The organism is Bacteroidales bacterium (assembly GCA_023229505.1).
GTDB lineage: Bacteria > Bacteroidota > Bacteroidia > Bacteroidales > JAGOPY01 > JAGOPY01.
On record JALNZD010000030.1, the window covers coordinates 1 to 52361 of the forward strand.

At 44.3% G+C, this 52361-nt stretch carries 45 protein-coding genes, 1 tRNA gene and 2 pseudogenes; 23 read left to right on the top strand and 25 right to left on the bottom strand.

Going from position 1 to position 52361, the window contains the following annotated elements; genetic code table 11:
• Positions 1-193 precede the first annotated feature (193 nt).
• The 5 genes from tal (at position 194) to M0Q51_11175 (ending at position 8044) form a co-directional block, all read left to right on the top strand.
• Positions 194-1267 (top strand): transaldolase, encoded by a 1074-nt coding sequence (tal, locus tag M0Q51_11155; protein ID MCK9400536.1) that lies wholly within the window; start codon positions 194-196, stop codon positions 1265-1267.
• On the top strand, positions 1264-3894 hold the full coding sequence (locus M0Q51_11160; protein ID MCK9400537.1) for a hypothetical protein: 2631 nt from the start codon (positions 1264-1266) through the stop codon (positions 3892-3894). Before tal ends, M0Q51_11160 begins: the two co-directional genes overlap by 4 nt.
• Positions 3895-3989: 95 nt before the next feature.
• On the top strand, positions 3990-5366 hold the full coding sequence (locus M0Q51_11165; protein ID MCK9400538.1) for a cation:dicarboxylase symporter family transporter: 1377 nt from the start codon (positions 3990-3992) through the stop codon (positions 5364-5366).
• Between the two features lie 258 nt (positions 5367-5624).
• Positions 5625-6518 carry a hypothetical protein gene (locus tag M0Q51_11170; GenBank protein ID MCK9400539.1) on the top strand — a complete coding sequence of 298 codons (894 nt, stop codon included), beginning with the start codon at positions 5625-5627 and terminating at the stop codon, positions 6516-6518.
• A gap of 122 nt (positions 6519-6640) precedes the next feature.
• A complete protein-coding gene (locus M0Q51_11175; protein ID MCK9400540.1) occupies positions 6641-8044 on the top strand; it encodes an amidophosphoribosyltransferase in 1404 nt (467 codons plus the stop codon).
• A 29-nt stretch (positions 8045-8073) separates the two neighbouring features.
• Here M0Q51_11175 and M0Q51_11180 read toward each other — a convergent pair whose 3' ends face one another.
• Entirely contained in the window at positions 8074-8802 is a 729-nt protein-coding gene (locus M0Q51_11180; GenBank protein MCK9400541.1) for a hypothetical protein, read from the bottom strand.
• A gap of 490 nt (positions 8803-9292) precedes the next feature.
• On the opposite strand from M0Q51_11180, the gene M0Q51_11185 reads away from it, so the two are divergent.
• The 4 genes from M0Q51_11185 to M0Q51_11200 all read left to right on the top strand — a co-directional run bounded on the left by M0Q51_11185 (position 9293) and on the right by M0Q51_11200 (position 14859).
• Positions 9293-9712 carry a hypothetical protein gene (locus tag M0Q51_11185; GenBank protein MCK9400542.1) on the top strand — a complete coding sequence of 140 codons (420 nt, stop codon included), beginning with the start codon at positions 9293-9295 and terminating at the stop codon, positions 9710-9712.
• A gap of 581 nt (positions 9713-10293) precedes the next feature.
• A complete protein-coding gene (locus M0Q51_11190) occupies positions 10294-10788 on the top strand; it encodes a recombinase family protein (protein MCK9400543.1) in 495 nt (164 codons plus the stop codon).
• A 345-nt stretch (positions 10789-11133) separates the two neighbouring features.
• Complete coding sequence (locus tag M0Q51_11195; protein ID MCK9400544.1) at positions 11134-13284, top strand: T9SS type A sorting domain-containing protein; 2151 nt, start codon at positions 11134-11136, stop codon at positions 13282-13284.
• A 126-nt stretch (positions 13285-13410) separates the two neighbouring features.
• Complete coding sequence (locus M0Q51_11200; protein MCK9400545.1) at positions 13411-14859, top strand: T9SS type A sorting domain-containing protein; 1449 nt, start codon at positions 13411-13413, stop codon at positions 14857-14859.
• 219 nt (positions 14860-15078) lie between these two features.
• On the opposite strand, the gene M0Q51_11205 is transcribed toward M0Q51_11200, so the two are convergent.
• Positions 15079-15152, bottom strand: a tRNA-Pro gene (locus M0Q51_11205).
• Between the two features lie 205 nt (positions 15153-15357).
• Here M0Q51_11205 and M0Q51_11210 point away from each other — a divergent pair.
• Both M0Q51_11210 and M0Q51_11215 read left to right on the top strand, forming a co-directional pair.
• Entirely contained in the window at positions 15358-16743 is a 1386-nt protein-coding gene (locus M0Q51_11210; protein ID MCK9400546.1) for a hypothetical protein, read from the top strand.
• Between the two features lie 97 nt (positions 16744-16840).
• Positions 16841-17497 (top strand): hypothetical protein, encoded by a 657-nt coding sequence (locus tag M0Q51_11215; GenBank protein MCK9400547.1) that lies wholly within the window; start codon positions 16841-16843, stop codon positions 17495-17497.
• Between the two features lie 57 nt (positions 17498-17554).
• Here M0Q51_11215 and M0Q51_11220 read toward each other — a convergent pair whose 3' ends face one another.
• The 7 genes and pseudogenes from M0Q51_11220 to panB all read right to left on the bottom strand — a co-directional run bounded on the left by M0Q51_11220 (position 17555) and on the right by panB (position 24916).
• Entirely contained in the window at positions 17555-20395 is a 2841-nt protein-coding gene (locus M0Q51_11220) for a hypothetical protein (protein MCK9400548.1), read from the bottom strand.
• An 18-nt stretch (positions 20396-20413) separates the two neighbouring features.
• A complete protein-coding gene (locus tag M0Q51_11225; GenBank protein MCK9400549.1) occupies positions 20414-20881 on the bottom strand; it encodes a hypothetical protein in 468 nt (155 codons plus the stop codon).
• 96 nt (positions 20882-20977) lie between these two features.
• On the bottom strand, positions 20978-21775 hold the full coding sequence (locus tag M0Q51_11230) for a T9SS type A sorting domain-containing protein (GenBank protein ID MCK9400550.1): 798 nt from the start codon (positions 21773-21775) through the stop codon (positions 20978-20980).
• 209 nt (positions 21776-21984) lie between these two features.
• Positions 21985-22995, bottom strand: coding sequence for an AI-2E family transporter (locus M0Q51_11235; protein MCK9400551.1), 1011 nt, complete (start codon positions 22993-22995; stop codon positions 21985-21987).
• A gap of 182 nt (positions 22996-23177) precedes the next feature.
• Positions 23178-23558, bottom strand: a pseudogene (locus tag M0Q51_11240) (pseudouridine synthase).
• A gap of 154 nt (positions 23559-23712) precedes the next feature.
• Positions 23713-24000: pseudogene (locus M0Q51_11245) on the bottom strand (pseudouridine synthase).
• A 97-nt stretch (positions 24001-24097) separates the two neighbouring features.
• Positions 24098-24916: a 3-methyl-2-oxobutanoate hydroxymethyltransferase gene (panB, locus tag M0Q51_11250; GenBank protein ID MCK9400552.1), complete on the bottom strand. Its 819-nt coding sequence runs from the start codon at positions 24914-24916 to the stop codon at positions 24098-24100.
• A 107-nt stretch (positions 24917-25023) separates the two neighbouring features.
• Between panB and M0Q51_11255 the strand changes: the two genes are divergently transcribed.
• From M0Q51_11255 to M0Q51_11285, 7 genes are all read left to right on the top strand, one after another.
• A complete protein-coding gene (locus M0Q51_11255) occupies positions 25024-26064 on the top strand; it encodes a hypothetical protein (GenBank protein ID MCK9400553.1) in 1041 nt (346 codons plus the stop codon).
• A gap of 126 nt (positions 26065-26190) precedes the next feature.
• Positions 26191-28101 (top strand): molecular chaperone DnaK, encoded by a 1911-nt coding sequence (dnaK, locus tag M0Q51_11260; GenBank protein ID MCK9400554.1) that lies wholly within the window; start codon positions 26191-26193, stop codon positions 28099-28101.
• Between the two features lie 61 nt (positions 28102-28162).
• Positions 28163-29692 (top strand): hypothetical protein, encoded by a 1530-nt coding sequence (locus M0Q51_11265; protein MCK9400555.1) that lies wholly within the window; start codon positions 28163-28165, stop codon positions 29690-29692.
• Complete coding sequence (locus M0Q51_11270; protein MCK9400556.1) at positions 29685-30494, top strand: class I SAM-dependent methyltransferase; 810 nt, start codon at positions 29685-29687, stop codon at positions 30492-30494. The genes M0Q51_11265 and M0Q51_11270 overlap by 8 nt, the downstream gene beginning before the upstream one ends.
• Before the next feature lie 36 nt (positions 30495-30530).
• Positions 30531-31238 (top strand): ABC transporter ATP-binding protein, encoded by a 708-nt coding sequence (locus tag M0Q51_11275; GenBank protein ID MCK9400557.1) that lies wholly within the window; start codon positions 30531-30533, stop codon positions 31236-31238.
• Positions 31225-31785, top strand: coding sequence for a cob(I)yrinic acid a,c-diamide adenosyltransferase (locus M0Q51_11280; GenBank protein MCK9400558.1), 561 nt, complete (start codon positions 31225-31227; stop codon positions 31783-31785). The genes M0Q51_11275 and M0Q51_11280 overlap by 14 nt, the downstream gene beginning before the upstream one ends.
• Positions 31786-31871: 86 nt before the next feature.
• The gene (locus M0Q51_11285) at positions 31872-32093 is read left to right on the top strand and encodes a DUF2795 domain-containing protein (protein MCK9400559.1); all 222 of its coding nucleotides are present in this window, start codon (positions 31872-31874) and stop codon (positions 32091-32093) included.
• A 53-nt stretch (positions 32094-32146) separates the two neighbouring features.
• Here the strand turns inward: M0Q51_11285 and M0Q51_11290 are convergent, their stop codons facing one another.
• The 4 genes from M0Q51_11290 to M0Q51_11305 all read right to left on the bottom strand — a co-directional run bounded on the left by M0Q51_11290 (position 32147) and on the right by M0Q51_11305 (position 34725).
• Complete coding sequence (locus M0Q51_11290; GenBank protein MCK9400560.1) at positions 32147-32680, bottom strand: RsmD family RNA methyltransferase; 534 nt, start codon at positions 32678-32680, stop codon at positions 32147-32149.
• Positions 32668-33540, bottom strand: a complete 873-nt coding sequence (locus M0Q51_11295) for a DUF3822 family protein (GenBank protein MCK9400561.1) — start codon at positions 33538-33540, stop codon at positions 32668-32670. The genes M0Q51_11290 and M0Q51_11295 overlap by 13 nt, the downstream gene beginning before the upstream one ends.
• A gap of 56 nt (positions 33541-33596) precedes the next feature.
• A complete protein-coding gene (locus M0Q51_11300; GenBank protein MCK9400562.1) occupies positions 33597-34202 on the bottom strand; it encodes a SurA N-terminal domain-containing protein in 606 nt (201 codons plus the stop codon).
• Between the two features lie 67 nt (positions 34203-34269).
• Entirely contained in the window at positions 34270-34725 is a 456-nt protein-coding gene (locus M0Q51_11305; GenBank protein ID MCK9400563.1) for a type I restriction enzyme HsdR N-terminal domain-containing protein, read from the bottom strand.
• A gap of 137 nt (positions 34726-34862) precedes the next feature.
• Between M0Q51_11305 and M0Q51_11310 the strand changes: the two genes are divergently transcribed.
• Both M0Q51_11310 and holA read left to right on the top strand, forming a co-directional pair.
• Positions 34863-35633, top strand: coding sequence for an AMP nucleosidase (locus tag M0Q51_11310; protein MCK9400564.1), 771 nt, complete (start codon positions 34863-34865; stop codon positions 35631-35633).
• A gap of 8 nt (positions 35634-35641) precedes the next feature.
• On the top strand, positions 35642-36640 hold the full coding sequence (gene holA, locus M0Q51_11315) for a DNA polymerase III subunit delta (protein ID MCK9400565.1): 999 nt from the start codon (positions 35642-35644) through the stop codon (positions 36638-36640).
• A 6-nt stretch (positions 36641-36646) separates the two neighbouring features.
• Here the strand turns inward: holA and M0Q51_11320 are convergent, their stop codons facing one another.
• The 8 genes from M0Q51_11320 to trxB form a co-directional block, all read right to left on the bottom strand.
• A complete protein-coding gene (locus M0Q51_11320; GenBank protein ID MCK9400566.1) occupies positions 36647-38410 on the bottom strand; it encodes a long-chain fatty acid--CoA ligase in 1764 nt (587 codons plus the stop codon).
• A gap of 129 nt (positions 38411-38539) precedes the next feature.
• Positions 38540-39298: an SDR family NAD(P)-dependent oxidoreductase gene (locus M0Q51_11325; protein MCK9400567.1), complete on the bottom strand. Its 759-nt coding sequence runs from the start codon at positions 39296-39298 to the stop codon at positions 38540-38542.
• Entirely contained in the window at positions 39295-40128 is an 834-nt protein-coding gene (locus M0Q51_11330) for a S9 family peptidase (protein MCK9400568.1), read from the bottom strand. Before M0Q51_11330 ends, M0Q51_11325 begins: the two co-directional genes overlap by 4 nt.
• A gap of 48 nt (positions 40129-40176) precedes the next feature.
• The gene (locus tag M0Q51_11335) at positions 40177-41112 is read right to left on the bottom strand and encodes a DUF1295 domain-containing protein (protein ID MCK9400569.1); all 936 of its coding nucleotides are present in this window, start codon (positions 41110-41112) and stop codon (positions 40177-40179) included.
• Positions 41085-41963 (bottom strand): bifunctional methionine sulfoxide reductase B/A protein, encoded by an 879-nt coding sequence (locus M0Q51_11340; protein MCK9400570.1) that lies wholly within the window; start codon positions 41961-41963, stop codon positions 41085-41087. Before M0Q51_11340 ends, M0Q51_11335 begins: the two co-directional genes overlap by 28 nt.
• 133 nt (positions 41964-42096) lie before the next feature.
• The gene (gene purL, locus M0Q51_11345; protein ID MCK9400571.1) at positions 42097-45780 is read right to left on the bottom strand and encodes a phosphoribosylformylglycinamidine synthase; all 3684 of its coding nucleotides are present in this window, start codon (positions 45778-45780) and stop codon (positions 42097-42099) included.
• Between the two features lie 20 nt (positions 45781-45800).
• Complete coding sequence (locus tag M0Q51_11350) at positions 45801-46739, bottom strand: cation diffusion facilitator family transporter (protein MCK9400572.1); 939 nt, start codon at positions 46737-46739, stop codon at positions 45801-45803.
• A 1-nt stretch (position 46740) separates the two neighbouring features.
• Positions 46741-47694 carry a thioredoxin-disulfide reductase gene (trxB, locus tag M0Q51_11355; GenBank protein ID MCK9400573.1) on the bottom strand — a complete coding sequence of 318 codons (954 nt, stop codon included), beginning with the start codon at positions 47692-47694 and terminating at the stop codon, positions 46741-46743.
• Between the two features lie 173 nt (positions 47695-47867).
• On the opposite strand from trxB, the gene M0Q51_11360 reads away from it, so the two are divergent.
• Both M0Q51_11360 and M0Q51_11365 read left to right on the top strand, forming a co-directional pair.
• Positions 47868-48254: a phage holin family protein gene (locus M0Q51_11360; GenBank protein ID MCK9400574.1), complete on the top strand. Its 387-nt coding sequence runs from the start codon at positions 47868-47870 to the stop codon at positions 48252-48254.
• Entirely contained in the window at positions 48223-48684 is a 462-nt protein-coding gene (locus M0Q51_11365; protein MCK9400575.1) for a pyridoxamine 5'-phosphate oxidase family protein, read from the top strand. Before M0Q51_11360 ends, M0Q51_11365 begins: the two co-directional genes overlap by 32 nt.
• A gap of 16 nt (positions 48685-48700) precedes the next feature.
• On the opposite strand, the gene M0Q51_11370 is transcribed toward M0Q51_11365, so the two are convergent.
• The 3 genes from M0Q51_11370 to M0Q51_11380 all read right to left on the bottom strand — a co-directional run bounded on the left by M0Q51_11370 (position 48701) and on the right by M0Q51_11380 (position 50947).
• Positions 48701-49276, bottom strand: coding sequence for a phosphatase PAP2 family protein (locus M0Q51_11370; GenBank protein MCK9400576.1), 576 nt, complete (start codon positions 49274-49276; stop codon positions 48701-48703).
• 14 nt (positions 49277-49290) lie between these two features.
• Positions 49291-50292: a GTPase ObgE gene (gene obgE, locus M0Q51_11375; GenBank protein ID MCK9400577.1), complete on the bottom strand. Its 1002-nt coding sequence runs from the start codon at positions 50290-50292 to the stop codon at positions 49291-49293.
• Between the two features lie 121 nt (positions 50293-50413).
• Positions 50414-50947 carry a hypoxanthine phosphoribosyltransferase gene (locus M0Q51_11380; GenBank protein MCK9400578.1) on the bottom strand — a complete coding sequence of 178 codons (534 nt, stop codon included), beginning with the start codon at positions 50945-50947 and terminating at the stop codon, positions 50414-50416.
• 204 nt (positions 50948-51151) lie between these two features.
• Between M0Q51_11380 and purE the strand changes: the two genes are divergently transcribed.
• Positions 51152-51661 (top strand): 5-(carboxyamino)imidazole ribonucleotide mutase, encoded by a 510-nt coding sequence (gene purE, locus M0Q51_11385; protein MCK9400579.1) that lies wholly within the window; start codon positions 51152-51154, stop codon positions 51659-51661.
• Between the two features lie 11 nt (positions 51662-51672).
• On the opposite strand, the gene M0Q51_11390 is transcribed toward purE, so the two are convergent.
• Positions 51673-52218 (bottom strand): hypothetical protein, encoded by a 546-nt coding sequence (locus M0Q51_11390; GenBank protein ID MCK9400580.1) that lies wholly within the window; start codon positions 52216-52218, stop codon positions 51673-51675.
• Between the last annotated feature and the right edge of the window lie 143 nt (positions 52219-52361).

The following is a 52361-nucleotide window of genomic DNA, read 5'->3' on the forward strand; positions in this document are numbered from 1 at the left end:
CAAGGATTACGGTTTTGAGAAAATGATGCTGCAACTCGAGAAAATCAAGGCGGTGGTCACGGATAACGGTCAGGTGTTCTATTCTGAAATAACTAAAAAACAAAGAGAACTACTCGAATTATTCAATGCTGTGCCTAAAGAATGAAAAATTACGGTTATAAATGGGTTAATTTTATAAAATAAAAAAAAACAAATGAATCAACACACACAAAATTTACGAAGGCAGGGTATGAGCTTATGGCTCGACAACATTACCCGGAAAATGCTTGATAATGGCGTACTTCAGCATTATATAACTGAACTTTCCGTAACCGGCCTTACATCAAATCCATCGATTTTCGAGGCTGCCATTGCTAAGACCAGCGATTATGACGAAGCCATCCGTAAAAAAAGCAACAAGGGGCTTTCCGATGAAGATGTGTTTTTCAACCTCGCCGTCGAAGATATCCAGCGGGCTGCAGACCTTTTTCTGCCGGTTTACCAGGTAACCAACGGACTCGACGGATTTGTTTCCATAGAAGTTTCACCGCTTCTGGCCTATGATACGGAAAATACCATCAAAGCGGCCAAAACTATTCACCAGAAGGTAAACCGGCCTAATGCCTTTATCAAGATACCCGGAACCCCGCAGGGGCTTCCCGCTATCGAAAAAGCCATCGCCGAAGGCATCCCGGTAAACGTTACACTTTTGTTTTCAGCCGAACAATACCAGGCCGCTGCCATGGCTTACCTGAAAGGTATAGAAACCAGGATCGACAAAGGCCTGAACCCGGATATCAGGTCGGTGGCTTCAGTCTTCGTCAGCCGCTGGGATAAAGCAGTTGCTGATAAGGCGCCTGCCAGGCTTCAAAATCAACTAGGCATCGCCGTGATGCAGAAAACTTATTATTCATACCTTCGGTTTTTAAGGTCTGAAAGGGTACAAAGAGCCATGAACTTCGGCGTATTTCCGCAACGCTTGCTTTGGGCCAGCACCGGCACAAAAGACCCCAATGCTTCGGATATTTTATATGTAAAAAACCTGGTTGCTCCTTACACCGTTAATACCATTCCGGAAAATACCCTGCTGGCTTTCGCAGATCATGGCGAAACAGGCCAGGCGCTTCCCGATAATACAGCCTCGGCTGACAAAATCATCGGGCAATTCCGTGAATTGTCGGTCAATTATCTTCAACTGGCAGAACAATTACAAAAAGAAGGCGCTGAAGCATTCAACAAATCGTGGAATAACCTGATCGCCAGCATCACATCAAAGAGAAATCCATGAGCGAAAACGCCGAGAAACTAAGGTTATCAGAATCGGACAATCATCAGAAAAACTGGAAGAAATGGGGACCTTACCTGGCTGAACGCCAGTGGGGAACCGTCAGGGAAGATTATAGCGCTTCGGGCAATGCCTGGGAGTTTCTCACCCATGATAATGCCCGCAGCAAAGCCTATCGATGGGGTGAAGACGGAATAGCAGGTATCTGCGACGACCGCCAGGTACTTTGTTTTGCTGTGGTTTTCTGGAACGGAAAAGACCCGATCCTGAAAGAACGGTTCTTTGGATTGGCAGGCACTGAAGGCAACCATGGGGAAGATGTCAAGGAATATTACTTTTATCTTGACAATACCCCTACTCATTCTTACATGAAGATGTTGTATAAATATCCTCAGCAGGAATTTCCCTATAACCATCTGGTCACTGAAAATAAGAAAAGGGATAAGTCACAGCCGGAGTTTGAGCTTAGTGACACAGGGGTTTTCAATGAAAACAGGTATTTCGATATTTTTATCGAGTACGCCAAATGTGATGAGAAGGACATTATGATTAAAATCACAGCTTTTAATTGTGGTCCGGAACACGCTGAACTAAACATTATTCCACAAATTTGGTTCAGAAACACCTGGTCATGGGGGTACGATCCCTATAAGCCGCAAATCACGCTAGCGAGGAAAAATACTTTATCTGCAACACATAAAAATTTGGGAAAGTATTATTTTTATGCAAAAGGGGAACCGGCGACCATGTTTTGTGAGAATGAAACAAACGTCGGAAAGCTATACCAACTAAAGAAAATAAATGGATATTTCAAGGATGGTTTCCATGAGTATGTTGTAAACGGGCAACAGCAAGCTATCAACCCGGAAAACCAGGGGACTAAAGCCGGTTTCAATTACTTTCTTAATATTCCCGCCGGGAAATCCAATACTGTTCAGTTGAGGTTAACTGCTACCCCAAATGAACGCCCTTTTTCCGGTTTCGAGGATATTTTCAGAAGACGACAGGCCGAAGCGGATGATTTTTATACTGACCCGCAATCCGAAGTGCCGGGTGATGACGCAAAAATCATCCAGCGCCAGGCACTAGCCGGCATGTTGTGGAGCAAGCAATTTTATTATTTTGATATTCCGCAATGGTTATCGGGAGATCCGGCACAATCCACGCCCCCGGCTGAACGAAAGATTGGCCGCAACAGTGGCTGGGAACATCTCACCAATGCTGAAATCATTTCCATGCCCGACAAGTGGGAATATCCGTGGTATGCCGCCTGGGACCTGGCCTTTCATTGCATAACACTTGCCATGGTTGATCCTCATCTTGCTAAAGGCCAGTTGAAATTGCTCACCCGTGAATGGTATATGCATCCGAACGGCCAGCTTCCGGCTTATGAATGGAATTTTTCCGATGTTAATCCGCCAGTGCATGCCTGGGCAACATGGAGGGTCTATAAAATAGACATGAAGCACAATAATGGAAAAGGGGACCGTGCTTTCCTGGAGGCTGTATTTCATAAACTATTACTCAATTTCACCTGGTGGGTCAATCGCAAAGACTTACACAACCGCAATATTTTCCAGGGCGGTTTCCTGGGCCTGGATAACATCGGCGTTTTCGACCGTAGCGCCGAGATACCCGGTGGCGGTCGTATCGAACAGGCTGACGGTACAGCATGGATGGCCATGTATACCCTGAATATGATGCGGATTTCACTCGAACTGGCTAAAAAAAACCATGTTTATGAAGACCTTGCTTCCAAATTCCTGGAGCATTTCCTGTATATAGCAGGGGCCATGTCGAATATTGACGGAAGAGGTATCGACCTTTGGGATGAAGATGACCAGTTTTTTTACGATGTCCTGCATACCGATGATGAAGTCAAAAAACTGAAAGTTAGATCTATGGTGGGCCTGATTCCACTTTTTGCCGTAGAGGTCATCGAACCGGATATTATTAAAAGTTGCCCAGAATTTGCGAAAAGGACCGATTGGTTTTTAAACTACCGTCCTGACCTGGCAAACCTTGTTTCACGCTGGGCTATTGAAGGCAAAGGTGAACGAAGATTGTTTTCTCTTTTAAGGGGGAGCCGGTTGAAAAAGATTTTAAAACGAATGCTTGACGAAACGGAATTCCTCTCAGATTACGGCGTGAGATCATTATCAAAATTTCATGAAAATCATCCCTATGTTTTCAACATGCAGCATGCTGATTTTACCGTTGATTATCAACCGGCCGAATCAACCATGAGTTTATTTGGCGGTAATTCCAACTGGCGCGGACCGGTATGGTTCCCGGTAAATTTTCTCATCATTGAATCATTACAACGATTTCATCATTATTATGGGGACGACTTTAAGGTAGAATGTCCGGCCAATTCCGGCCGGTATCTGACATTGAATGAAATAGCTTTAGAATTGTCCGACAGACTGGCTCGTATTTTTCTATTGAACAGCGACGGAGAACGGCCTGTAAATGATGGCAAAGAGAAATTCTGGCTGGATGAGAATTTCAAAGATTACATTTTATTTTACGAGTATTTTCATGGCGATAGCGGCAAAGGCATTGGCGCTTCGCACCAAACCGGGTGGACAGGATTAATAGCAAAACTATTGCAGGTTAAATCGGTTTAAACTAAAATTTAAATTTATATTGATATATAAAGAGGACATCCTCAACCATTGAATTTATTTTCCTTATTTTTGATCGGTTCCCGATCTCACAGCACATGTTCAAACCCGGAAAACTGATCCTTGGCTTTCTAATTTCTCTGACCATTGCAGTTATTGTCCACCTGCTGGATAAATCTATCCAGTTAAATCTGCCGGGCAGCCTGCTCCTGATATTGCGCTGGATCCCTATTATCTTTTATTTCCTTTATGCTTTCAAAAAGAATAAGCTGACTACATGGATCTTTGTCAGCATGCTGGCCGGGGTTGAATTTGGGTATGATGTACCGTTGATTGGCAAAGAACTTAACATTGTCAGCCAGATTTTCATCCGGCTGGTAAAGACGATCATTGCGCCGCTTATATTTGGAACATTGGTAGTTGGCATTGCAGGGCATGCAAACCTGAAGCAGGTCGGAAGGATGGGGTGGAAATCGCTGGTATATTTTGAGGTGGTATCCACCATAGCCCTTTTCATAGGGTTAGGTGCCATCAATATCAGTAAAGCAGGATGGGGCGTGCAGGTGCCGCCGGAAATGTTGCAAGGTGATCTGCCGCAAGTGCAGACACAAAATGCACATGACATCATCCTGCACATTTTCCCCGAGAATATTGCAAAATCGATCGCTGAAGGACAAGTTCTCCAGATCGTAGTATTCAGTATCCTTTTCGGTATTGCAGTTGCCATGGTAAGTGAGAAATATCGCAATCCGATAGTTAAGTTTTCGGAGTCATTATCAGTCGTAATGTTCAAATTCACAAACATTATCATGATGTTTGCCCCATTTGCTGTATTTGCTGCTATTGCCTATAGTGTTGGTCATATGGGGCTGAATGTACTCGTAAACCTGTTCGAACTGCTTGCTACACTTTATGTCGCTCTTATTGTCTTCCTTTTGGTTGTTTTTTTACCTATTATTCTTATTTTGAAGATCCCGTTGCGGAAATTTCTGAAAGCAGTAGCCGAGCCTGCAACCATTGCATTTGCTACAACCAGCAGTGAGTCGGCTCTCCCCAGGGCCATGGAGAACATGGAAGAATTCGGTATTCCGCGCAAGATTGTTGCATTTGTCATCCCAACGGGATATAGTTTCAATCTCGACGGGACAACACTCTATCTTGCCATGGCATCGATCTTCGTTGCAAACATGGCCGGCATTCACCTTTCATTCGATACCCAGATCGTCATGATGCTCACCCTGATGCTTACAAGCAAAGGGGTTGCAGCCGTTCCACGAGCTTCACTGGTTATCCTGCTCGGAACGGCGGCAAGTTTCGGTTTGCCGACCTGGCCCATATTTATCATACTTGGGATTGATGAACTGATGGACATGGCAAGGACGGCAGTGAACGTCATCGGCAACTGCCTTGCAACGGTTGTTATAGCGAAATGGGAAGGGGAATGGATACCTGAACCAAGGATCAAATCAGGTTAAAGCTAAGATTACGGGAGAGGCTTGCGAAAACCATCTTTTTTATTGTAAAATTTGTTGTCATTCAATTTTCTTTTTGTATAAATTGCAAATTTTTAAAAGGAAATTAAGGTTTCAAGGATTTAATAAGAACAATATTGCCCGGCACCAGGTATAATCTCTTTCTGTGCAAACTTTGGACTCACTTACGCAAAAAGCAATTTTCATTCGGAAACGCATGGTTGTAATTTTGATTTGATAATAACATTTAAATCTAAAGCCATGAAAAAGATTATTTTAAGCCTTATCATCGTTTTTTTCGCTGCGATATCCCAAAGAGGAATCGGGCAGGAAGTAAAAGACTCAACTGTCATTTACAGGTTAACCACTGTAGATGGCAATGAATTCTTTGGAAAGATCCTCAGCGAGGATTCTGTAATCATCAGTTTATCAACCAGTAACCTGGGAGAAATTAGTTTTAAAAAGCTGGATATCAAATCGCTTGAAGCTATCAGCGCAACACAGGTCAAAAATGGCAAGATCTGGTATCCGAACCTGCAGTCTACCAGGTATTTCTTTGCGCCTAACGCTTATGGATTAAAAAGAGGTGAAGTTTACTATCAGAATGTCTGGGTCCTGTTCAACCAGGTTAGCGTAGGCGTGGGCAACAATTTTTCCATAGGTGTCGGCCTGGTTCCCCTTTTTCTGATTGCAGGAGCTCCGACTCCGGTTTGGCTGATTCCAAAAGTTTCCATCCCGGTGGTAAAAGATAAATTCGCCATCGGGGCTGGCGGAATGTTCGGCACAGTTCTGGGGACAGAGAAGTCGGGGTTTGGCATAGTTTATGGGATTACCACTTTTGGGTCGCGTGATGCCAATGTGAGCCTGGGAGTTGGCTATGGCTATTTGTCAGGCGACTGGGCTAAGAAGCCTATGATCAACATCAGCAGTTTTATCAGGGTCAGTCCGCGTACTTATATTATTACTGAAAATTACGTCATTTCCGGAGAATCTACTACGGTGCTGATTTCCCTGGGTGCCAGGACCCTCGTTAAAAGGATCGGAATTGATTATGGTCTCTTCATGCCTTTTTTCCCTGATCAGGATACTTATTACGCAATTCCCTGGTTTGGTATAACAGTGCCCATGCATAAAGCCAAAGTGGATAACCGATAAAAACTCAATACTGATCATTTTTAACCATTTCTCAACAAACTGTCCATGATTGAAAGGAAAGTTTTAGTTTAGTCCATTCTTGAAAATTTGAACTTTCCTTACCAAACAAAAGAAAGACAATCATGGGCGGTTTTTTCGGTACTATATCAATATCAGATTGTGTAAATGATTTGTTCTACGGAACGGATTATAATTCTCACCTTGGCACAAAAAAAGGTGGGATAGCGGTTAAAAATTCCAAAGAATTTAAAAGAAGCATCCATAACCTGGAGAACTCCTATTTCAGGACAAAATTCGAGCCTGATCTGCCTCAATTTCATGGTAACAGCGGTATCGGCATTATCAGTGATACGGAATCACAACCTATATTGATCAAATCACATCTTGGGGAATTTGCCATTGTCACTGTCAGTAAGATCAACAATATCGAGGATTTGACCGACAGGGCCCTGAAACAATACCGGCACTTTTCTGAAACCAGCGATGGCGGAACCAATCCCTCGGAACTGATAGCCATGTTAATAGATGAAGAGGATTCGTATGAAAAAGGAATAGAAAATGTTTTCGAAAAGGTAAAAGGATCCTGTTCTTTGTTGCTGCTCACTAAAAACGGATTATTTGCAGCAAGGGACAAACTTGGGAGGACACCTGTTGTCATAGGTAAAAAAACAGGAGCATTTGCAGTAAGTTCAGAATCAAGTTCATTTTCAAACCTTGGCTTCGAAACAGAAAAGTTCCTGGGCCCGGGTGAAATCGTGTTCATCACTGCTGATGGCTATGAACAACGCAGGATGCCCAATGATAAGATGCAGGTGTGCGCTTTCCTCTGGGTGTATTACGGTTATCCAAGCTCTGACTACGAAGATATCAATGTCGAAGAATGCCGGTACCGGTGCGGAGCAGCACTGGCAAAAAATGATGATATTCTTGTCGATTTTGTCTCAGGTATCCCTGATTCCGGTATTGCCCATGCTATTGGATATTCAATAGAAAAACAAATTCCTTTTAAACGGGCATATGTAAAATATACGCCGACATGGCCGCGGAGCTTCATGCCGCAAAACCAGGAAATAAGAGACCTGGTGGCTAAAATGAAACTGATCCCGATAAAAGCCCTGATAAACGGGAAAAGGATCGTCTTCTGCGATGATTCAATTGTCAGGGGAACGCAGTTAAAAGATACGGTCCGGATATTATACGATTATGGTGTCAAAGAAGTCCATATCAGACCTGCCTGCCCGACCCTCATTTATCCATGCACATTCCTGAATTTCTCCCGGTCGCGGTCGACACTGGACCTTGCCGGCCGCAAAGCCATAAAGCAAATTGAAGGAGAAGAAACAAACCATCTGGAGGAATATGCAAAACCCGGAACAGACCGTTATTATGAAATGATTGAAAAAATCAGGCAAAATATCGGCATCACTACACTAAAGTACCAGAAGCTTGACGATCTTGTAGAAGCAATCGGCCTGCCAAAGGAACGGATTTGCACACATTGCTGGGACGGATCAAGCTATTTCTGATTTGATATTCTTTCAACTGTCAGGCTGTTTTACTTCGTCAATACCAGGTTATTTACAGAATCAATCATTAAATCATGCAAAATTTCGGAAATCAAATCTGCATTGTTGTAAACGATCAGATGTGTCCCGTCTACTAAAAAATCTGTTTCAATGTTCTTTGCGGGGAAAGTCTTATCGTCCTTCCCGTTTATCTTGAACAAATTATCGGGGGTGGTTTGGTTATCGTATTTCATAATTTGATTTATTGACCATGGAACCAGGTCGACATCATTTTTCCTGATCATTTCACTCAGGTATTCTCTTTCCTCTTCAGAAACTTTTCCAAAGCAATTTCCGATGATAATCCCTGGTTTGTTGAATATAAACTTCGGTAGTATTTTATGACATCCGAATATCTGCAGAAACCTGAATTTTAAAGGCTTTTCGTCCTTTATGGAAAAACTTGAAATTAATATGGTCATTCGCGGATGAACCATCTTGCTGATCTCAGTGGCAACGATCCCTCCAAAAGAAGTTCCGATGACAATATCGTTTGGAGTTATTTGATTTTCGTTTATCAATCGCTGGCAATATGCTTCCATCGATTCTCTTTTTTGCGGCTTCAGCCATTCTACATGATTAATACCGAACGATTCGTCGAATCCCAAATTTGAATAGATGGTACTGTCTGTTCCCAGTGCGCTGATTAGTTGAACTTTTTGTGCCTGCAAAAGCACTCCGCTGATGATCAGGGCTAAGGTGAGAATTGTTGTTTTCATGGCCTGGTAAGTTTTTGGTTTGTTAAAATCACGGGCTATAACTGCCTGATAATGTGATTATTTTCAAATCAAAACTACCACCGCCAGGACCATTTTTTAAATTGATCTGCGCGAGGTAACCTGCAAAATCATTAAGAATTTATAGATTGAATGGGGGGCTGCGGTAAGTAAATGATTTTTCGCAAATTTCAGAATGCCCCCTGACTGATTTGGCAAAAAATAATAAAAAATGGGATTGTAATTATGATTTATTAATTGATTTTTTCTCAGTTTGAGGGCAAGGATACATTCAGAAAATAAAAAAAATCTTTTAAGCGAATCAAACAGAGTGTGTATAACTCATTCCATAACCTCTTCCCACCCCACCCATATTCTGGCTCTATAAACGATAATTAACAATTTTGGACGCGAATAATGGGCGGAATTATGGGGGGTGATCTTATTGGGCTGTTTAAATTTTATTATCTTTAAGGATCATTGAACAACAATAATGCAACAAGAAGACTGGTTAATAAGGCAAATCAACCAACTTGTGCGAGTGCTCGGAAAAATACTTGCAGATTTATTAGGACTTAAAACTCAAGGACGGGTCAGTGAAGGCATTGAAGCAGCCGAACAAGCATTAGAAAACGAATTAGGTTTGAATATTGACGATCTGACCGCAATTCCAACTGAAAATTTCATTCAAACATTGCAAGAGAGCAAACAATTCAGCAACGACAATTTTGAAATGCTTGCCGATATATTCCTAATAATTGCGGAAGAACTTGACCAGAGAGGAATGGACGACGGAAAAAAGAAAAAATTGTATGAGCGGGCATTAACCATTTACGAGCATCTGGACAAAACAGGTTCTACCTACTCATTTGACAGGCATAATAAGATTGAAAAAATAAAAAACGCTCTATAACAGCAGTTTGGCTGTGTAAGTTAATGATTGTCGGGAAATCCTACGCTTATACACATTAAATTTACATTGTGAAATCAAAGTTTGAATTTTTACTATTGACTAATTGTGTCAGTTCAGATTAGTGAACATTTGGGAGCGATAATTAAAGAACGTTATTAGTATTTCAATTTGGTATCACAAAGGTAAGCAATATTTTACAACTGGCCTAATTTTTTGGAACATTAATTCATTGATTTTTAGTTCTTTCCACAGAAAAATACCTGTAATAATATTAGGAAGTTTGTATTTTTTTTCGTATGTAGAATTAAAGCTGTATTTTGTAATAAAGTTCATCCTTGTGTAATTGGATTGTGTTTAGTAAATGTACGAATACATCTACAAAGAAAAAAGGAGCTCTTTTAGTGGCTATTCTGTAGCAACGACGATGATTTTGGAGTGACTATTTCCTAAATGTGCTTATTTAACAATATAATTTAAAGGCTGGCATCGTGTCTGGCCTAATTATATTGCTGTTTCCATCATTTTTATCTTTGAAGTTTGTAGAATATTTCGTAAATTAGCATACCTAAATCATTTATTAGATGCAAAAAGTCGCTTTATACGTCCGCGTGTCCACACTGACCCAAAATAACGATAATCAGAAAATTCGCTTGGTTGAGTTTGCTGAAAGGAACAATTATTCCTATGACCTTTTTGAAGAAACGGAGTCCACCCGCAAAACTAGACCAGTTAAACAGGCTCTTCTGGCAAAACTTCGTGCTGGCGAATATTCCGCCGTTTTGGTTTACAAATTGGACAGGTGGGCGCGTAGCAGCATGGAACTCATTCTTGACACAAAGGAGCTAATAGATAAAGGTGTTGGATTTATTTCGATAAGTGATAATTTGGACTTTGGCACCGCTTCGGGCAAACTTCATTTCCAAATACTAAGCGCGTTTGCAGAGTTCGAACGAGAGCTTATCCGTGAACGCACCATAGAGGGGCTAAGGCGTGCTAAGATGCAGGGCAAGCAAGCTGGACGTCCCACAAAGGCTCAAAAGATACTGTGCGGCGCAAAAAGGCTGGTTATATTTTGAGGGAAGCCAAAAAGCGGCAACATGTGGAATCTGATAGCGGCATACATAAATCGATAGAAGCCTACCTTAATTAAAAAATCCTCCCCCAAACAATTCTTGGGGGTTTTTTATACCCTAAAACCCCGCCATCCTCCCCTGTATTTAGCACATCAAATAAACGGACGGTTGTTTGGTAATGGTTACTACAATTCGACAATGGTCTTTCAGGAAATACAGGCACTGTTTATTTAAACCCAATGTATTTAGTGCATTTCAATGTGATTTTCGTTATATTTACAGGTTATTAGTTTTCATGGCGCTCACATCTGCCATCTGGGAATGATTAACACCATAGTACGTGGTATTATGAAAAAAGTGCCTGTTTTAGTTATCATTTCAATGTGCTTATTCACAAACATTTATGCACAAAATCCACAATGGCTGCAATATACCAACGGGAACATAGTTCTTGCTCTGGCGGAAGAAGATAATTTTATTTGGGCAGGTACAAATGTTGGATTAGTGAAACTCGACACCATCACTGCCATTCCAACTTTTTACAATAACTCAAATTCGGGATTGCCATATAACTATGTCCGCTCAATCGCTATTGACGAAAACGGGGCGAAGTGGATTGGGACAGATGGTGGTGGATTGGCAAAATTTGACGGGACTGACTGGATAATTTACAATACTTCAAATTCGGGCTTGCCTGATAACAATGTTAATGCAATAACCATTGATGAAAGCGGAACTTTCTGGATTGGGACTGATGGTGGTGGACTGGCTAAATTTGACAGTGTAAACTGGACACGATTCAACACATCAAATTCAGGTGTGCCCAGTAACAGCGTTCGTGTAATATCCATAGACCAAAGTGGTGTGAAATGGGTAGGAACGTCTTTCGGATTGGCTGAATTTAACGATACAAACTGGATAGTTTATAAAACCTATAATTCAGGGATTCCGTCAAACGTCATTAATTCATTAGCAATAGATTCTAATGGGATTTTATGGATTGGAACTTACGAAGGATTAGCAGAATTTGACGGAACAAATTGGACAATATACGATACCTCAAATTCGGGCTTGCCTAATAACGCGGTCATATCAATAGCCATTGACGAAAGCGGAACAAAGTGGATAGCGACTGATTATGGATTAGCGACATTTGACGGAACAACTTGGATAAACTACTTCGAATCAAATTCGGGATTGCCCCACGACTATGTTTATTCAATACTAATAAATGAAAGCGGAATAAAGTGGATCGGGACTTGGGGCGGTGGATTAGCAAAATTCGACGGAAATAAATGGACAACTCACAATACCTCAAATTCTGGATTGCTTGATAACTACATACATTCAATAGTCATAGACGAAAGTGGGACAATGTGGATTGGTACTGCTCTCGGATTGGCGGAATTTGATGGGATGAACTGGATAACCTATGATACCTCTAATTCGGGATTGTCCTATAATTCTGTAGAATCAATAGCCATAGATGCAAGCGGGGTGAAATGGTTAGGAACATATGATTGGTCTACTGATCGTGGTGCACTGACGAAATTTGACGGGACAAACTGGATAAGTTACGATACCGCAAATTCAGGATTGCCTTATAACCACATACAATCAATAGCCATAGACGCAAGTGGAGTTAAATGGATTGGAACCTGTAAGTGGGGAACTCAAAAAGGTGGATTAACAAAATTTGACGGGACAAACTGGGTAACTTACACTACTTCTAATTCAGGATTGCCAAATTATTATGTCCGTCCAATAGTCTTTGATCAAAATGCGAAAATATGGATAGGAACCGAAGGGGGGCTTACGGAATTTGACGGTATTAATTGGATAACCTATAACACATCAAATTCTGGATTGCCTGATAACTATGTACATTCAATAGCCATAGACGAAAGTGGGTCTAAGTGGATAGGGACTTATGAGGGATTAGCACAATTTTACGACACAAATTGGACAATTTATAATATTTCAAATTCAGGATTGCCGAACAATATTGTTCTTACAATAGATATAGAAGCAAACGGGACAAAATGGATAGGGACTTGGGGTGGCGGAGTAGCAGAATTTGACACAACAAACTGGACAACTTACGATGCTTTAAATTCAGGGTTGCCCTTTGACTGGATTATATCCGCTGCCATCGACGAATATGGTTCAATATGGTTTGGAACATATGGTGGCGGATTGGCAGTTTATAATGAAAACGGTGTTCCTGTTTCAATTAAGGAACAATTTACCCTTCACTCTAAGATCACCATATACCCCAATCCCGCTTTCACCGCCATCACCATCGAAACGCCCACCACGCCACAAAAGAACACCTTTATGATCATAATAGACATCACTGGTAAGCAACTCATACAACGCCAGATAACTGAAAAACAGACGGTGGTTGATGTGTCTGGGTTGAGCCAAGGGGTCTATTTTTTGAGGGTGGCTAATGAGAGGACGGTGATGGTGGGAAAGTTTATAAAGAGCGATAAATAACTGCGGCGCATTTCTGGATCACTAATATTGCCAAACCGTATGTTATTCGTTATATTTACAGGCTATTAATGGTAATGGCATAAGTGAATGTTAAAAAGTGTTTGTGAGTGCATTTAAAATAAATTAATGAAACCAATTCTACTCCTTACGATCCTTGTTTTATCAATTAATGCTTTTGCTCAAAGCAATCAGCCACCATTGAACCTGCACCGTCCTACATCAAGTTCACAGGAAATTGTTCAGGAGATTACGGGAAATACGAGATGGAAAACATTAGGTATTCTACCAGAAGAGTATTTTGGACAAGCCATCAAACTTCAAACACCTGAGGAACGCTCATTAATTCAAATCTACGATAGCATCTATACTTGGTATTGGTATGACGATATTATTGGCTGGATGCTTTATTATAAATTCATTGATATGGTTTATGCTGACAACAATAACCTGACATTCGAATTAGGGAAAATTTGGAACGGTAGTGGGTGGGAGAATTGCAATATATTTACTTTTACTTATGATGACAACAACAATCAAACAAGTGAGATAGAACAAGAATGGGAAGCCAGCGCTTGGGAGAATATCAGTAAATACACCTTTACCTTCGATGCCAATAATAATAAGACAAGCGAATTAGAACAACAATGGAATAATAATGCTTGGGAGAACGTAGACCTACGTACCTATGATTTTGATGCCAACAATAATCAGGTAAGTGAATTCGTGCAACACTGGTACGACAATGTGTGGTTGAATAATTATCTATACTCATATACTTACGATGACAACAATAATCAGACGAGCAAATTATCCCAAAACTGGAATGGTGGCGTCTGGGAAAATTATTGGCTATACTCTTATACCTACGATGCCAACAATAATCAGACGAGCAAATTATCCCAAAACTGGAATGGTGGCGTCTGGGAAGAATACTGGCTATACTCTTATGCCTACGATGCCAACAATAATCAGACAAGTTCTTTAAGCCAAAGATGGAACGATAGCGTTTGGGTGAACATCGAACAATACACCTATAATTACGAAGGTAGTAATATGACAGGTGCCTTGCGTCTGACTTGGAGTAATGGCGACTGGAAAAATTATAATCAATACACTTACTCCTATGACGCTAACAATAATCTGACAAATGAATTTGGAGAAGATTGGAACGCCGACGTTTGGATAAAACGTTATCAATTAACCCACTCCTATGACGCCAACAATTTCAAGATAAACAAAACATTCAAACAATGGAATAGTGCTGGCTGGGTATCAGGTGGCGATAGTTTATATTATTATTTTCATATGGTTGGTATTAATGACTTAGCGGTACCTTTAGAAAGTATATCAGTCTACCCCAACCCCGCTTCCACCACAATCAACATCACAACTCCCACCACGCCACAAAAGAACACAACTCTCACTATAATGGACATTACTGGCAAGGAATTTCTGAAATGTGAGTTAACGCAAGAACAGAATGTGGTTGACGTGTCTGGGTTGAGTCAAGGGGTCTATTTTGTGAGAGTGAGCAATGAGAGGACGGTGCGGGTGAGCAAATTCATCAAGCAATAACCTGCGGCTCATTTCTGGCTCAGTACATCAATTATCCTGACTTGAAGTAAACTTTTAATCATCCGCATCAATAGGAAATCATTGCCCCGTGCGCAAATTCCGCAAGTTTGATCATTAAAAACTAACTATCTTTTACCCTGCAAAATATATTACAAATTACATTACGTAATGAAAAAGGATTGCAAACACTTGGTTTACAATCCTTTAATTTACTATTCGTCGGAGTGGAGAGATTTGAACTCTCGACCTCTTGACCCCCAGTCAAGCACGCTACCAGGCTGCGCCACACCCCGGAGATGAGTTTGAGTGTGAGTGTGCAAGTGAAGTGTGGGTGTGATTTCCCAGGCAAATGTATAAATATTTTCGTTTTTTTAGGGTGTTTTGTTAAAGTTAACTACCTTTTATTTTAAATTTATACCCGTGTAAAATACGATGATTATGTACATTACACTTCTTTAGATGCCAAACCTTATACATGAACCTTAAATCAATATTTCTATGAAAAAGATTATTTTGCCGTCAATGCTGTTTTTGCTGCTGGTGTTTTCCTTTTCAACATGCGACCTGATTAATGATCTGTTTAATGATGATAAGGAAAGCATAAACTCCTATGATCTTTACACAAACCCTACTGACCCGACCCTTATCAAAGTAACCGAGGGGGACGGAACAGAAGTGACCTATTACGGGACCAAAGATATTGATGGGGTGCCACTGGACCTGAAATTAGTCACTGTACAATATCCAGGCGAAACTGAAACCTATAAAGTCAATATTGATGAAAATGGACAGCCGGGAAAGATTTTTACTCCAACAGGTTCGATGTTTGAAATTGACCCGATCGACACCAAGGAGTTTTACCTGAGTATCGTTTCAGGAACCGGCGAAATCCGCATCGATACCAAAGTTAACCTCGACTCGCTAGATCAACCCAAATCTTCAGAAGCCCCAAATCCTGCCGGCATCACCCACTTTTCGACAAGAGAGAGTGTCCAGGACCGATCCATCATGTTCAATCCATTCCCTCATGAGAACATATCTCCGTCTTTAAAAAATACCGAAGGCAACATTTTAACTTTGAACCTGACACTTTGTGGAGAACAACTTCCAAGTCTACTGCTGTTCCCGGTCCTTTATATGAAACCTCCCTTGGGCGGGGTTATACCCAATCCTTCATTCGGTTATAACCCGGGCCAATATGGTTTTTACCTTCCGGAGCAATCCCAGCCAAGTGTAAAGATTCAGCAAATTTGCACCCAGGTGGGCTCGATCATCGATGATGTATGCCTTGCATATGATTGGACACCCAAGTCGGCTATTTGCCCCCTGATCAGTAAATTAATCGATAAAAAATTTCAAAATTCCAATGACAAACAATCTATCCTGAGTGTTTGCGACAAAGCTATTGAAGTGTTACCCAAACTTTGCAAAATAAACAAGGACATCGGACTTGAAAATTTCTGTGAACTGGCTGGTGAAGTCTATCTGAATCCCAATCCTGATCAATATACCTATTTGTTGATGGTCCATGCAGAAGGTAAAATGTATCAAGTTCCATTGACAAACTTCAATCCAAACACCAGCAGCACTATTACCTATGATATTCCAGGCACTTTCGATGTTACTGACCTTTATACTGAACCAAAAGATCCCGCTCCGAGTCAAGGCTATACAGCAACAGCACTTATCGATTGCCCCGACCCCGCCGGTGTTGAAGTGACCATCTCGGTTTCAGGCTCTGACGGCTATTCTGATTCAGAAACTGTAACCCTTACTACTGGTGGTAGTGTATCATTGTATGTTCCGGGTGGCGCACAAAGTATCGAGGACGTTATAACGGTTAATGCAAATGGAAAATCATGGAGCACCTATATTGTGTTCTGATTTTTTACCATTCTGAATTAAATGACAGGCTTTTTCATTTCATAAAATACTAACTTTGGCCGTCTTTAAAGCAGAACATCTTCCTTAAACCTGATCTATGAAAAAAGCTGCCACTTGCCTGCTGATCTTTACTTTTATTGCCATCTGCCATCGATCCCATTCCCAGCCATCGAACCGGCCAGGGTCCATTCTGAAAAAAAAGGTTGAACTTTCCGGTTTTACCATGAACTTCAACCTGATCGGTGTTGCGCTTTACGGGCCTATTATCCAGGCGGAGTTCAAACTGGCCAGCCGCTTCTTCCTCGTACCCATGTTAAGGTATAGTTATGCTGGTATTGCAAGCCAATATGAATGGACAAATTTCGAGGATGACAGTAAATATTATCCATCCAGTATTGCCGGCGGGATAGGCCTCAAAGCTTTCATTCCTGTAAAATCAAAAAGACAATTGATCTATTACGGCATCTTCGGGGAGTTCATCCATGAAAAGGGGCTATATAACATGAATACCAATTATGAATACGAGCGAACCCGAATGGCTGTGGCTGTTTATGGAAATTTAGGATACCGGTGGAATTCCAAAAGAAATTTCTACATCGACCTGGGCATCCTCCCCGGCATTGCTTTCGACCTTAAAAATGAAGGGCTGTATCACACAGGCGCCAGCAGTGGCCTGCCGTTCCCAGGGATTGTTAAGAAGAACCGCTTTATCGGTATGATAGATTTTGCTTTTGGATGGAACCTTAAAAGGTAGTTTCAGGTTTCAGGTTTCAGGTTTGAAACTAGAAACTAGAAACTAGAAACTAGAAACTTAATATAGGCCATCGAGATTGAGTCTGTAGAGAAACTCAAATCCAAACCTGCCGTTTTCCGGAAAGTAAATTGACCTTAAGCCGGCTTCCAATGGAGCAAAATGCCTGAAAAGATGAAAATCCAGGGTCAGGTCTGCTCCAATTGAATTGTAACTTTGACCGGGTTCCATGTCAAAAACCCAGGCATGATCATAAAATAAGGCGGCTTTCAGTCTTTTCATATAAATAACCGGCCCTATGTGCCAATCGGGATAAAAAATCGGAAATTCATAGGATACCGATCCGCTTAATACCCGGTCGGCAAAAATACCCGAATACCCCCTTGGCAGGCTGATCAGCCCGCCATATCTATAATAATCGACTAACCTGTCCTGGTACCCGCCATAAAACCGGAAACCATGATGCCGAAACAGTCCGGGGAAATAAAGGACGATTTGAGCAGCAAAAATGGAACTCGCCGAATCACCATCAAAAGGCGTATGCCGGTAGTTGAGCTCCAACAACTGGCCCCATCTGGGAATAAGGTCCCTGTATGTTTGCTGTAACTGGGCATAGAAAAAAAGACGATAATCAAACGAATGGAAACGGTCTTTCCTGAATTTCAATTCTGAACCCGGATCCATCCGCAGGAATTTATATGAATACCCTACATAAGGTTGGAAACCTACAAACCAGCTCCTGACATACCAGTTTAGCGGAATTCTTACCCCGGCAGCCAGGTTTAGCTCATGGAATTTATAATTCGTTTTCCCGCCTGTACTATCAGTATGGGTCCCCCGCCGCAGGCCATAATCCATATTAAGGTCGATGGCAGGATAAAGCCCTTCATAACTGTATTTCAGAAAATATTTCCCGGCTTCTTCGTTAAGGTTATACTCATAACCAAGCGAAGTATAACTGGTTCCCAGGAGGTTTTGCGAAAGCAGGGACACCCCCGGCTTGAAATTCATATTGTCGATATCCGCCGAAAAGGGCCCCCAGCTGTGGAAATTGAATAGATTAAGCCCTTTACGGTAAGGTTTGCTTATAAAAGCTGAATCGGGGACCTCTCCGGCGTTAAATATGAAGTTTTCCTGGCTGGCGAGGGCATCAGCCAGTTCAAAGTGGTAAAGGTTTGCCGGGTTCCATTTTTTCCATGAATAGGGATTGAGTAAGGTCCATGCCAGTTCATATCCTGAAGAAGTATAATTAGTGTAATAAAGATGTAATCCATCCGGTGAAACGATAGCATCTGTTGCTCCAAAACGCGACGAAGTCACCTGGTATAGTTTATTTGAATCCGGGTTAAGAGCGAAAATGTTATCTATGCCCGTATAGGCGCCGGTAAACAGGATATAATTGTAGTAGAAGGATGGCTTAGAGATTTCTGTATTTGAGAATGGCAGCAGGAGTTTGAACTCTCCGCTATTTGCATCTGCGATAACCAGGCTTTTACCTTCATCATCCCGGGTAAGGATCACCGCTATTTGTTTTCCATCGATCGACCATGCAGGGTGGCTCGGAAAAAAGTTATTCGGGGTGGGGAACCGATGAATGACCTCTCCATTTTCAATATCCAGGATAACCAGGAAATATTGGTTCATCTGATCGACTTCTACTGTTGTAATCTCACTGCCATCCCGACAAAGATCGGGAGAGAAGTATCGTGTATTATGGGTGATTTGCCTGGTATGGCCGGTTTGCAGGTCATGAAGCATGATTACCGAATAAGTACGAAGGTCCCAGCGGGGATCACGAACCATTTCAGCCCAACAGAGCAGGTTACCTGCAACCGACAAGCACTTATCAACCATTGATCCGGGGCTGAGCAGTTTGTTTTCCGCGCCTGTCTTATCAATAATCGTGATCCGGGTGATGTCGTAAATGGATGATTTCCGGGTTATGATGCGTCCGTCAGAAAGAGCAGAAGGCTGTGTACGGTTGGAGTAAAATTTTTCCTTTGATTTAAGCACAGGTAAAAAAAATGTGGGGTTAAGTTCTTTGTCAGCTGATAACCAGGATTGCTGCAGGTTAGATGTAATGTTTGCATAAAGTCTGCTTTTACTGTAACCGGTTTCCTTGTAAAGTGTATTGGAGAACGGCACCAGCATCAGCGGGATGTTTCCGGTTCTGCGCATCACACGGCTCCACGTTTCTTTGCCGTATTGTATGCGGGTTTGGCCGACCAACAGGTATCCCAGCTCATAATGATCCGGGATAAAATCCTTATACGATCCGTTTACAGCTTTATCATACGAATAAATACCTTTTTCAAGGAATTGTGCCCGGAGTTTCATTTCAAAATAAGGGATTCGGCCCCTGCCGCTATGGCTCAATGCGGTTTCTGTCACAATAGCATCCCCTTCGATGAACCAGAGGGGGACAAACAGCCCCAATACTGCTGGAACTGCTTGTTGGCCAAAAACGAATGACAAGGCGTGGGTCAATCCTCGGTCTACAGAGCTATATTGAGCCGAATGCCGGAACTCGTGAATGATAAGCTGATCCATCCAATCCTGGGAATAGTTGTCCTGTGGAGGCATTGTGAAAATCTCAATTCTTTTTGGGGCATAAGGAGTTAAAGCATTGGAAATGACCGACTGGTTGTGAAGGATAACAGGCCATCTTCGTGGGGTGACATTAAGAGATGCAGATACCGGTTTGTAGCCATATTCAAAAGCATTGGCGATATATTTAGCTTGTGCTTCCAGTGAAACCGGGTAGATCAGTTTGAAGTGGCTGGTTTTTATCTGGTTCCATCGTACCGATGCCGGATCAGTGCCAATGGTGAAGTACTGTGCAAAGAGGGCTATGGGCAGGGAGCAGAGAGCGAAGAACACAGGGCGGAGAGCAAAGCGCATAGTGCGAAAGGTTTAGTATTAAACCGCCTCCGGGTCCTTCCCCAGGTCGCGGATTCCCTTAATGAGTTCCACGAAAATAGTAATCACCGTAATGCCGAAAATTACCAGGATGCCGATTTTAATCCATTTGATCCAGGTACCGTCCTCGATATCAAAAGGAAAAATGACATAGATCATGATCAAAGCCACGGCGCCGGCAATATTGATGATGCCCTGGACGAGATGTTTGAACCAGCGGTTATCGTAAAAGATGAAGAGTGCCTGCGCGACGATGGAAACGTAGATGGAAATCTCGATATAGAAGAGGCATTTGCCGAAGTCTTCTGTCAGAAAAGTGAATCCCCACGATCTTAGGTTGCGGAGGATATAAATGAGCACGATCATAACCACGATGGCCACGATGTAACCTGCTCTCCTGGCACCGGAAGGATGTGATTTCCCGGGGCTTTTCTTTATTCTGGGACTTTTCGGGGCAGCTTTCTTCATAGTCTTTACATTTTGGGTTGAAATTAGTAAAAACTTTTTTTGTTTTGGTGGAGTTTTTCTAATAAGAAGAATAAGTTACACAGCGAAACTTATATTTTAACGGATAAATATCTTTGCAGAAATTAGAACAGAGTGTTTTGATTTATCATCAGCTTCCAAAGTCAATAAATACGCTCCCGCATCAATATTATCAGTCCTTATCGTAAATTCGTTCAACCCTTTGATTATGATAACCGGGGTAGTCTTGAGTACAGCACCCGTAAGGTCAATGATATTGATAAGTCCATCTCCAAGGTATTCAGACCTGAATTTAATCACACAAGCTTCATCACAAGGATTTGGAAATACGGAAAGATTAGAAACAAGCCGGTCTTCTTTAATTCCTGAAGAACCGTAAACCTTAATCTCAACGCTCTTCTGGCTGGAGTAATTTCCATCGGTGACAGTAACCGTATAGGTTGTATTGACCTGTGGGCTTACCACCGGGCTTTTTTCAGTTGAAGAAAATCCGGGCGGATCAGAAGCCCAGGCGAAGGAGTAGGCTTCCGAGCAGCCGAAGACGCTTGTTATCAGCTGGGTAAAGCAGCCCTGGCAAATGCTGTCTTGTTCAGGGTTAATCAGGATATTCAGAACCTGGACATGCAGCATAGTGAGTACATCCAATTCGGGAATTTTCGGGTCATTGCTGCTGATGATCAGGTCGATATAATAATTATCTATCGGGAGGCCTGCTGAATTGAAGTTAAAAATGATTTGGCTTGTATCCCCTGGCTGGATTTGCCCGCTTAGCGGTGCTGCCGTCACCCAGCTTACAGCATTTGGGGAGAAGCTGGCATTATAATTCAAGGCTGAAATAAGCAGAGTCATTACAGCGGCGGTTATTATCTTTCTCATGGTATTTTCCGGTTTTGAAGCGACTAAGATACTATAAAAAAACCCCGCAACCTTTTCTGGCAGCGGGAGTAGAAACAGACGTTTTTTATCATTGCTATAAAACCCTATGCCCTACAGGTAAGAGAAGCCTTTGATTTCAGCAGGTGTGATTAAGTTGATACTTTATTTCAGGTATTGTTCAATTGTTCCACTGTCCCATTTTAATCGCGTCATTCCTTCGTGAAAAGCGAGGTATCTTTTACCTCCTTACTGCCCATCCCCTTAAAAATCTTTATCACCACAAGTGTCAGTGGCACACCGAGGACGGCACCGGGCAAGCCAAGAATGTAACCCCAGAAAAGAAGAGACAGGAATATGGTAAGCAGGGAAATGTTCAGGCTTTCTTTCATGAAGATCGGCCGGAACACGTTCTCCACAAGCGCATTGATCAGCCAGAAACCCCCGGATACAATCAGGGCCTGGGTAACTCCCAGGTCTACAAGGGCCAGCAACGCAGGCGGTATGAAAGAAATGATAAACCCGATATTGGGGACAAAATTCAGCAGGAACGACAGTACAGCCCAGAGAAAGGGAAAGTCCACACCGAGGATCAGCAGAAGGAAAAAATTCAGCACCGCCGTGAGTACCCCGCCAAGAGAGGTAATGTTCACATACATGCGCAAATCCCCACCCATGTCGTGGATCCAGCTCACCGCCATGATTTCGTCTATTTTGCCTTTTTTAATACTGTCACTGTAAGTGACCAGTTCGATAACCATAAAGGCGATCAACAGGGAAATGACAAAAGAAGCACTGATAAAGCCTGTCAGGATGTTCACAATGGCCCTTGCTGCACCGATGATATTCTGTGGACCTATATTCGCCTTCTTCAACAGTTCTGAAATATCCAGGTTATTACTTGCTGCAAAATCCAGGAATTCATGGTAAAAAATTGTCACCTTCTCTTCGTATTTGGGTAAGCTGGCCACTACATCCGAGATGGATTTAGCCAGTAAGGCTGAGAAGCCTAATCCACCAATGAGGATGACCACCAGTGCGATGACTATGGCTAACCATCTCGGCGCCCCTTTTTTGATTAACCAGGTAGGCAGTGGAATGATGCACATCGACAACAGAAGAGCAATCAGGACCTGGTTCAACATTCCAGAAGCTGCTTTCATGCCGGTCAGGATGATCACGACGGCAGCTACCGCGACAAGATTTTGAATGACGGGTTTCATAAAAAAAAAATTTAATTGAAGTGCTAATTTAGGGTTTTTTAATTAAACAAGGCATCAATTGAATTTCAAATTGAATGACATGACTGCGTTGAAACTTATTGTCTGACCTGATAGCGTCGAAAGACCTGTCAGCGTCAAAACTGCATGCCCGACGCTGTCAGGTCCGCCTGCTGCGGACGCTGTCAGGTCACAATGTTAGGCACAATGTTATTTTTCAAAACGTTCCACAACTTATCCTCCGGTACCGGCGCCATGATGTTCATCAGCTCCTGTCTTACCGGATGCACGAACTCTACCAGCCGGGCATGCAGACTAATTGAGCCGTCAGGGTTGGAACGTGGAAAACCGTACTTCAGGTCGCCTTTGATGGGGTAGCCAATTGCAGCAAGCTGCGCCCTGATCTGGTGGTGCCGCCCGGTCAGCAACTCCACTTCCAGCAGGTCGTAACGCTCACAGGATGCAATTTTCCGGTACTTCAGCTCAGCCTTCAGCCTCCCCTCCCCCGGCAGGTCGTGGACGTAGGATTTATTCTGCTGCTCGTTTTTTTTGAGATAATGGGTAAGATGGTTCCAGTCGGCAGTTCGCGGTTCCCAGTCCCCAGTTCCCGGTTCCGGTTTCTCGTTTCTTTGTATTGATTGCGAACTGCGAACTGCGAATTGCGAACTGCGAACTGCCAACTGCGAACTGCGAACTGCGAACCGGGAACTGCGAACTGCCAACAATCGCCCAATACACCTTCCTGATCTCCCGGTTCTTCAGCAACTCATTCATCCTTGCCATCGCCTTGCTGGTCCTTGCAAAGATCACCGCCCCGCTGACCGGCCGGTCCAAACGGTGCACCACGCCCAGGAATACCTCTCCGGGTTTATGGTATTTAGCTTTAATGTATGTTTTCAGAACTTCCGCCATTGGCTCATCACCGGTCTTATCACCCTGCACGATCTCCCCCGGTTGCTTGTTGATGATGAGCAGGTGATTATCTTCATATAGGATGGGCGAGGTCATTAGGTTATTATTAGGTTGTTATTATGGCCTGTAGGGGTCACCGGCCGGTGACCCCTACAGGGGAATCCACCGCCAACTGCCTACTGCCTGCTGCCGACTAATACTGTTCTCTTTCATTCGGAAAATCAGCCGTTTTCACATCAACAATATAAGCCTGGACGGAGCCTTTGATCTCGTCGCTCAGGTTATGATACCGGCGCAGAAAGCGGGGCGAGAATTTCATGTTGATGCCCAGCATGTCATGCAGCACGAGTACCTGTCCGTCGACATGCGGGCCGGCACCGATGCCTATGATTGGGATCCGCACACTTGCGGTCACTTCCATGGCCAGTTTTGCCGGTATCTTTTCGAGTACAATGGCAAAACAACCTGCCCCTTCCAGCAATTCCGCATCACGCTTGAGCTTGGTTGCTTCTGCATTTTCGGTGGCCCTGACGACATAAGTACCGAACTTGTTGATCGACTGCGGGGTGAGGCCCAGATGTCCCATCACCGGTATACCGGCCGACAGGATCCGGTCGATCGACTCGAGGACCTCCTTGCCTCCTTCCATCTTCACCGCGTTGGCGCCCGATTCTTTCATGATGCGGATCGCGGAATTCAGCGCTTCCTTGGAGTTCCCCTGGTAGGTTCCGAATGGCAGGTCGACTACCACCAGTGCCCGCCTGACAGCCCGCATCACCGAAGATGCATGGTAAATCATCTGGTCAAGTGTGATAGGCAGCGTCGTGGTATGTCCGGCCATCACGTTAGAGGCTGAATCACCCACCAGGATCACATCTATGCCGGCCTCATCGAGGAGCGTGGCAAAAGAAAAATCGTAAGCCGTAAGCATAGCGATCTTCTCCCCTTTTAACTTCATCTCCTGCAGGACATGGGTTGTGATCTTTGCATATTTTCTGGAATCGGGTTGCATAATTCTATTTTTTCTGCGTTACAAGATTGCAAAGTTAACAACAATTAATTCGATATAATTGCTAAAATATTGGTGAATAAGCTATTTTTGCACGCTACTTTGATGCTATGAATAATATTCTGAAAATTCGCCCGCGAACCGCGAACCGGGAACTGCGAACTTTTGTATTCCTGCTCCTCTCCATCCTGCTCTTCACCTGGTCGTGTGAAGAAAATTTCGACATCAATGCCCCTTACCAGGATATCACGGTAGTTTTCGGCCTGCTCGATCCGGGCGAAGATACCATCTTCCTCAAGATCAACAAAGCATTCCTGGGCGATGGGAATGTGCTGGAAATGGCCAAAATCGAAGATTCAAGCAGCTATGTCAACGGCCTTCAGGCATCCATCGAAGAATGGGAAAATGGCGACTTTATCAAATCATATCCGCTAGATACTATTACTGTAAAAAACAAGGAACAAGGTTTTTTCTATAACCCATACCAGATCATTTATTACACGCCTTATGAGCCAGCAACATCCCGTGAATACCGGTTAAAAGTGGAAGTCAACAACAAGGAGATCACAGCCGTGACCAACCTGGTCAATGACTTCTCAATACTCAAGCCCACTGCAGGATCAAATTCTATCCAGTTCACAAAGGGAGTTCCCGGGAAAATTGAATGGGAATCCGCTAAGCATGGAAAAAGATATGAAGTGATGATGCGTATTAAGTATAAAGAAGTCTTGCTGAACAGCCCGGATACACTTTACAAATATATCGACTGGGGGATGGGAACCAAGAAATCTGTAAGTGATAAAGGTGGCGAAGAATTGAAAATCGAGTTTAGTAACGAAGGCTTTTACACTTTAATCAGTAATGAGATTCCATATAGTGACCTGGCCATGGAAGCAAACGTCAAAGAGCGGCACACCAATGATGTCGATTTCATCATTGCCGTCGCTGCATTGGATCTCAATACCTACATGGAGGTCAATGAACCTTCGAACAGTATTATACAGGAGCGGCCGGAATACACTAATATCAGCAATGGAATTGGATTATTCTCCAGCCGCTATAAAAAAATTCGGACAAAAAAGATCGGCAACATTACAATCCAAACGATAAAGACCGATCCCCTTACTGCAAACCTTAAATTTATTGATTGATCTTTCCCGGGCCTTCTTTATGACTTTTTGTCACTCGCTGGCAGAAGGTCAAATATGGCATAATCATTGACATCCCAAAGAAAAATTCTTGATTTTTATTTATAACGATTTTATAAATCATTTTTTATGGGAAAGATAATTGGAATAGACCTTGGGACGACAAACTCCTGTGTCTCGGTAATGGAAGGCAATGAACCTGTAGTGATCCCTAACAGCGAAGGACGCAGGACCACCCCTTCTATCGTAGCTTTCACTGATAATAACGAACGGAAAGTTGGCGACCCTGCCAAACGCCAGGCCATCACCAACCCCAAACGAACCGTATATTCGATCAAACGATTCATGGGTGAGACCTTTGACCAGGTCACCACCGAAATAAAAAGGGTCACTTACGAAGTGACGCGCGGCGACAACAACACACCCCGTGTTAAGATTGATGATCGCTTTTATTCCCCGCAGGAAATATCTGCCATGGTATTGCAGAAAATGAAGAAAACAGCCGAGGATTATCTCGGACAGACTGTTACCGAAGCCGTCATCACGGTTCCGGCATATTTCAGCGATTCACAGCGGCAGGCCACCAAAGAGGCCGGCGAAATTGCAGGCCTGAAGGTCCGAAGGATTATCAACGAGCCTACGGCAGCAGCGCTGGCTTATGGGCTCGATAAGAAACACAAGGACATTAAAGTAGCCGTTTTCGATCTTGGTGGCGGTACTTTCGACATTTCCATCCTCGAGTTGGGAGATGGGATTTTCGAGGTGAAATCAACGAACGGCAATACCCACCTTGGTGGTGATGACTTTGACCATACTGTTATTGACTGGTTGGCTGAAGAGTTTAAGAAAGATGAGGGCGTCGATCTGCGGAAAGACCCTATGGCACTTCAGCGTCTGAAGGAAGCTGCCGAAAAGGCTAAAATCGAGCTTTCCAGTTCCACTGAAACTGAGATCAACCTTCCGTACATCATGCCGGTTGACGGTGTGCCAAAGCACCTGGTAAGAAAACTGACCCGCTCCAAATTTGAGCAGCTGATCGATAAATATGTCCAGATGACGATTGAGCCCTGCCGCAAAGCATTAGCAGATGCCGGCCTGGAGGCCTCCGGGATTGATGAGGTTATCCTCGTTGGCGGTTCTACCCGGATACCTGTGATCCAGCAAATTGTTAAAGACTTCTTTGGCAAGGAGCCTTCCAAAGGCGTGAACCCGGATGAGGTCGTCGCAGTAGGAGCAGCTATCCAGGGAGGCGTGCTCACCGGCGAAGTGAAGGATGTGCTTTTGCTGGACGTGACCCCGCTGTCGCTTGGCATTGAAACTTTAGGCAGTGTATTTACCAAATTAATTGAGTCGAATACCACTATTCCGACAAAGAAATCGGAGGTGTTTTCAACTGCTTCCGACACCCAGACATCGGTGGAAATCCATGTTCTGCAGGGCGAACGCCCCATGGCAACCCAGAACAAGAGCATCGGGCGTTTCCATCTCGACGGCATCCCGCCGGCACCACGTGGCATACCACAGATTGAAGTTACCTTCGACATAGACGCCAACGGCATCCTGCATGTCGCGGCAAAAGATAAAGCCACAGGACGTTCCCAGCAGATCCGAATCGAAGCTTCTTCCGGCCTCAACCAGGAAGAAATCGACCGGATGAAACGGGAAGCCCAGGAAAATGCCGAAACCGACAAGAAAGCAAGGGAAAGCGTTGATAAACTCAACGCGGCTGATGCCCTCATCTTCCAGACTGAAAAACAGCTGAAAGAATATGGAGATAAAATTCCGGCTACTGTGAAAGGTGATTTGGAAACGGCACTCGGACAGTTAAAAGAGGCACACAAAAGCCAGGACATTGCTGCTATCGATGCGGCAATGACCAACCTGAACGATAAATGGCAAAAAGCAAGCACCGAGATGTACCAGGGAGCCCAATCTTCACAACAACAACCAGGTGCGCAGCAGGATGAAGGCCCCGGACAGCAGGGTGGCAATAAAAACGACGGTGAAGTGACCGACGTCGATTTCGAAGAAGTTAAATAGAACCCATTTTAGCAGTAAAACAGGTATAATATTACCTTTGTTATATTCGTTTTACTGCTGAATGAAAAACATCTTCCTCATATCATTACTCCTGATGTGCCTGGCTGGCAAAAGCCAGACAGGAGTAGTCAGGCTTGAGTTTGAAGCCGCCATCAACAGTGATATTTATGATTTAATACCCCTGGGCGACCAGGGGTTCCTGGTTTTCTTCGAGACCAGGGATGCAGCTGGTGAAAATAGCAAAAACTGGTTTTTTACCTTTTATAACCCATCTTTCACAGAAGTGTGGAAAGCCAATATTCCGGTTGTTGCTAATGCTTCTTACCAGGATTTCATCCGGAAAGATTCCCTCCTTTATCTCTTTTTCATCAACACCGATAAAGTAAAACCCGGTACTGATAATTTCCAATTGCTCACCCTCGACCTGGCTAATGGATTATCGTATGAAACAAAGGGAAACCTTCCGGCTGAAAGTACTTTTATCAAGTTCTGCATTGCCGGCACCAGGATCTTCCTGGGCCTGAACCTGAAAAATGAACAGGCTGCCATTTATTTCATCGACGTTAAATCCGGCCCGATCTATGAGTTTCGAATAACCTACCCGGATCAGAATTTTATTGAAGATATTATTTACGACCCTTTTCACGGCCAGGTCATGAGTACCGTCAGCAACTACCTCTCCCGCAAGCAAAATAAGATGTATCTGCTCGTCCTGTCTGTTGATGCAGGTTTCATATATGATATGGAAATCTCCGCGGTCATTACCGGTAAATACCTCAATACGGCCAGGATCTATGCGGCTGACAGTGCGCATCAGCTTCTCCTGGGGACATACGGGAGCATCGCTTCAAAGATGCCTTCAGTAAACGAATATTTCGGGATTGAATCGACAGGTGTTTTTGCCACCCGTATCAGCGAAAAGAAACAGGAGTTCATGAATTACTACAATTTCATGGAATTCCATAACCTCAGGGCTGGTGTGAGTGCAAGGGATTTTTACAGGCTCCAGAAAAAAAAGGAACGTGAATCCCCCGAATATTCAATGAATTATGAATTATTGACCCATGATCCGGAATGGCATGACAGCGCGCTGGTCATGATGCTGGAAGCTTTTTACCCTGAATTCCGGACGGTGAGCGACATCTCTTATGATTATTGGGGAAGGCCGGTCACCCATACTTATACTGTTTTTGAAGGTTACCGTTTTTTTAATTCCATTCTTACTGCTTTTAATTTTGACGGGAAACTGGTTTGGGACAACAGCCTGGAAGTCAACGTCGCTCCTACTAATCGATTGGATAAAAAAACGGCTTATTTTTTTGATGGTGAACCGGCCATTTTATTCTACAACGACGGTTCGAAAATATCCTACAGGATCTGCATGGAGAATGCCGAACTGGAGCCATTTACCAAATTGGACCTTGAAACATCCGAATTTGGGGATAAAATCACGGCTGTCGGTCAAAACCGTCTCATCCACTGGTATGATTATTACTTCCTGGCCTATGGATATCATACCATCCGAAATAACCTGCTGACAGAGAAGAACGAAAGAACGGTTTTCTATATCAATAAAATTTCCCTTGAATAGCAAGATTACTCAAAAAGCCTGGTTAACCGGCCGTTTTATTGATTTTTTGCTGCACTCCGGAAATCGTTACCGTGTTCACTCGCCGTATCTGTATACATTGATAGGGGAAGTTATCAGAAGAGATAAACCATCAGGGGATTTTGAACGAATCGAGCAGATCAGGCAGGAGTGTATAATTAGTGATGAAAGCATCCAAAAGACCGATTACGGGGAAAGCGGGAAATATCACCCAGGCAGAATTTATCCGATAGCGGTTCGGAAAATTGCCCTGACTTCCCTTACTCCGCCCAGGAATGCCAGGCGGCTTTACCGCCTGGTCCGGTTCATGAAAGCCAAAAAGATACTGGAAATAGGGACTTCGCTGGGAATCACTACGGCTTACCTCGCACTGGCCAATCCAGATGCCAGGATCACTACCCTCGAGGGTTGCCCGGAGTTGAGCCGCAAAGCAAGAGAGCATTTCAACAGGCTTGGTATTAAAAATGTTGAACTGATGGAAGGACTATTTGAGGAAAATCTGTCGATAGCCCTTGACCGGCTTGGAATGGTTGACCTTGTCTTTATTGATGGCAACCACCATAAGGAAGCCGTGATTGATTATTATGAGCAATGCTTTGATCATTCCGGTAACGAAACGGTTTTAATATTTGACGATATCCATTCCTCTCCCGGGATGGAAGAAGCCTGGGATTTAATAAGGCAGAAAGATGAAGTCAGGGTCAGTCTGGACTTCTTTTCCACCGGCTGGGTAATATTCAGGAAAGAATCCTCGAAGCAGCATTTCAGGCTCAGGTATATCTAAATGTTTCTTACATTTGTTTGATTGAATATGGGAGCGATGAACAATGAAGTAATCCGGTTGGTGGAAATCACCCGCCATTTTAAAGTTGGTTTAGAGATAGTCAAAGCCCTGCGTGGCGTTTCGACAGTAATCCAGAAAAATGAATTTGTAGCCCTGATGGGTGCTTCCGGATCCGGCAAGTCGACATTGATGAACCTCGTAGGTTGCCTGGATACGCCGACTTCAGGTCAGTATTTCCTGAGCGGCAATGATGTGAGCAAACTGAATGACAATGAACTGGCCGAGATCCGGAACAAGGAGATCGGGTTTATTTTTCAGACTTTCAACCTTTTGCCCCGGTCAACCGCCCTGGAGAATGTCATGCTGCCCCTGGTTTATGCCGGTATTGGCAAGGTTGACAGGATAACGAGAGCGACAAAAACACTGGAATCGGTGGGCTTATCCGACCGCATGAATCATAAGCCCAACGAATTATCCGGCGGGCAGCGCCAGCGTGTTTCTACCGCCCGGGCCCTGGTCAACAATCCATCCCTGATCCTGGCTGATGAGCCCACAGGCAACCTCGATTCTAAAACTTCCGATGAAATCATGAGACTGCTGGTGGATATTCACCGGGCCGGGAATACGATCATTGTGGTTACCCATGAGGAGGCGATAGCCCGCTATGCTCATCGCATTATCCGCCTGATCGACGGGATGATTTCTTCTGATGAGAAAAATAAGAATATCTATGTCCAGGATTAAAATATACACCCGTACCGGTGACAAAGGTCAGACTTCACTGATCGGCGGCACCAGGGTGCCAAAATTCCATCCCCGCATCGAAGCTTACGGAACTATAGATGAGCTCAATTCATACATTGGGCTGATCCGGGACCAGGACATCGACATGTATTTCAAGGATATACTGCTGGAAATACAGGACAGGCTTTTCACGGCCGAATCCATCATCGCCTTGGATCCCGCGGCGGAGGCGACAATAAAATTACCTGAATTGAACGATGCCGACATCACTTTTCTTGAGCAGGAAATTGACCACATGAATGAAGTCCTGCCGGAACTGAAATCTTTTATCCTTCCGGGAGGGCACCCCGTGGTTTCTTATTGTCATGTTGCCCGCTGTGTTTGCCGTCGTGCAGAACGTCATACGATCCGCCTTGCCCGATCACAACCCGTAGAAGAAAAGGTCATACAATACCTCAACAGGCTATCCGATTTCCTGTTTGTCCTGGCCCGCCGTTTGGGAAAAGACCTCGGCGCTACTGAAACTGCCTGGAAAGCAAGAACTTAACCTTTATTTTTCAAGTAATAAATTCCTCTTGACTTTTATTTAAAAAAACATATTTTTGCAGGAAATTAAAACCTAATTTTAATGCTATGTACTGGACGTTGGAATTAGCTTCAAAACTGGAAGATGCTCCTTGGCCCTGCACTAAAGAGGAGTTAATCGACTGGTGCATCCGTTCAGGTGCCCCGGCTGAAGTGGTTGAAAATCTTAGAGAACTTGAGGACGAAGGAGATATCTATGAAAGCATCGAGGATATCTGGCCGGATTACCCAACCAAGGAAGATTTTTTCTTCCACGAAGACGAGTATTAAATCAAAGAGTTGATTAAATCTTATAGTGGCTGCCTGTCGAAAGGCAGCCTTTTTTATTTTCTGAAGAAAGTGAAATTCACCTTGCCATAATTCCTGTGCTGGAAGAAATTCGGAATAGTTGAAAAATCTTTACCCTTTGCATGCTCAATGATTAGCCAACCTCCCTCATGAAGAAGCTGCCTGTCAAAAACAATGTTGATCACATCCTCGATCCCCTCCAGTTCATAGGGGGGATCAGCAAAGATAAGGTCGAATTTCTCGCTGCAATGGTTCAGGAAGCCGATCGAGGACGACCTGATGGCTTTCATCCGGTCAAACCTCAGCTGGGTGGCGGTTTCGCTTATGAACCTGATACAACCGGGGTGGATATCGACGGAAATAATTTGTTGGCTGCCCCTGGAAGCAAACTCATATGAAATACTTCCGGTCCCTGCATAAAGGTCCAGGACACGGATATCTTCAAAATAAATATGATTGTCAAGGATATTAAACAGGCTTTCTTTGGCCAGGTCGGTAGTTGGTCTGACCGGCAGGCTGGCCGGCGCCGTAATTTTTCTTCCCCGGTGGGTCCCTTTTATGATCCGCATAGGGCAAGGGCGTATATTTCCTGATAGCGGTGCACAGGCAACTGGTGAAGCAAAGGGCTGTAATCAAAGGAACTGAGGCTATCAGAAAATGAAACCGCGCGTATATATTGCTCCAGCAGACGATGCGAATCAGAATCCACATCAAGCATGCCGGAAATAAATAGTTGCACAGTATCAGGACTTAGTTTTAACTGCTCAAGAGTATAAAGTGTGTAATAAAGCATATCTTCCTTGCCTTGGCAGGAATAAGAATTGAAATAGACGAGACGGGTGCCCTGAAAAGAGATCAGATCAATAAACCGGTCTCTCACATTCAGGAATAAGCATGCCGGTTCAGGGCTGATTTTATGATGGTGATATATAGCCCTGATCAGTACAGAACTACGGTGAAAAATAGCTGCTTCCCCGTAATTAACCTGAAGGACATCCAATAAACCCGGCGGAATTTCATAAACGTTATATGCATCGATTTCCTCTAACCTGTCCGCACTGACCTTCCCATTGCCTGTCAATCCGAAATTAAATTCCAGGTATTTTTTACTGTGGTCTGAATCGAATAAAGGAGCGGGAACCAGCGTATGCGCAGCTGTATCAAGGCCAATAACTACCGAAGAATATTTTTTTTGCAATATTTCCTCTTCCGAAATCAACTGTGAAATATCAGAATAAAAGGCCTCCTGGGTTTTGGGAGATGATGGCAGCCGAAAATCCGCCAATGCAACGAAAATGTTTTTTCCCGTATCGAGGATGCAATATTGCAGGGATTCCTGTCCTATCAGGATGAATAGTTTGCTGAAATATGCGGAAATGCGGCCGGATTCCGGGTCGAAATAACGGTCAGGCGACATGAAAGCATTCATTTCGGGCAGGGTATGCCGGCGGAACCATTTCCGTCAGTTAATCTCAAAGGTAATGATTATTCCCAATTCCCGTCAGTCGATGGTTCTTCCATCGATCCCACCTTCAATCCCGGGTAGCGATCGACATCTTCTTTTGATTTGGTAAGGTTGATGACTAATTGTCTGTCAAGGCCTCTCATGTAATTTGAATAAGGCGCTTTGATTTCATAGACCCCGACCTTAATACCCCCCCTGTCGATTTCGCCGGCGGCCAGATCAAATGTTATTCCATCCGAGAAAGGTATATATTTAAGGGAATCAAGATTGAAATTTGGCCTTTTGCTGAATAAAGAGTCTGCCACTTTCACATATCCAAGGGTATCGCTGATGGTTTTGCTGAAAGTCGTATCATTAGGGTCCGGGATCATTTTCACCATTGGTATTTCCCCGGTTTTCAGAAAATTGATCAGGGTTTCGAAACTGGCAGCGTATTTATTATGTTCTCTTTTATAAAATTGCTGGACGGTCCTCAGATCGATCAACCGTGCGATGACTTTTGCCTCCCTTTCGGCGGTGGCTTTATTAAACCTGACAGGCCGCATAATGCTTTCATAAATCATATACGCCAGAACAACAATGATGATGGAAAGAACCACCTTGATAATTGTATATTTCAGATTCATAAGATTTGGTTTTATTGCAAGGCAAATGTAAAAATATTTTTTTATCTGTCCCCGGATTTTTGTATATTTAGTACCGAAAACTTATAAAACCAGGCAGATCATCAATAATCCTGATGTTTCCCGTTTCTGTATCTATTTGGCAGTAAATATGCTGCAGGCCATTGGTAAGCATCAGAAAGCCAACTTTCATCGTGAAGTTATATCGGACAGCCTGGTCAAGGACATTTTGCGTGACAGCCACCGATGGTGATTTACATTCTACAACAAGCAGTGCCTGCCCGTTCCGGCCGAAGACGGCTATATCAAACCGTTTCCGGGTCTTATACAAACGGATCTCCGATTCTACACTGATCAATGATAAAGGGACCTGCTTTTCCTGTTTCAGGTATTGAATCACATGCTGCCTGACCCATTCTTCCGGTGTCAGGGCCACATATTTTTTTCTGACAAGATCGAAAATGACAGGCTTTCCATCATGATCTTTTATGGTGAATGTATAATCCGGGAAATTAAGTTTGATCATTTGCAGATAATATCAGTGTGAGTTCCTTGATTGGGACGGACAAATATAAAAAAAACGGCCTTCAGATTTTTATAATGGTTTTTGAGTTGTCCACCAGACTTTGTGCGAAAAAGCTAAATTTGCAGAAAAAACCAGGAATGAAAACCAAAGAGGATATTGTCAGGAACTGGTTGCCAAGGTACACCGGAAAGGCGTTAAAAGATTTCGGAAAGTATATCCTGTTGACCAACTTTGATCATTATGTCGATTTGTTTGCCGCCTGGCACCAGATCCCTGTCATCGGTAAAGACCGTCCGATGCCCAATGCCACGGCAAATGACATTACGATCATCAATTTCGGCATGGGGAGTTCCAATGCAGCAACAATCATGGATTTACTGGGGGCTGTTGAGCCCAGGGCAGCACTTTTCCTGGGCAAATGCGGTGGGTTGAAAAAAAAGAATGAGATTGGTGACCTGATCCTGCCTATCGCAGCTATACGCGGCGATGGTACTTCCGATGACTATTTCCCGCCCGAGGTGCCGGCATTACCTGCTTTTAACTTGCAAAAGGCGGTTTCCACTACCATCCGCGATCATAACCATGACTACTGGACCGGAACCGTTTACACTACCAACAGGCGGGTGTGGGAATATGATGAAGACTTCAAGGAGCATCTCCGCAAAATGCGCTGCATGGCCATCGATATGGAAACTGCAACACTCTTTATTGTTGGTTTTGCCAACGGTATCCCATCCGGCGCGCTTCTGCTGGTAAGCGACCAGCCCATGATCCCTGACGGTATCAAAACTGAAGAGATAGACCGGCAAGTCAACCGTGACCATGTGGAAGATCACCTCCGGATCGGGATCGACTCCCTGAACCAACTTATCAATGACGGCCTTACAGTAAAACACCTTCGTTTTTAATATCTTCTATGACTTTTGAACAGATTATCGGCGACATAAAACGGAAAATTTATCACCCTATTTATTTACTTCATGGGGAAGAGCCGTATTTCATTGATGTCATCACCGGGTTGATCGAGGAAAGTGTCCTCACCGATGCGGAAAAAGAATTCAACCAGACCGTGGTATATGGCCGTGAAACCGATCCGGGGGCGATCATCGATATGGCCAGGCGTTTTCCAATGATGGCTAATTACCAGGTGGTCATTGTCAGGGAAGCCCAGGATATCGAAAAAATTGAAAACCTGCAACCTTACGTGGAGAAGCCACAGCCATCGACTATCCTGGTCATCGCCCATAAATATAGAAAAATCGACCAGCGGAAAAGTTTTGCGAAAAGCGTCGAGAATGCCGGCGTGTTGTTTGAATCGGCAAGGATTTACGAGTACAAGGTGCCAGGCTGGATCAATGAGCAGATCGTGGAAAAAGGGTATTCCATCAAGCCGGAAGGCTGCCAGCTGCTCGCCGAGTACCTTGGCAATGACCTTGGCCGGATCAGCAACGAGCTGGAGAAGCTGCTCATCAACCTTCCGGCAGGAAGTGCCATCGACGCAGCGCTCATTGAACGGAACATCGGTATCAGCAAGGATTATAATATTTTTGAACTTCAGAACGCTCTTGGCGTCAAAGATGTGGCAAAAGCCAACCGGATCATCAACTATTTTGCTGCCAATACCAAGCAAAACCCCATGATCGTAGTCCTGACTGTGCTGTTTGGCTTCTTCATGAAACTGATGATCTACCACCAGCTTAAAGATAAATCGAAGAACAATGCCGCTTCGGTGCTTTCCGTGAATCCGTTTTTCGTAAAGGATTACGCCTTGGCTGCACAGAACTATTCATTCAGGCGTCTTCGTGCCATCATCGGCTTACTCCGTGAATATGACCTTCGTTTAAAAGGGATGAACAACGGTTCAACCGAAGAAAGTGAATTACTCCGGGAACTTGTTTACAAAATTCTGCACTGATGATTTTTACTTGAAAAGTCTTTCTACTTCCTCCTTGTATTTGTCGAGGATATAGGACCTCTTCAGCTTGAGGTTGGCGGTCAGCTCACCGGTTTCAAGGCTCCATTCATGGTCGATCAGCTCAAAATTCTGGATTTGTTCTGTATTTCCGAAGAATTTATTAAAATGACCGATTTCTTTTCTGAAACGCTTTTTGACGATGGGGTTTTTGATCATTTCCTTATCGGAGGAATATTCGATGCTTTTGTGTTCGCACCAGGAGCGGAGGTGGTTAAAATCAGGCACCACGAGGGCAGCGGCATATTTCTGATTTTCGCCCAGGATTATGATGCCGTCGATAAAATGTGATTCTTTGAATTTATTTTCAAGTAATTGGGGGCTGATATATTTGCCGAGTGAAGTCTTGAATATCTCTTTCTTTCGCCCGGTGATGCGCAGGTGGCCTTCAGGTTCCAGTTTTCCCACATCGCCGGTATGGAACCAGCCGTCAGGTTCAATAGCCTGGGATGTCATTTCAGCGTCCTTAAAATAACCCATCATGATGTTGGATCCTTTGGCAAGGATCTCTCCATCAGTAGCTATTTTGACATCGACATTACTCAGGGGTTTTCCCACTGTACCGAACATCCTTCCACCCTTTTCCAGTGTGTTGACTGCAATGACCGGTGAGGTTTCGGTGAGGCCATAACCTTCGAGGATGGGGATACCGGCAGCGGTAAAGATTTTAGCCAGCCTGGGCTGAAGGGCAGCGCCGCCGGATACGATTACCCTTACATTTCCTCCCAGCGCTTCGCGCCATTTAGTAAAAACGAGCCTATCCGCAAGCCTTAGCTGGGCCAGGTAGAGCCAGCTTTTGCCTTCGAGTTCATAATGGTTGGCTAAAGTGACTGCCCAGAAAAAAACACCTTTTTTAAAGCCTTTAAGCTGGCTTCCTTTAGCAATGATCTTGTCGTACACTTTCTCAAGGAGCCGCGGAACGGTAGTAAATATCTCAGGTTTGACCTCCCTGATGTTGTCGGCGATTGTTCCCATGTTCTCAGCGTAATAAATAGACATACCCAGGTAATGATAGGTGTAAATGTCCATCCTTTCATAAACGTGGCAGAGAGGGAGATAGCTGATACCTTTGCAACTTTCATCGACAGGGAAAATATGCTTCACCCCCATCACATTACTGAGGATATTCTGATGGGTCAGCATTACCCCTTTAGGGAAACCGGTCGTGCCGGAAGTATAAATCAGTGTTGCCAGGTCTTTGGGGGTTATGGCAGCTTTTAGCAATTCAACTTTATCCGGTTGGGGATTTGACCTGCCCAATTCGATCAGTTCGTCCAGAAGCTTCACCCCATCTATTGGTTTAAAGGTGAATATTCCCTGTATAGCAGGAATTTCAAGCAAGATATGCTCGATCTTGCGCATAATTTCCTTACCGGAAATAAATACGAACTTAACCTCTGAGTGGGCCAGGATGTACTTGTAATCAGATTCGCTGATAGTGGGATAGATCGGGACATGCACTGCGCCGATCTGCAAGATGCCCATATCGAGAAAGTTCCATTCAGGCCTGTTATTGGAGATCGTCGCGATTTTATCTCCCGGTTTGATCCCCAGGTAAAGTAATCCGTAGCTGATATTGGTGGCGGCTTCGATATACTGGTCGATGGAATATTTTACCCAAATTCCGCCTTCTTTTCCGGCAAGCACATCATCTTTCGGCTTGAAACTGTTTTTATAATAAGGAAGAAGATCAAAAAGCCTGGTAACTTCCATGTAATTTGGTTTGGAATCCTAAAAGCGTGCAAATATAATTAATTTATTTCTATATAGGATTTTAGATATGACTCGCCTGAAACGAGGCTTAAAAGTAATAAATGTTGAAATTAAAAAAACAAGAAAAAATCAGATTTTATGAAACGTTGTTACATTAGCCTGGGCCTGTGGCATTACCAGGATATCATTGACATTGACCCGCGCCGGAAGGGTGGAGATGAAATGGATGATCTCTGCGACATCCCCGCCCTGTAATGGCTCATAGCCTGAGTAAATCTGCTTTGCCCTTTCCATGTCTCCCTTAAATCTGACGTTTGAAAATTCTGTTTCAACAGCGCCTGGACAGATTTGGGTTACCTTGATACCATATTGTAAAAGATCGATGCGCATTCCTTTGGTCAGGGCATCTACCGCGTGCTTGGTTGCGGAATAAACACTGCCTTTAGCATAGACTTCTTTGCCGGCGATGGAACCAATGTTGAAAATATGGCCGCTCCCCTGCCTTATCATCCAGGGTATTATTTTCCTGGAAACATAGAGCAATCCTTTAATATTCGTATCAATCATGTTGTCCCAGTCGTCAGTGCTGGCCAGGTTGACGGGATCGAGACCGGCAGCCAGCCCGGCATTGTTTACGAGGATATCAATTTTTTTCCAATCCTCCGGAAGGCTGTCAAGGCTATTTTCTACCGCTGCTTTTTTCCTGACATCAAATGAAAGGGGATAAACCTCTGCCATGTATTTTCCCTTAAGCTCTGCTGCAATAATGGTCAGCAGTTCCTTTCTCCGGCCTGTAAGGATCAGCCTGTATTTTTCTTCAGCAAACCGGAAGGCGGTGGCTTTGCCGATCCCTGCTGTGGCTCCTGTGATAAGAATGGTTTTGGTCATGGTGTTTCTGTTTTATTTATTTCCGTGAGATAATGCTGAAACCAGCCGACCATCTCCCTTGTGGTTTCTTCATAATACTCTCCTTTTGCCCCGTAGCTATTCCCGTGCATCATTCCTTCATATATAATCAATTTGGAGATGACCTGGTTTTCCTGCAGGGCTGCGTACATTTTTTCAGATTGCCAGAGCTGGACGACAAAATCCTTATCCCCATGAATGAGCAGCGTTGGCGGATCATCGGGGCTGGCAAAGCCGACCGGGGAGACACTGGCTGCCAGTGTTGAGTCAAAGTCCAAAGCCGGGATCATGGCTTTCATAAAATCAGGGATGATCCTAAGGTCAGCCGGCGGGAAAAAAGCCACGATGGCGCTGACAGGGTGTTTATCCCCGGAAAGGCCCGCCATCAGGGCCAGTTGGCCTCCCGAGCTGCCCCCGAAAATACCTAAGCGGGCAGAATCAACGTTAAATTTCTCTGCGTTGTCATGGATATTCCATGCCCCGAGAATGATATCGTCGACCGTCTCAGGCAGCTTAAACTGCGGGCTGCTGCCATGCCGCAAGGCATAAACGGTGAAACCCGCATCAAGAAACGGCTTGTAATTCACCACCACGGAATCGGGCGGATTGTAGCGGGAATTCCAGCCACCGCTAACGATATGGATGATCCCGGCCCCATTGGCCGATTCCACGGGCTGGAAAACATCGTAGGTAAGCGCCATGCCTGCTTTATGCCCGTAAACGACATCGGGATAGACCCGGTAGTCCTTCTGGGCATTTATAAAAATCGGTAAAAGAATAAATACGAGATATATCAACCGGTTTATTATCATCTTTTGATTTAGTTTTCTATCAAACAATCCGGCATGCTAAAAGTTTAATTACTTACGGAATTTCAAGGGAAGCAGGACCGGGGTCCTGGATTTATAGTCACGATAATCCGGTCTTTTTTCAAGATGACGCTTTTCGATCATGGGTATACTGGCAAAGAAGAACATCAGGGTGATGGCAACCGGTCCGAGCAGAATCCACCAATTTTCACACCCTGCAGCAATAGCAAACATAGCCAGTCCCCACCAGGTAGATATCTCACCGAAATAATTCGGGTGGCGGCTATAATTCCATAGCCCGGTAGTAATGATCTTTCCTTTATTGACCGGCTTATTGCGAAATCTTCGTAATTGTTCATCGGCAATAAATGCATACAATACTGATCCAAACAGCACGATCGCTGCAAAAATATCCCATCCGTTCAGCGGATTACCACGGCTGGAAAAAACCGGCAACATGGCCATGCATCCCAGGTAAACCATGATGGTAGGGAAAAGATGGATGGCAAGGAAACTGATTAGCCAGTATGTTTTTCCGAATTTCTTCCTGAAACCGACATACCGCCAGTCTTCATGGCTGAATCCGGGCCAGTCGCGGTAAAAGTTCGAAGTCAGCCGGAGGCCATAAAGAAAAATTCCGGTCATCACCATCGATTGCCGCAAGTTCAGGCTTTCCATATTGAAAATGAAGAAATAAGCCATGGCAATCACAAACGGCTTGACGCTCCAGTATGGGTCATAAGCCGAGGAATTATTCAAAGCAAGAGAGAAGATAAAGACCACTAAAGTGGCCGAAAAGTCAGCTGCCGCTATCATGATCAGAGGATGGAATTGAGAGAAAAGCCTGGCAGTTATCACGGCTGAAAATATTGCCAGAACATAGATAAACAGGCTAAGCCAGATGCTCCCCGTGCGGTTGAGGGTCGTTTTTATCATCATGGGACGAAGATAGGAAAAGTTCAGAATCTCTTCGTATATCCATGGCAATATGGCAAAGTTCCTTTGTGCTCGTAATAATCCTGGTGGTAGTCTTCTGCCGGCCAGAAGGTTGTGGCTTTCGTGACTTTTGTGGCCACTTTAAAACCTTTGATTTTTAAAATCAAGATAAGATTTTCAGCCACTTTTTTCTGCTCATCGTTCAGATAAAATATTTCAGACCGGTACTGGTTTCCGATATCGGGGCCTTGTCCATTGATTTGGGTAGGGTCATGTATTTCAAAAAACAGTTTGGTAAGTTCTTCATACGTAACCTGCGACAAGTCGAAAACTACTTCTACCGCTTCGGCATGGCCCGTGTTGTTATAACAGACTTCCTTATAGGTAGGATTATCGGAATGTCCCCCGATATAGCCTGAGGTAACTGAAATAACGCCTTTCTTCTGCTGCATAAAGTATTCGACGCCCCAAAAACATCCCCCGGCATAAATCGCTTTTTCTTTTTTTACTTCGATATTTTGCTGAGAAGGAATGAAATTCATAGAAATCGAATTCACGCAGTGACGGGTATTTTTATCAGTAAAGCTCTCACCGGTGAACACATGGCCAAGGTGTGCACCGCAATTGGCACAGACGATTTCGGTGCGCATTCCGTCGGGATCAGGGATGCGTCTTACAGCGCCTTTGATCTCATCGTCAAAACCTGGCCAGCCGCAATGGGAATCGAATTTATCTTCGGATTTATAAAGGGGTGCATCACATTGCTTGCAGGTGTATGTGCCTGCTTCCTTGTTGTTCACGTATTTACCCGTCCCGGGCATTTCAGTACCTTTCCCGAGGATAACTCTCTCTTCTTCAGGTGTAAGTTTGTTGTAATTCATTATATTCTGGGCTAAATTCATCAGCGGAATTAATAATATGAAGGTGAAAATTATTCTTGTTTTCATCTTAAAATCATTTCCTTATAAACGATTTTTCAAGAAAAATGTTTGATGATTTTTCAAAAATAGGGACGGCCGAAGAGGTGGAGCTTTTCTATTTCTTCAAAATCCAGTTCCGTGCGTTAATAAACGCCTCGATCCAGGGAGATACCTGGTCGGAATGCCTTTCTGATGGATAATACGCCCAGTTCCAGGGATGTATGGCCCTTTCAATGTGCGGCATCATCACCAGGTGACGCCCGTCGTGCGAACATAATCCTGCTGCTGCGTAATCCGACCCATTGGGATTGCCGGGATAATCTTCATAAGAAAACTTCACCGGGATATGGTATTTGCCTTCGTCATAAGGTAACTGGAACCGTCCTTCGCCATGAGCCACCCATATGCCTAACCGGGAACCGGCCAGGCTCTTCAGCATGATGCTCTTGTTTTCCTGTATATCGACATTCAGGAAAGCCGATTCAAACTTGTGTGAGGCATTTAGCAGCATTTTTGGCAGATGGGCATGCTCGGGGTAAACCAGTCCTAACTCTACCATCACCTGGCAACCGTTGCAGATACCCAGGCTCAGCGTATCGGGCCGGGCATAGAATTTATCGAGGGCCTCTTTAGCTTTGGGATTGAACAGGAAAGCCCCGGCCCAGCCCTTCGCTGAACCAAGAACATCACTGTTTGAAAATCCGCCTACAAAAACGATGAAGTTAATATCTTCCAGATTCTCCCGGCCTGCAATCAGGTCAGTCATGTGAACGTCCTTCACATCAAAACCGGCCAGGTGCATCGACCAGGCCATTTCGCGGTCGCCATTCACCCCTTTTTCCCTGATGATAGCTGCTTTGACACCGCCGGAATCCCTTCGCGACTGGACTATACCGTATTGATTAAACATTCCGGTGAAATTCGACGGGAACCTGTATGATAATTCCTGCGTTTTATAATTATCATAACGGATTTTTGCCAGTTCCGGGCCGCACTGCCTGCGGTCGAGCAGGTAAGAGGTCCGGTACCAGACATCCCTGAGATGGTCGACTTCGAAAATATAATCCCAGCTATCATGATGGATCTGGATTTTCCTCGTATCCGCCGGATTCCCGATAACTTTAAACTGCAGATGCTGTTTTTCGAGGAAACTGCAAACCTTTCCGGTTTCTTTCACCTGTATGACGACACCCGGTTTTTCATTCAACAGCAACCTGATAATATCTTTTTCACCCAATTTATCCAGGTCCAGTTTAAGTCCGGTATCATTCCGTCCGAAAGTCATTTCGAGCAGGGTGGTGATCAGACCGCCGGCTGAAATATCATGTCCTGCCAGTATGAGATTTTCCCGGATAAGTAACTGAATGGCTTCGAACGCCTTTGCGAAATAATCCGGATCGGGAACACCAGGCACTTTTGTTCCGATGGTATTAACTACCTGGGCAAAGCTGCTGCCACCAAGATGGAATTCATCTTTAGAAAAATCAATGTATATGATCGTACTGTCAGCATCTGGTTGCAAAACCGGTTCAACCACTTTCCGGATGTCTTCAACTTCGCCTACAGCGGATATGATCACTGTTCCGGGGGCAAATACTTTTTGGCCGTCGGGATATTTCTGCGTCATCGACAATGAATCCTTTCCGGTTGGGATATTAATGCCCAGGCTGATCGCAAAGTCGCTGATTCGTTTTACAGCGGCATACAGCCTGGCATCTTCACCGGGGTTCTTAGCCGGCCACATCCAGTTGGCGCTGAGCGAGACCCCTTTGAGCCCATCTGCAATAGGAGCCCATACGAGGTTCGTGAGGGCTTCGGCCACCGAAAGCACAGAACCCTTGCCCGGATCGGCCAGCGCAGCCACAGGAGCATGCCCAAGCGAAGTAGCCACACCTCTGATGCCCTGGTAATCGAGCGCAACCACCCCCAGGTTATTGAGCGGGAGCTGGATAACGCCGGCACATTGCTGCCTGGCTACCCTGCCCGTAACCGAGCGGTCGACTTTGTTAGTGAGCCAGTCTTTACAGGCTACAGCTTCCATTTGTAAAACCTGCTCCAGGTATTGATAAAGATTATCAGGATCGTATTGTGGTTCAGCAAATTTAACAGGCTCACTCCGGTCATCGAGGATAGTTTTCGGCGGTTTGCCAAAAAGATAGGCCATTTCCAAATGCATGGGCTTCTCCCCTTCTTTATTGATGAAAGAAAGGATGTGATCGCCGGTGGTTTTGCCCACTATATAAAGCGGGGCTCTTTCTCTTTCTGCAATGCGCTGCAGGAGCGGAAGGTCCTTTTCATGAATAATGAGCCCCATTCTTTCCTGTGATTCATTGCCGATGATCTCTTTATCGGAAAGGGTTGGATCGCCGATGGGGAGTTTACTCATGTCGATAGTCCCTCCGGTTTCTTCAACCAGCTCGGAGAGGCAGTTCAGGTGTCCGCCGGCACCGTGGTCATGAATGGAAATGACCGGGTTAGCGCCCGATTCGGCCATCGCCCTGATGGCGTTATAAACCCGTTTCTGCATTTCCGGATTAGCCCGCTGCACGGCATTCAGCTCGATCGTATTACCATATTCGCCCGTAGCAACTGAAGATACCGCTCCACCTCCCATCCCGATGCGATAATTGTCTCCGCCCAGGACTACGATCAGGTCGCCTGTTCCGGGAACATCTTTCAGGCTGTCTTCCAAAATTCCGGTACCGACACCACCTGCCAGCATGATCACTTTATCGTAGCCGAATGTTTTCCCGTTTTCCTGGTGCTCAAAAGTCAGCACACTCCCGCAGATCAGCGGCTGGCCGAACTTGTTCCCGAAATCGCTGGCGCCATTGGAAGCTTTAATCAGGATCTCTTCAGGGGTTTGATAGAGCCAATTACGCGGTTCGGTGCTTTTCTCCCATGATCTTCCGGGTGAAAGCCTGGAGTAAGAGGTCATGTAAACGGCCGTCCCGGCGAGCGGGATACTTGCCTTGCCCCCTGCCATTCGATCGCGTATCTCCCCGCCTGTTCCGGTGGATGCTCCGTTGAAAGGTTCGACAGTCGTAGGAAAGTTGTGCGTTTCAGCTTTCAGGGAGATAACAGAATTGATATCCCTTATCCGGAAAAAATCGGCCTTATCCTGTGTCATGGGAGCAAATTCTTCCAACACCGGGCCTTTAATGAAAGCCACGTTATCTTTATAAGCCGATATAATCCGGTTGGGATTTATTTTAGAGGTTTTTTTAATTAAGGAGAAGAGCGATTCCGGTTGCTCATTTCCGTCAATAATAAAAATGCCATTGAAAATCTTATGCCGGCAATGTTCTGAATTCACCTGTGCAAAGCCATAAACCTCGCTGTCTGTCAGGCTGCGTCCAAGTTTCCGGGCGCTTTCAAGGAGGTATTCCACTTCGTCATCACTCAGGGCAAGCCCTTCCTTGAGATTATAAACTTTGATATCCTTAATATAAATAATCGGTTCGGGTTGATGCTCTATGGTAAAAATACCCTGGTCAAGTCCCTTGTATAACCTTTGCAGCATAGGATCATGGGAAGCATGGGCTTCTGCCGGGATGAACTCTTCGATTCGTTCAATCCCCTCAATGCCCATATTTTGAGTTATTTCAACCGCATTGGTACTCCAAGGCGTGATCATTTCCTTTCGGGGGCCAATGAAATTTCCTTCAACCTGGTCCCAGAGCAGGATCGAAGCATCGCTGAAAAGCCAGGCAAGTTTCTCCAGGTCTTTTTTCGCCAGATGAATACGGCTACCAATTGCGTAGATAACTGAGTGGTTGTTTTGATAGAATATGACCATATAAAAGGACTTTTATGGTATTATTTTTTCTTTTTCAACTTCTGCAGGTTTTCCTGCGATATACCGAATTTTTCTTCAGTAGCATCATCGCCAACCGGTTCTGTATGGACCAATACATCATAAACATCCACCAGTTCCGTCCTGATTTGTTCTTCGACCTGGTGAGCCAGTTGATGGGCTTGCTTAACAGGAATATCCCCATCAACTTCCACATCCACCGCAACCACATACCTGTGCCCTATCTTCCGGACCCTTGCACGGTGGGGATTAGAAGCGCCTTCAACCTTTGAAATGGCTGTGAATATCCTTTCATAAACGCTTGCATCTTCAACGCCATCCATCAATTCAAGGCTTGATGCCCTGAAAATGCGATAGGCTACATACATTATCCAGAAACTGACAGCAAGTGCCGTAATTGTATCAAATATGGGCATCTTCATGATAAAAGTAAAGAAAAGGCCCACCAGTACGGCAATAGAAATTATCACATCACCCAGCATATTGCGGGCATTTGCCTGTAGCATCAGACTACCTGTCTTTATACCCACGTGGCCCTGATACCAGGCTAGCATCAGCTTCCCGAAGATGGAAGCAATTGTGACATAAATGGCCAGAAAAGAAGGGATGTCCCTTGGAATATCCTCGATCAGACGCTGGATGGTGGATATCGCTATTTGGGCACCGGCGAAAAAAACAATGAAGGCCAGCACTTTGGATGCGACTGTATCGGCCCTTTCATAGCCATAAGCATACTTAAGATCAGGTGGACGGGTTATAAGATAAGCTGTCAATAGGGTGATAACAGAGGCAACAATATCGCCTGCAGAATCGATCCCGTCGGCTACTACCGCAAGGCTTCCGGCGATTAATCCTATGACAATTTTAAGCACCGAGAGAAGCGCATTCCCGCCGATGCTGACCCATGAGGCCCGGACAATCAGCTTCTCCCTCCTTTCCATGCTATTTCTGTGCGGCCAGAAAACGTTCAGCTTCCAGGGCAGCCATACAACCGGTGCCGGCAGCCGTCACAGCCTGGCGAAATTTCCAGTCCTGCACGTCACCACAGGCAAACACACCCGGGATATTGGTTTCAGTGGAGTCAGGCCTGGTGATCAGATAACCCACTTCATTCATGTCCAGTATGCCTGTAAAAAGATCGGAGTTGGGCTTATGGCCAATAGCTGAAAAGTATCCGTCAACTACGAGTTTCTTTTGTTCGCCGTTCTTCACATTTTCGATGATGACGCCGGTTACAGCTTTATTAAAGCCTTCTTCTGTCCCAACGATCTCTTTCACAACATTATTCCAGTGAAGTTCAATATTTGGCGTTGTAGCGATCCTTTTCTGCATGGCTTTGGAAGCCCTCAACTCGTCCCGGCGGTGCACCAGGTGGACCTTTCGGCAGAGTTTGGCCAGGTAGGAAGCTTCTTCGGCGGCTGTATCGCCGCCGCCGACCACCACGACATCCTTTCCGCGAAAGAAGAATCCGTCGCAGGTAGCACAAGCGGAAACACCGGCACCCATAAAGCGTTGTTCCGATTCCAGTCCAAGGTATTTTGCTGTGGCGCCGGTGGCAATGATCAGCGTATCGGCCAGCATCATTTTGCCATCATCGGCTTTTACCATGAACGGGTGTTTGGAAAGATTTACTTCTGTAACAATACCAAAACGAATATCGGTACCAAAACGCGCAGCCTGTTTTTTAAAATCTTCCATCATTTCAGGTCCCATTACTCCATCCGGGTATCCCGGGTAATTCTCAACTTCCGTTGTGGTAGTCAATTGGCCACCGGGCTGAATGCCTTCATAAATTACAGGATGCAAATCAGCCCTGGCGGCATAAATTGCAGCAGTATAACCAGCAGGACCCGATCCGATGATCAGGCAGTGTATGTGTTCCATGTTTTCGCTCATGAATTGGTTTGTTTGTATGATGGGGCAAAGTTAGGAAAAATAGTCAATGGTCATTGGTCATTAGAAGGTCATAAAGTAGTCATTGAGTAGTCACAATTTAATAAATCCTAACCAATGACTAATGACTATCTTTGCACCATGACAGATAAATCGAAACAGAAATCTTCAAGGTCATGAGAATTATTTTACGCTTGCTTGTTTACACTTGTGCCGTCCTGATCACGGCCTGGCTTTTACCGGGAGTAAATGTGGAAAATTTCGCCACTGCGGTCATGGTAGCGATTGCCTTAGCAATCCTTAACACATTCATCAGACCAGTACTGATCTTCCTGACCATCCCTGTCACGATTGTCACGCTGGGATTCTTCCTATTGGTCATCAATGCGCTGATCATCATGCTGATCGGCAGGATAGTCCCGGGATTTGTTGTGGAAGGTTTCTGGTGGGCGCTTCTCTTCAGTGTGATCCTGAGTATCATTGCTGCTTTGTTTGGAACAAGTTCAACAACGATTGTAAGACGACACGAACATGAAAAACCGTCCGATAATTTCAAAGCCTGAACTGGAGACTATAATCCGGAAATGCCAGACCTGCTGTATTGCCATGGTCGACCCTGAAGGAAAGCCTTATGTTATACCGATGAATTTCGGTTTTGCCGGTGATCATGTCTATTTTCACGGATCGGCAAAGGGTAAAAAGGTTGATGTATTGAAAAATAAGGCTGATGTGTGTATTGTTTTCAGCACCGACCATGAGTTGCGTTATGTGACAGAAGAGGTAGCCTGCAGCTGGAGCATGCGGTACCGGAGTGTGCTGGTGCACGGAAAGGCCGAATTTGTAGAAGATCCGGAAGAAAAGATCAATATCCTGAATATCATCATGGCGCATTATGCCGACCGGAAGTTTGATTATAATGCCCCTTCAATAAAAGAAGTGATGGTTTTTAAGGTCCCGATCAAAAAAATGGAAGGACGAGTCTACGGGTATTAGTGTTAAGTTTTGAGGTTTAAGGTTTAAGTTCGGGTATTTTTATTATTCGGATACTTAACACGCAAACCGCAATTCCTAATCCGGCTCCCCATATGGCGCCCACGATGACATCTCCGGGGTAATGAACGCCCAGGTAAACCCGGCTATAGCATAGAAATAAAGCCCAAACTATAATCAGGGGGGTGAAGAACCTGATCTTTTTCCAGAGCAGTAATGAAAGAAACGTGGCCAAAGCAAAGGAATTGCTGGCGTGGGAAGAGATAAACCCATATTTGCCGCCGCAGTGGCCGTTTACCAGGTGGATAATTCCTTCCAGATATGGTTCGTGGCAGGGCCTCGGCCTGTGGAATACATGCTTGAATAGATGTGTGGTTGATAAATCGCTGAGGACAATGGCAAGTCCTGCTAAAAGAACCAGCACCCATGCCCTCTTACCGTAATGTCTGAATAGAAGGTAAGCAAAAAAAATATATAAGGGAATCCAGATCCATTTATCAGAAGCCCAGAACATAAGGAAGTCGAAGAATGAAGAATGGGCGCCATTGATGGCAAGGAAAATATCAGTATCGATTGATTTCAGTTGTTCCAACATGGCCCTGATATTGATCAATCATCCGAATAACGGTTCAGTTCCGTCCAGATCATATCTTTTAACTTCATCATCCCTTCGCCGGTTATAGAAGAAATGAAGATAGTTTTGACTTTAGGAAGTTCCAGTTTCATTTCTGTTTTCAATTCAGCATCGAGCAGGTCAGATTTGGATATGGCCAGTAGCCTGGGTTTGTCGATCAATTCCGGGTTGTACTGTTTCAATTCATTCAGGAGAATGTCATATTCATTAATGATGTCTTTTGAATCAGCCGGGATAAGGAAAAGTAGTAAAGAATTCCGTTCGATATGCCTTAAAAAGCGAAGCCCGAGGCCCCTTCCTTCATGGGCGCCCTCAATGATACCGGGGATATCGGCCATGACGAAGGATGCTCCGTCGCGATAGGAAACGATGCCCAGATTGGGTGTAAGCGTAGTGAAAGGATAATCGGCAATTTCAGGTTTAGCAGCCGACACCACCGAGAGCAAGGTAGATTTGCCAGCATTGGGAAAACCGACCAGGCCGACATCGGCCAGTATTTTCAGCTCCAAAATCATCCAGCCTTCCTGCCCCGGTTCGCCGGGTTGCGCAAACCGGGGGGTTTGGTGGGTGGATGTTTTGAAATGATCATTACCCAATCCACCCCTTCCACCGGGCATCAGGATCTTAGTCTCATCATGTTCTGTGATCTCGAAGAGGACATCTTCTGTTTCGACAAGTTTAGCCACTGTTCCCAGTGGCACTTCGATGATCTTATCTTCGCCGTATGCGCCGGTACTCAATGATTTGCCACCGGATTCGCCATTACCTGCCTTCAGGTGTCTGGTAAATTTAAGATGAAGCAGCGTCCAGAGCTGCTTATTGCCTTTCAGGATAATATGGCCGCCCCTTCCGCCATCACCACCGTCAGGACCTCCTTTGGGAATATATTTCGCGCGGTTGAGATGCTTTGAACCAGCGCCTCCCTTACCTGATTGGCAATGGATCTTAACGTAATCGACGAAATTGGGGGAAGACATGATAAGGTATTAAGCTATTTTGCAAAGATAAGCAAATCTTTCATGACACTAACAGGTCTTCGACGCTGTCAGGTCATAAGGTCGTTTGGGACCTGAAAGCGTCGTCAGACCTTTCAGCGTCCTAACAGATTTTATAAATATCGGCATAGTTCCGTCCGAAACCATCATAATCCAAACCATAGCCAACAATGAAATCGTTAGGTATCTCCAATCCCAGGTAATCGATCCGGAAGTCCTCCCTGAAAGCGGTTGGTTTGAATAGGAGAGCGACGAGTAAAACCTCGGAAACGCCCTGATACATGAGTTTATTGATGAGGTACTGCATCGTGGTCCCGGTATCGATAATATCTTCCAGAATGACCACCGTTCTTCCCCTGAGCTTTTCGTTCAGGCCGATCAGTTCCTTCACCTCTGAAGTGGTTTCCGTGCCTGAGTATGAGGCCAGTTTTACAAAACTGATCTCGCTTTCGATTTCAATTTTCCGGTAAAGGTCGGCGGCAAAAATGAAAGCACCGTTTAGTACAACAAGGAAGATTGGCTTTTTACCTTTAAGGTCCTGGTTCAGCTGAAGCGCAATTCTTTCGACAGCTTCATTGATTTCTTCGGCTTTAATTGAAAGTTTAAATTCCTTATCTTTGACTTTAATAGTTTTCATGGAATAATGATAAAGTGGTTGGATTAATTAAGCGTATAAAAATAAAGTTATTTCGCAAAGTTACGCGGAGTAGACGCAAAGTTTCGCAAAGGAATCTTGTTTTTAATTCCATATTGGTTCAAGGATTCCAAATATCAAATTTCAATTTTCGAATAACAAATTCCCGGACTTAAACCTTAACACTCAAAACTTAAAACTTATAATATGGTTCCTCTTGTCAGCATAATCATGGGCTCCACTTCCGATCTCCCGGTGATGGAAGAAGCGGCCAAAGTACTGAACGAACTTCAGATTCCTTTTGAAATGAATGCATTATCGGCCCACCGGACGCCTGACAAGGTGGAAGAGTTTGCCAAATCAGCGGCTGGCCGGGGCATCAAAGTTATCATTGCCGGGGCCGGCATGGCAGCTCATCTGCCGGGTGTCATCGCCGCCATGACTCCGCTACCCGTCATTGGCGTGCCGGTAAAATCCTCTCTTGACGGGCTGGATTCGTTACTGGCCATTGTCCAGATGCCACCGGGAATTCCTGTTGCAACGGTTGCTATCAATGGAGCCCGGAATGCTGGAATTCTCGCTGCACAGATCATTTCGACCGGAAATGAGGAAATTATGAAGAGAATAGTTGATTTTAAGGAAGATTTGAAAGATAAAATCATCAAGGCAAATGAGGAGATGGGGAAAGTGAAGTTTGATTTTAAAGTTGACAGTTGAAATTGGTCAGATTATTTATAAAAACGGTATATAGTTATAAAATTAAATGTTAGATAAAAAATTAATAATGCTTCAAAACAGCCTAAAATAATATGAAAACATTTAATTTCAGAAGAAAGATAGAAAAATATAACTATAGAAAACAATGCAGCGAAGCAAAAAAGCAATATATCCACAATCAATTGAATAGTTTTGTTTGTATTTCGATGATGAGTCAGTTTATGATAATCTTCCCAATTTGGAATCAGACTTATAGTTGAGTCAGAATTGGAATTTTCAATTTTCGGAATCAAAATTTTCTTAATATATAAACCAATTTCTGATACTTTTACATCATTCATTAAATATGTCCAACCCAGTACTATAGATACAAATGGAATTATAAGTAATGCCATATTGTATTCGGGTTTTTCTAAAATGAAAGCAAAAACACCACCAAATACACCTAGTGTGATGTATATCATATGATCACGAAATTCTATCCGTTTGTTTTGTTCATCTTTTAACTTTTCATACTCCTTTATAAGAAAAAAAACTTTTCTGTTTATTAATTCCATGTTTTTAAGTTTTTTAGTTACTGTTCAGCGGTTATGAACATATTAACAGACCAAAGATAATGAAAGAGTACCTGACCAAAGAACGTTTTATAACTTTATTTGACATGGGGTTAATATTTTCCGATACTTGCATTGATGAAAAT

Excerpts from the sequence above, each read along its gene's own strand:
- M0Q51_11220 (MCK9400548.1), bottom strand. The coding sequence starts at position 20,395 with ATGCGCTTTGCTCTCCGCCCTGTGTTCTTCGCTCTCTGCTCCCTGCCC.
- obgE (MCK9400577.1), bottom strand. The coding sequence starts at position 50,292 with ATGTCTTCCCCCAATTTCGTCGATTACGTTAAGATCCATTGCCAATCA.
- trxB (MCK9400573.1), bottom strand. The coding sequence starts at position 47,694 with ATGAGCGAAAACATGGAACACATACACTGCCTGATCATCGGATCGGGT.
- M0Q51_11185 (MCK9400542.1), top strand. The coding sequence starts at position 9,293 with ATGCAACAAGAAGACTGGTTAATAAGGCAAATCAACCAACTTGTGCGA.
- M0Q51_11170 (MCK9400539.1), top strand. The coding sequence starts at position 5,625 with ATGAAAAAGATTATTTTAAGCCTTATCATCGTTTTTTTCGCTGCGATA.
- M0Q51_11160 (MCK9400537.1), top strand. The coding sequence starts at position 1,264 with ATGAGCGAAAACGCCGAGAAACTAAGGTTATCAGAATCGGACAATCAT.
- purE (MCK9400579.1), top strand. The coding sequence starts at position 51,152 with ATGGTTCCTCTTGTCAGCATAATCATGGGCTCCACTTCCGATCTCCCG.
- M0Q51_11325 (MCK9400567.1), bottom strand. The coding sequence starts at position 39,298 with ATGACCAAAACCATTCTTATCACAGGAGCCACAGCAGGGATCGGCAAA.
- M0Q51_11300 (MCK9400562.1), bottom strand. The coding sequence starts at position 34,202 with ATGAATCTGAAATATACAATTATCAAGGTGGTTCTTTCCATCATCATT.
- panB (MCK9400552.1), bottom strand. The coding sequence starts at position 24,916 with ATGCAACCCGATTCCAGAAAATATGCAAAGATCACAACCCATGTCCTG.
- M0Q51_11195 (MCK9400544.1), top strand. The coding sequence starts at position 11,134 with ATGAAAAAAGTGCCTGTTTTAGTTATCATTTCAATGTGCTTATTCACA.
- M0Q51_11190 (MCK9400543.1), top strand. The coding sequence starts at position 10,294 with ATGCAAAAAGTCGCTTTATACGTCCGCGTGTCCACACTGACCCAAAAT.
- M0Q51_11390 (MCK9400580.1), bottom strand. The coding sequence starts at position 52,218 with ATGGAATTAATAAACAGAAAAGTTTTTTTTCTTATAAAGGAGTATGAA.
- M0Q51_11225 (MCK9400549.1), bottom strand. The coding sequence starts at position 20,881 with ATGAAGAAAGCTGCCCCGAAAAGTCCCAGAATAAAGAAAAGCCCCGGG.
- M0Q51_11295 (MCK9400561.1), bottom strand. The coding sequence starts at position 33,540 with ATGAATGCTTTCATGTCGCCTGACCGTTATTTCGACCCGGAATCCGGC.
- holA (MCK9400565.1), top strand. The coding sequence starts at position 35,642 with ATGACTTTTGAACAGATTATCGGCGACATAAAACGGAAAATTTATCAC.
- M0Q51_11285 (MCK9400559.1), top strand. The coding sequence starts at position 31,872 with ATGTACTGGACGTTGGAATTAGCTTCAAAACTGGAAGATGCTCCTTGG.
- M0Q51_11180 (MCK9400541.1), bottom strand. The coding sequence starts at position 8,802 with ATGAAAACAACAATTCTCACCTTAGCCCTGATCATCAGCGGAGTGCTT.
- M0Q51_11350 (MCK9400572.1), bottom strand. The coding sequence starts at position 46,739 with ATGGAAAGGAGGGAGAAGCTGATTGTCCGGGCCTCATGGGTCAGCATC.
- M0Q51_11290 (MCK9400560.1), bottom strand. The coding sequence starts at position 32,680 with ATGCGGATCATAAAAGGGACCCACCGGGGAAGAAAAATTACGGCGCCG.
- M0Q51_11230 (MCK9400550.1), bottom strand. The coding sequence starts at position 21,775 with ATGAGAAAGATAATAACCGCCGCTGTAATGACTCTGCTTATTTCAGCC.
- M0Q51_11275 (MCK9400557.1), top strand. The coding sequence starts at position 30,531 with ATGAACAATGAAGTAATCCGGTTGGTGGAAATCACCCGCCATTTTAAA.
- M0Q51_11175 (MCK9400540.1), top strand. The coding sequence starts at position 6,641 with ATGGGCGGTTTTTTCGGTACTATATCAATATCAGATTGTGTAAATGAT.
- M0Q51_11370 (MCK9400576.1), bottom strand. The coding sequence starts at position 49,276 with ATGTTGGAACAACTGAAATCAATCGATACTGATATTTTCCTTGCCATC.
- M0Q51_11380 (MCK9400578.1), bottom strand. The coding sequence starts at position 50,947 with ATGAAAACTATTAAAGTCAAAGATAAGGAATTTAAACTTTCAATTAAA.
- M0Q51_11235 (MCK9400551.1), bottom strand. The coding sequence starts at position 22,995 with ATGAAACCCGTCATTCAAAATCTTGTCGCGGTAGCTGCCGTCGTGATC.
- M0Q51_11210 (MCK9400546.1), top strand. The coding sequence starts at position 15,358 with ATGAAAAAGATTATTTTGCCGTCAATGCTGTTTTTGCTGCTGGTGTTT.
- M0Q51_11305 (MCK9400563.1), bottom strand. The coding sequence starts at position 34,725 with ATGATCAAACTTAATTTCCCGGATTATACATTCACCATAAAAGATCAT.
- M0Q51_11320 (MCK9400566.1), bottom strand. The coding sequence starts at position 38,410 with ATGGAAGTTACCAGGCTTTTTGATCTTCTTCCTTATTATAAAAACAGT.
- M0Q51_11340 (MCK9400570.1), bottom strand. The coding sequence starts at position 41,963 with ATGAATTTAGCCCAGAATATAATGAATTACAACAAACTTACACCTGAA.
- M0Q51_11360 (MCK9400574.1), top strand. The coding sequence starts at position 47,868 with ATGAGAATTATTTTACGCTTGCTTGTTTACACTTGTGCCGTCCTGATC.
- M0Q51_11215 (MCK9400547.1), top strand. The coding sequence starts at position 16,841 with ATGAAAAAAGCTGCCACTTGCCTGCTGATCTTTACTTTTATTGCCATC.
- M0Q51_11265 (MCK9400555.1), top strand. The coding sequence starts at position 28,163 with ATGAAAAACATCTTCCTCATATCATTACTCCTGATGTGCCTGGCTGGC.
- M0Q51_11255 (MCK9400553.1), top strand. The coding sequence starts at position 25,024 with ATGAATAATATTCTGAAAATTCGCCCGCGAACCGCGAACCGGGAACTG.
- M0Q51_11200 (MCK9400545.1), top strand. The coding sequence starts at position 13,411 with ATGAAACCAATTCTACTCCTTACGATCCTTGTTTTATCAATTAATGCT.
- dnaK (MCK9400554.1), top strand. The coding sequence starts at position 26,191 with ATGGGAAAGATAATTGGAATAGACCTTGGGACGACAAACTCCTGTGTC.
- M0Q51_11280 (MCK9400558.1), top strand. The coding sequence starts at position 31,225 with ATGTCCAGGATTAAAATATACACCCGTACCGGTGACAAAGGTCAGACT.
- M0Q51_11330 (MCK9400568.1), bottom strand. The coding sequence starts at position 40,128 with ATGATAATAAACCGGTTGATATATCTCGTATTTATTCTTTTACCGATT.
- tal (MCK9400536.1), top strand. The coding sequence starts at position 194 with ATGAATCAACACACACAAAATTTACGAAGGCAGGGTATGAGCTTATGG.
- M0Q51_11365 (MCK9400575.1), top strand. The coding sequence starts at position 48,223 with ATGAAAAACCGTCCGATAATTTCAAAGCCTGAACTGGAGACTATAATC.
- purL (MCK9400571.1), bottom strand. The coding sequence starts at position 45,780 with ATGGTCATATTCTATCAAAACAACCACTCAGTTATCTACGCAATTGGT.
- M0Q51_11165 (MCK9400538.1), top strand. The coding sequence starts at position 3,990 with ATGTTCAAACCCGGAAAACTGATCCTTGGCTTTCTAATTTCTCTGACC.
- M0Q51_11310 (MCK9400564.1), top strand. The coding sequence starts at position 34,863 with ATGAAAACCAAAGAGGATATTGTCAGGAACTGGTTGCCAAGGTACACC.